The organism is Pseudoalteromonas sp. SR43-2, assembly GCF_014163885.1.
GTDB lineage: Bacteria > Pseudomonadota > Gammaproteobacteria > Enterobacterales > Alteromonadaceae > Pseudoalteromonas > Pseudoalteromonas distincta.
The window spans coordinates 1-54,226 of the sequence record NZ_JACJED010000027.1; the positions used below are offsets into that span (position 1 = coordinate 1).

Consider the following 54,226-nt stretch of genomic DNA (forward strand, 5'->3'; position numbering starts at 1 on the left):
CCAAATTTGCTTGGTGACAATAGCGTTTTGGACCCACCTGACTCCATGCCGAACTCAGTAGTGAAACGAAACAGCGCCGATGATAGTGTAGCATTTGCTATGTGAAAGTAGGACATTACCAGGCTCCAAATTGTAGAGAGCCCGACTAGAAATAGTCGGGCTTTTTTACGTCTGCAGAAAAGTGAAATGCGCGCAATTAACACATCCACAGCAACACCCATCACGTAGATCGGGTGAGCTTAGCGACTTCTGACGTTAATTTAATTTTTTTATTTTTTATAAAAGCTAACTACTTTCATTTCCTTAGATAACAAATTTAATTTTGCTTTGTTACTGTCTTTGATTTAGGATCGAATCAGTTTAAAACCAAGAACTAACAGCCTGTGTATAGATTATTAATTAGCGCCATATCCATTTTATTTTGTTTTTCTGTGTCGGCAGTTGAAGTAACTGATCTATATCAAGATATTTTAAAAGTGGATGACAAAACACGAGATACTCGATTAGCTGCGAGCCGTAAAGCTTTGCTTAATGTTTTAGTGAAAGTAAGCGGTGATGAAACTGCAGATCAAAATAAATTAGCACAGCAACGTACTAAAGATATTTCTGATTATATGCTTAAGTTTGAATATGACGAGAGAGCAAATGGACAATTGAAACTCGTTGTTAAATTTGAAGCTCGAAAGATCAACGCGCTAATCAAAGAATTAAACTTACCTTTATGGGGAGTGCAGCGCCCATTAGTTGCAATATGGTTAGGTATTGAAGACAACTGGCGCAGAGAATTAGTAACACAAGAAAGTTACCCGCAGCTAGAGCAGTTAATTTATGACAAGGCAGGACGCCGGGGGCTACCCGTTGTAGTGCCATTACTTGATTTACAAGATAGACGTTTAGTAGGTATCCCTGAAGTATGGGGTAACTTTTCAGAACCAGTAGAAGAGGCTTCTAAACGCTACAGTGCTGAGCGAAGTATTACGGCAAGAATGTATAAAGAAGCGGATAGCGAAAATTGGATTTTAGATTGGCGTTTTACAAATGATGATTTATTTGATTCAAATAGATTAACGGGTGATAAGCAGCAAATAGTTAGCCAGATGATTGACACCTTAGCACGAGGTCTTGCAAGCGAGTACGCTATTGATCCAAATGCTTATTATGAACAAGCAACTGCTACGCTCACGCTAAAGGGTACACAAAATTTTGTTGATATAGAATTAGCGAAACGAAGATTATTGAGCCTAAGTGTTGTTACACAAGTCAAAATTGTTCGTAAAACACCGGAATTTGTAGAATTTAAACTAAATCATACTGGTAACTTGAGTGATCTTAAAAAAGGGTTAGGGCTAGACTCTTCATTTAAAGATTATGAGGATCCACGCGCATTTTATCATGTTGTTGATAAAAATAGCTTAGAGTATCAATGGGTAACACCATAATGCTAATGTCTGAGCCGATGCAAATGGCACTACCGGTTACTTTACCGGATGACGAAACATTTGCATCGTATTTTGGGGGAGAAGACTCTTTGGAGGTTAATCACCTAAAAGATAGCTTTTCCAAATTAGCAAAAACGTTTCAGTATACATACCTATGTGGTTTAGGTGATTCGGGTAAGTCTCATCTTTTATATGCAACCTGCATAAAAGCACAAGAGCGTGGCTTATCTAATATGCTACTGTCTATGCGCGAAGTAATTGACTTTGGACCTATGGTATTAGACGGTTTAGAGGCGCTTGATGTTCTATGTATTGATGATGTGCATTTAGTTGCAGGGAATGATGCGTGGGAAAAAGCACTATTTAACTTTTTTAACCGGTTTAACGAACCCGGTAAAATGTTAGTAGTAACTGCTGATTTACTTCCTAGCATGCTCAATATATCTCTGCCTGATTTAGAGTCTCGTTTAACGTGGGGAACAACCTTTCAAATTCGTTCTATGAGTGATGACGATAAAGCACAAGCACTTGTTAAGCGCGCTCACATGCGTGGCCTTGAATTAAGTGATGAGTGTGCACGCTTTTTATTAACCCGTTTAAGCCGTGATATGCGAGCTTTATTAGATGTACTCGACAAATTAGATCATGCATCTATGGCTGCACAGCGAAAATTAACTATTCCTTTTATAAAATCAACGTTAAAGCTGTAGTAGGTCTAGAATCTAGACCCTGCTTTCAGTTATCATAAGCTATTATCAGAGCGTGTTTACCTTTCCTGATTGGAATTTGTTTAATTTAAGTGGGCTTTAATCGCGTCGTGAGGACATTAGCATAGTTTTTATATGCAAAACCCGAACAACAAAGAGAGTAGCCTTCAAGATAAACACTTCGAACAACACGTGTTTGGTCTTTATTTAGGGTTATTGCATGACTTATGTAGGAAACTACAGCCCAATGCCTAACCTTATTTATTTGCCAATCACACAGTTGAAAGCAATCTTGAAAGGCCAACACGCTCTTAAGCAATCACCTTCTGTGAAAGATCAGGTATCGAATGAACTTAGAAAACATATTAGCGCAAGCACTTGAGGCGGTAGCCAGTGCCAGTGAAATAGCGCAGTTAGAAGATATCAGGGTTAATTACCTTGGTAAAAAAGGCGAAATCACTAGCTTACTTAAAACGTTAGGTAAAATAGCACCTGAAGAACGTAAAGAAGCAGGCCAAGTTATAAACCAAGCCAAACAGGATGTACAAGCTGCTATTAACGAAAAGCGTGAATTGCTTGCAAGTAAAGCACTTGAAGAAAAGCTAGCTGCTGAAACTATAGATGTAACTCTACCAGGGCGTGTTATGCCTACCGGCGGTTTACACCCTGTTACGCGTACTATTGAGCGTATAGAAAGCTTTTTTGGTGAGTTAGGTTTTGAAGTTAAATCTGGTCCAGAAATCGAAGACGATTTTCATAACTTTGATGCGCTAAATATCCCTGAGCACCATCCAGCACGTGCTGATCATGATACCTTTTATTTCAATCCTAAATTAGTACTACGCACACAAACTAGTGGCGTGCAAATTCGTACTATGGAAACTGAGCAGCCACCACTGCGGATTATTTCACCTGGACGTGTATACCGTAACGATTACGACCAAACACATACACCAATGTTCCACCAGGTTGAAGGTTTAATGGTTGATACCGATGTTAGCTTTACTGAGTTAAAAGGTATTTTGCATGATTTTTTACGTAACTTCTTTGAAGAAGATATGGAAATTCGTTTCCGTCCTTCATTCTTCCCGTTTACAGAACCTTCGGCTGAAGTAGATGTTATGGGTAAAGACGGTAAGTGGTTAGAAGTACTAGGCTGCGGCATGGTACATCCAAATGTACTTAAGTCTGTGGGCATTGACCCAGAAAAATACACCGGCTTTGCCTTTGGCATGGGTGTAGAGCGTTTAACTATGTTGCGCTATGGCGTAAACGATTTGCGTGCATTTTTCGAAAATGACTTAAAATTCCTGAACCAGTTCCGTTAAGAGTGAAACAATAAAATGAAATTTAGTGAAAAGTGGTTAAGAGAGTGGGTTAATCCTGCTATTGATACGCAAGCTCTTTCGGAACAGCTTTCAATGGCTGGTCTAGAAGTTGATGGTGTTGAGCCTGCTGCTGCCAAATTTAATGGCGTAGTTGTTGGTGAAGTTGTTGAATGTGGTCAACACCCTGATGCAGATAAACTTCGTGTTACCAAAATTAACGTAGGTGGCGATGAGCTACTTGATATCGTGTGTGGTGCACCAAATTGTCGTTTAGGTATTAAAGTTGCTGTTGCAACTGTGGGCGCTGTACTTCCTGGTGACTTTAAAATTAAAAAAGCCAAACTACGCGGCCAACCTTCAAACGGAATGCTATGTGCTTTTGTTGAGCTAGGTATTAGCGAAGAAGGCGACGGCATTATGGAATTGCCAAGCGATGCACCAGTAGGCACTGATTTACGTGACTACCTAGGTCTTGATGACAATATTATAGATGTTGACTTAACACCAAATCGTGGTGATTGTTTAGGTATTAAAGGCCTTGCTCGTGAAGTAGGTGTTTTAAATAGCATTGACGTAAATGTATTAGATATCCCAGCGGTTACGCCAACAATTGATGACAAAGTATCAATTGAGCTAGTTAACGAAGATGCATGTCCTCGTTACCTTGGCCGTGTGATAAAAGGCATTAACCTTGATGCTGAAACACCACTTTGGATGGTTGAAAAATTACGTCGCAGTGGCGTACGTTCAATCGACCCAGTAGTTGATGTTACTAACTATGTATTACTTGAACTTGGTCACCCAATGCACGCGTTTGATTTAAATGCGATTGAAGGTGGTATTAAGGTTCGTAGTGCAAACGCAGGTGAAGAACTTGTTTTATTAGACGGTAATACCGCTAAATTAAACGACACAACACTTGTGATAGCCGATCATAATAAAGCACTTGCAATTGCAGGTATTTTTGGTGGTGAGCAATCAGGTGTTACAGATAAAACATCTGATATATTACTTGAAAGCGCATTTTTTAATCCTGTAGCAATTGCAGGACAAGCACGTAGCTACGGTTTACACACTGATGCTTCACACCGTTATGAACGCGGTGTTGATTTTGCTCTACAACACGATGCAATGGAACGTGCAACAGCACTTCTTCTTGAAATTGTGGGTGGTCAAGCAGGTCCAGTAGTTGAAGCTGTTGCGGCTGATAAACTACCAAAAGTGACTGAAGTACGTCTTCGTCGTGCACGTTTAGACCGTGTTATTGGGCATCATATTGAAGATGCTAAAGTAACAGATATTCTTACGCGTTTAGGTCTCGATGTTAAAGTAGAAAATGAAAGCTGGAGTGCGGACGTACCAAGCTACCGTTTTGATATTCGCATCGAAGAAGATTTAATTGAAGAAGTAGCACGTGTTTACGGTTACAACAGCATTCCAAATGTTGCACCAACTGCAAAACTTAAAATGACGACACATAACGAAGCAACTATTGCGCTTAGCAAGTTCCGCAATACGTTAATGACTCGTGGTTACCAAGAAGCAATTACGTACAGCTTTGTAGACCCTAAAGCACAAGCTATTTTACACCCAGAGTGTAAAGCAATGGTATTACCGCATCCTATTTCAATTGAAATGTCAGCAATGCGTGTAAGTTTAATGCCGGGTTTATTAGCGTCTGTAGCGTATAACCAAAATCGCCAACAGCCTCGTATTCGTTTATTCGAACATGGTCTTAAATTTATAAGCGACGAAAGTGCAGAAAATGGTGTTTACCAAGTACCGGTTATTGGCGGTGTTATAACTGGCCTTGTAAATGGCGAGCATTGGGTTGAAGAAAAACGTAATGTTGATTTTTACGATTTAAAAGGTGATGTTGAAGCCTTACTTGCAATTACCAATGACATTACTCGCTTTGAAATTAAAGCCGAGCAGTCAGATGGACTTCACCCTGGTCAATCAGCAGTAATATATGTTGATGGTAAAAAGGTTGGTTTTTTTGGTGCTTTACATCCTCAAGCTCAAAAGTCGTTAGATATCAACAACGCAACTTTTGTTTTTGAAATTGAAATGTCAGCAATAGAAAAAAGAAATTTACCGCAAGCCGAAGGAGTGTCTAAATTCCCTTCAAATCGCCGCGACATCGCGATTTTAGTGGCAGACAGCGTTAAATCTGGCGACATTTTAAGCGTGATCGAAAAAGTTGGCGGAAATCAATTGGTTGACCTAAACTTATTCGATGTGTATAAGGGCAAAGGTATTGAGCCAAATTATAAGAGTTTGGCGATTGCTCTAACACTGCAAGCGGTTGATAGAACACTCGAAGAGAAAGATATCAATCTAGTAGTTGATAACGTGGTGGCCGAATTGGCCGAACAGTTTAATGCATCGTTGAGGGACTAGATATGGCGCTTACTAAAGCCGACATAGCTGAACACCTATTTGAAAAGCTCGGGATCAATAAAAAAGATGCCAAAGATTTAGTTGAAGCGTTTTTTGAAGAAATCCGCTCAGCGCTAGAAAAAGGCGAGCAGGTTAAGCTCTCTGGATTTGGTAACTTTGATCTTCGAGACAAAAAAGAAAGACCAGGCCGCAACCCGAAAACAGGCGAAGATATTCCTATTTCGGCACGTCGCGTGGTGACTTTTCGACCAGGTCAAAAGCTTAAAACCCGCGTAGAAGTGGGCACAAGCAAAGCAAAATAAAAAAAGGCAGCGTAAGCTGCCTTTTTATTTGCCTGAATAACCTAGTTATTAAATTATACCAACCTGCATAAATCTTTGATCAATTTAACGAATTAAATAGCACTATAACGTCGTTAAAATATTTTTATCTAGAACAACTAGATACAAAAATTTTTGCCTAGTTCTAGCGTAATTTTCTTAACGTTAAATAGACCCCATACATAAGCAGATTGGTATTAGGTTATTTTTGCGATTATAAATTAAAACTCTCGAGGAGATACAAAATCACCTGCCATTATTTGCTGAAATGTTTGCTCTGCAAGTACATCTAGGCTATCTAAGCTTTTACCATTTGCGACTAATTTCTGCTCAATTTCAAATACATCAATATTTTCAATCCCCGACATTTGCGCTACTTTAGAAAATATATATGCGTGCTTAAACTTATCATGTTTATAAAAAAGACTAATAAGTGATGTATACACTTCCGGATTCGGTATGTTGTCTTTTTTATTGAGCTCTAGAGTTTTATAAAGTAAATCAATGGTTTTTTCATCATCAAATTTAATATAGTACGATGCTAAAAAAAATTGCATTTCGGCACTTTGCGTTACACTTTTATCATTTTCTATAGCCAATAATTTAGTCAACGCACTTTGGTTGTTATTTCGTGACCATTGGTAGTAGAGCAAACCTGGGTGGTTTGTATTTTGGGTATCTTGATATAACCGAGTCATTTCTTTAATACTCGTTAATTGACCATCAATACGTGACGTTTTTTTAGCTTTTAACTTAATATGTTCAATTTTAGCGGCCAAAGTTATGCATTGGTTATAAGATTCAAAGTCCTTGAGTAATTGGTATTTATTTTCATCAGTAGGGTCTTTGTATTCTATGTAGCGTTTGATAATTACATCAGAACGCTCATCCTTGCAGTGACTGTCTTTGTTTAAGTCGCTACAAAAGCCAGGTGTTTCTTTGCACACTTGTGCGAGTGTTAACGGCTCTTCACACCCTGCCAATGTTAGCAAACCCAATAGTACACTTGCTTTTTTAAGCATTCCTTAACCCCAAATGAATATTTACTTTGTTATTCTAACGCAATCATTTAACGCCTAACAGTAGAGAATAACTTCAGTTTAAATTAGAATAGCCCTGCCTGAAGTGCATTACTCTCAAAATATAGTGCATTTTTAAAGGCTATCCGTTCAAAATGATAAACTTAGGTAAATAAAATGACCTCATCTCACGAGTTAGAATACACAAATAGTTGGCAAGAGCGCCAAGATTACGCAGAAAGCATGCAACCAATCATTGGTAAGCTTTACCGTAATCGTGGTATCGAAATCGCTGTATATGGCCGTCCTCTCGTAAATGCCAGTACTATCGATATTATCAAATCTCACAAAACCGTTGCTCAGTTTGAAGGCACTAAATTACGTTTGCGCGAAAGCTTCCCATTTTTAGAAGCTATCAGCAAAATGGAATTAAACTCAGCACGTATTGATATTGGTAAGCTTGCATATAGTTATTTGTTCACTGAAGCCGCAAAAGGTCGTTCAGTAGAAGAGTTTGTAAAAGATGAACTTGCAGAAATAACAGACTCACCAGCGAAAGAGCCACGCGATGTAGTATTGTATGGTTTTGGTCGTATCGGTCGTTTATTAGCGCGCTTATTAATTGAAAAATCAGGTCCATATTCAGATTTACGTTTGCGCGCTATTGTTGTGCGTGGTGGTAAAGATGGGGATCTTGAAAAGCGTGCAAGCTTACTGCGTCGTGATTCAATTCACGGTCCATTTAATGGCTCAATCACGATTGATAAAGAACGCAATGCAATTAAAGCTAACGGTAGCTACATTCAAGTTATTTACGCTAACTCTCCTAGCGAAATTGATTACACTCAATACGGTATCGACAATGCATTAATTGTTGATAACACAGGTATTTGGAAAGACGAAGCGGGCCTTGGCCAGCACCTAGAGTGTAAGGGCGCTGCAAAAGTATTATTAACAGCTCCTGCAAAAGGCAATATCAAAAACATCGTATATGGTGTTAATAACAAAGATATTTTACCTGAAGATAAAATTGTTTGTGCAGCAAGCTGTACAACCAATGCAATTACACCAACGCTTAAAGCATTAAACGATAAGTTTGGTATCAATAATGGCCATGTTGAAACTGTACACTCGTACACGAACGATCAAAACCTTATTGATAACTACCACAAAGCAGAGCGCCGTGGCCGTGCCGCAGCTCTTAATATGGTAATTACTGAAACAGGTGCTGCAAAAGCGGTTTCAAAAGCATTACCAGAGCTTGAAGGCAAGTTAACAGGTAACGCAATCCGCGTACCGACACCTAATGTGTCGCTAGCTATTTTAAATCTTAACTTAGCAACAAGCACATCAGTTGAAGAGCTAAACGCATTTTTACGCGATACAGCACTTCATTCAGACTTACGTGATCAAATTGATTACACAGCATCAACGGAAATTGTATCTACCGATTTAGTAGGTAGCCGTTACGCAGGTGTTGTTGATTCACAAGCAACAATTGTTGAAGATAACCGTATTGTTTTATATGTATGGTACGACAATGAGTTTGGTTACAGCTGCCAAGTAGTACGTTGTATGCGCGATATGGCCGAAGTGTCATTCCCAAGCTTACCTCGCTAATTTATTTGCAGTGACTTAAAAGCCAGCATGTTGCTGGCTTTTTTGGTCGTGTATTATTTTTAAAGCGTATGCCTTGTGATAGGCTTTAATTAAGAAAGTGCACATTCGTTTTACTATTTATAAAATAATGTCAGTTCTGTGAATTAATAAGCAGATAAACTTATTCAACCTAAAGGTTTTTTCATGAAAATCAGCAGCAATTTCGACAGTGGTAATATCAAAGTTATTGAAGCCACCGATCCTTTAAATATTCAATTAGAAATTAATAAAGATCACCAGTCTGAATTTTATCAGTGGTTTCACTTTCGTCTTGAAACAACACCTTACCAATTGCATAAGTTAAATATTAATGAGCTTGATAAATCAGCTTACCCAGATGGTTGGGAAGGGTATCAAGCCGTTGCATCATATGACCGCCAAACATGGTTTCGTGTACCATCAAGCTATGAAAATGGCACATTAAGCTTTGAAATTGAACCAGAGTGCGGCAGCGTATATTTTGCTTACTTTGCGCCATACAGTTACGACCGCCATTTAGATTTATTATCTTGGGCACAAAGCCAAGGCGCTTGCCAATTAATAACGCTTGGTGAAACACTCGATGGCCGCGATATGAGTGTGCTTAAAATTGGTGAGCCAAGTGAAGACAAGAAAACCATTTGGATCACAGCACGTCAACACCCAGGTGAAACAATGGCGCAGTGGTATGTTGAAGGTCTACTGCACAAACTTCTTGATGACGAAGACCCACATGCAGCTGCGCTTCTATCAAAAGCAGTATTTTACGTAGTGCCTAATATGAATCCAGACGGTAGCGCACGCGGACATCTTCGTACTAACGCTAAAGGTGTTAACTTAAACCGTGAATGGCAAACACCAAGCATGGAAAATAGCCCTGAGGTTTACTTAGTGCTTAATAAAATGCGCGAAGCTGGCTTAGATATGCACCTAGACATACACGGCGATGAAGCTATCCCATATAACTTTGTGGCAGGCAGTGAGGGTATTCCAAGTTATGATGAACGCTTAAAAGGCTTAGAAGATAGCTTTAAAGCTGCGCTTTTAACTATTACACCAGAGTTTCAAGATGAGCATGGCTATCCAAAAGATGAGCCAGGTCAAGCTAACCTAACGGTAGGTTCATCAGCTACGGCTGAAGAATTCAAAGCATTAACGTACACAATTGAAATGCCATTTAAAGACAACAACGATTTACCTGATCCAGATTACGGCTGGTCAGATCGTCGTTCGTATCAATTTGGTCAAGATACATTAGCGGCTATTGTTAATGTTGTTGATGATTTAAGATAAAACGTTTATCTAAAAGGGTATCAATAGTTTTGATACCCTTTTTGCTTTTAATAAAACCCTTTGTATAAAAAATAATAATCATATAGCAGCTTTATTCTTAAAACGTTTTCAACGCTTCTTCGCTGCGTATCATCACCGTATCGGTACAAATCAATCTACTTTCATTTAAATACTACAGATGTAATGCCTTTCGCCAAGTGTGTAATTATATATTTTGAAAATTAAGTGTTAACAAAGTTAGGTTACTTAAGTTAAGATTAATTAAATCATGAGTCGGGACGGGAGAGGTAAAACCTTATTTCGTAAAGCTTATGTAGCGTAGTAGCTAAAGCAGAGTCTCGTAATTAAAAATAATAAATATAACTATAGAGGATATCCATGGAAGCTTTTGTAAGTGCTGTTAATGATGTTGTTTGGAGTAATGCACTCATCTATTTATGCCTAGGCGCAGGCTTGTTTTATTCAGTATTAACTCGATTTGCTCAAGTTAGACATTTTAAAGAAATGTGTAAGTTATTATTTAGTCCTAACACGTCTGATAAAGGTATCTCATCTTTTCAAGCCCTTGCAGTCTCGTTATCTGGACGAGTAGGCGTTGGTAATATCGCTGGCGTTGCTGCTGCGATCGGCTTTGGTGGCCCAGGCGCAATTTTTTGGATGTGGGTTGTTGCATTTTTAGGTGCAAGCACTGCATACGCAGAGTCTACTTTAGGCCAAATTTATAAAACAGAAGAAGATGGGCAATACCGTGGTGGCCCAGCGTATTATTTTGACCGTTGTTTAGGGCAAAAGTGGCTAGCTGTTTTATTTGCTGTTTCGGCAATTATTGCATGTGGTGTTTTTCTACCTGGTGTACAAGCAAATGCAGTAGGTAATGCGTTTACCCAAGTGTTTGGCAGTGGCAACATGGTTACTACTAGCTTTGGTGACGTAGGTAGCTTTAAGTTAGTCGCTTTAGCAATCATCCTTATTGTTTTAGCGTTTATTATTTTTGGCGGTATAAAGCGTATTGCAAACTTTACGCAAGTAGTAGTGCCATTTATGGCGCTTGGTTACATAGTCCTGGCATTAATCGTAGTATTTTTAAATTTAGATAAAGTAGCTGATATATTCTATTTAATTATTAGTGATGCATTTACTGCGCAGGCAGGTTTTGGTGCTGCTATTGGTTGGGGCGTAAAGCGTGGTATATATTCTAATGAAGCTGGCCAAGGTAGTGGGCCTCATGCTGCAGCCGCTGCAGAGGTTGATCACCCAGCTCAACAGGGTTTAGTACAAGCTTTTTCGGTTTATGTTGATACCATTTTTGTGTGTACTGCAACAGCATTAATGATTTTAATAACGCAGCAATATAATGTTGTGGGTGATTTACCAGCAGGACAGTTTATTGTACAAAATGTCGATGCAGCGACTGAAGTAGGCTCAGCAGCCTTTACTCAAATGGCTTTATTTAGTGTATTTGGCAGCTTTGGACAAGCATTTGTCGGTATTGCATTATTCTTCTTTGCCTTTACCACAATACTTGCTTATTACTTCATTGCAGAGACAAATATTGCTTACTTAAATCGTTACTTTAAAGGCAATATCCCGCTTGTCCTTGTGAAATTTGTGATTATGTTCATGGTTGCATACGGTATGGTTAATAATTCAGGTTATATCTGGACTATTGGAGATATTGGCGTTGGCTTAATGGCTTGGATTAACATATTGGGTATTTTAGCTATTTTCTTTGTCGCTAAGCCTGCTTTGTTATGTTTGAGCGATTATGAGGATCAGAAGAAAAAAGGCGGAAAAATCACATTTGACCCAGTTAAATTAGGGATTAAAAACGCCTCGTTTTGGGAAAAGCGTCTAGAAAAACAGTCTAAAGACGCTGAGTAACTAAACTTAGTGGGCAACTTATAAAATTATAGCCCCTAAATCAGTTGTTGGTTTGAATTCAAAAAAGACAACGAGAAATAAAACAAGTACAATAAAGGCGCCGAAAGGCGCTTTTTTTATGCGTAGTATGGAGAGAAGTATGGCGATTATTCGTTGCCCAAAATGTGCAAAATCAATTTCAGATAAACATAAGCAATGTCCGCATTGCGAAAGCAACATTGCAGAGCTAAACGACGAGCAAGTTTTACAACTTCAGCGCGAACAGCGAATTAAAAAAAAGCAGATGTTTATAAATCACTCCTTTTTGGCGCTTATCTTATTTTTAGGTGGTTTTTTCTGCTTGTACTTTTTACAACCGCAAGAAGAAACACTTCAGTGGTATGCTTACACTGCCGCAATAGGCATAGGCTGTATTTGGTACCTTATAAATCGTATTATTTTAGTGACTCTAAAAAAGAAAAAATGACATGAACATCGACAATCTTGTACAAAATATTACTCCCGAATTATTTGAACGCTTACAATACGGTGCTTCTACTGGCAAGTGGCCAGACGGTACCGTTTTATCAGATGAACAAAAGCAACAAACAGTGCAGTTGGTTATGTTGTATCAAGCAAAGGTGGCTCAATCAAACGAGCAATTTACGATTGGTGCTAATGGTGAAATGATCCAAAAGACAAAAGCTCAACTACAAAAAGAATTCAAATCAGACAACGAAATAGCTAGGTTTAGTGAACATGATCTTTAAGCACCTTTTTACACCTAAGTGGAAACACCCAAAGCAACAAGTACGTCTTGATGCTATCGAAAAATTAGACATTGAACGTGATGCAACCATATTAAACACGTTAGCACTTGAAGATAGCTCCGCTGAAATTCGCCGTAAAGCACTGCAAAAGGTAAACAACTTGCCACTTTGGTGGAAAGCGTATAAACAAGATCAAGCATTAAAAGATATAGCAGAGCTGCAAATATCTAATGCTGTTTTAAATAGCGAAAGTACACTAACAGCGCAAATCAAAAGTGAATACATAGAGCGTTTTGCACCTGTTAAAACACTCGAAAAGTTAGCATTTGCAGAAAAAGAACTGCAAGTTCGCGTTAAATTATTAAAACGTTTAGCAAATCCAAAATTAGTAGAAAAAGCATTTAAAGAAGGTAGCGAAGAGCTACAAACTCAGTTAGTTGAACTTGTTATTACCCATCAATTAATTAAGCCATTAGTAAAACATGCAAAAGGTGATGCAAAAGCAGCACTTGAAACACATATTGAAAATGAGCGTTTAGCAATTGAAATGCCACTTCAGGTTGAAAGTGCAACACGTGTTATTTTAGCTAAGTTAAATGCTTTACGTGAAAAAACAGACTTTGGTGTTGTAAATTCACAAGCCGGCGAATTAATGGCCCAGTGGCAAGCACTTGAGCTTAAATGGTTAAGTGATGAGCGTGTAAAGCTTCTTGATGAAAAATACACTTCGATTACCACTAAGTTAGATGTACACATTGAACAGCTAAAAGCAGTACATGACAAAGAGCAGCAGCAATTAGCGCAACAACAGCGTCAATTATTAGCACTTGCAACACTTGAAGCTTTGGGTGAAGAAATTGAAAATGCCTTACAGCTTGGTCTTGAAACTCCAGAGCAAATTCAACAAGATTGGATTGATGCAAAAGTAGCGCAAGCTAAGCAAGCTATTAGCGAAACAGAACTTGCTAATAATGCACAATCAAAACTCGCTGTAAGCAAGTTAGAAAAACTATTTACTCAAGTTGCTAAATTACCCGAGCTAACAACGGCTATTAAAGAGTACAAACTCGCTTTTGCAGCATTATGCGAAATTAAGCCAGCAGAAGATTTAGCACAATACGATGCAACTCTAACTGAATTTAATAATGGCTTTAAAGCAGCGCGTAATCATTTGAATATTTTAGATGGCGCACTGCAAAGTACCTTTAAAACACAGTTAAATGGGCATAAAAAGCAATTTTTAGCACCAATGAATGAGCTAGTTAAGGCACTTGAAAAAAACCAAAGCCAAGCAAAGCGCAAAGCTCGTGATGTTAAGCGCCTAATTGAAGAAGGTCGTTTTAATGTTGCTTTTGGCGTGTTTAAAGGCTTTGAAGAGTTATTTAATACACTTACTGAGCAATATCAGCAGCCACTTGTGAACATAAAAGCAGACCTTGAAGCGCAACTTGCAGATGCGAAAGATTGGCAAAAATACGCTGCAGCACCAAAGCGTAAAGCTTTATTAGAAGAAGTAAGTGCATTAGTAAGCGAAGAGTGTACAGACCCACAACAACGCGCAGAGCAAGTAAAAGCGCTACGTAAACGTTGGAATGAGTTAGGTCGTTTAGATACAGATGAAGAAAAGCAACAAGGCGTGCAGTTTGATGAACAAATCGAGCTGTTATTTGCGCCTTGCCGTAGTTATTTCGCAGAGCAAGAAGTGCAACGTGAAGCATCAAAAGCACAACGTGAAAGTATTATTAACGACATGCATGCACTTCACTTACAGCCTACGGCTGAGGATGACTTTGATTGGAAGCAATATGAAAGCCAATACAATCGTTTAAATAAAGCGTGGCGCAGTGTGGGTAAAGTTGACCCTAAAACATACCGTACACTAAACGATCGTTATAAAAATGAACAACAACAAGTACTGGCTTTATTAAACGCATTTCATAAAAGTAATGCAGCACTTAAAAATGAACTAGTTGAAAAAGCGCAGCAATTATCACAAAGTGAAGATTTAGCCGCTGCATGCCAAGAGTTGAAGCAAATGCAGCAGCAATGGCAAACCATCGGCTTTGCTGGTTTAAAGGCTGAAAATGCGTTATGGCAGAAGTTTCGTCAGTATAACGATGAAACATTTACTAAGCGTAGTAGTGAGTTTGAGCAGCAAAAACTCGAGCAAAACGAGTCAGATAAACAAGCAATTGCAGAACTTGCTGAGCTTGAAGCAGCACTTAGTGATGTTAATCAAAGAGCACAGTTGCACGACCTAGAAACAAAAGTGAAAGGATACACGCAATTTAGAGCGTTAGCGCCAAGGGTTACTAAGTTACTAGCTGCTATTGACGATAAACTTGCATTGCTTACAAGTAAATCTGAGCAAGCTAATTTAGATGCATTAATTACTGCACTTGAGAATAATGAAGCGTTACCAAGTCAGTATCAAGCACCGCTTAAAACAGCATTAAATACCGAGCAGCTTATTACGCGCATGGAAATACTAGCGAACGTAAGTTCAACCGATAAGTCACTTAGAATGGCAGAGCAAGTAGCCATGCTAGATGACAAACATCGTGGCGAACATGCTGATTTAAACTATTATTTAAAACAGTTATTAGCGCTCAGTGACGGTTCAGTTGAACCTGACACACTAACGCGACTTAAAGCGACACTTGCAGCTTAATAAAACCAGCATAATATGTGCTGGTTACTATTTTACTAAGCCGCTTTAATAGCGGCTTTTTTATGTATCACTAATTCATAAACAAAAGGGTTCTCATGAGAATTTTAGTTATTATTGCAGCGTTATTTTTAACTGCCTGTAATACCACGCAAGGCATATCAGTATATTCATTTACTAACTCAGAGGTTGAATCTGTACTGGGCAAGCAATTACCAAAGTTAAGTGAAAAAGTAAGCTTAATGGGTTTACCCGTTCAGTTTGATGTAAACGACTTAAGTGTCAACATTGGACCTGATAACCGCGATGTTGTTGTTCTTGGTGCCGATTCGAGCGCTGAAATTAATGCATTCGCACTTAAATACCCTGTGCGTTTAAAGCTGCAAATTGAAGGTAGCCCATTTTACGACAGTGAGAAAAAAGCAGTGTTTTTACGTAATATTAAATTACTTGATTCGAGTGTAGATGCCGGTGGTTTTAAAGGTAATTTAGGTGCGCTTGATAGCCAAGCAATGGATGTTATTAATGCTTTTTTAGCGGTTAACCCAGTTTATACTCTAAACATGGATGACCCTAAAATGATGCTACTTAGTAAACTTCCACTTGATATGAAAGTGGTTGAAGGCGCAATTAAGCTAGTACCTCGTCTATAAGTAGATCTACCTACTTACAATATACGTATTGATTAGCCTGACTTTCAGGCTAATTAGGTTTTAATATTATGGCGGCTCCTCGTACTGTTCCCACTTCTCGGCTTTCCCGTTTTGCAAAATTAGGCTCACTTGCCACAGGTGTTGCTACCAACATGTTAGTTGATGGTGCTAAGAGCGCGCTAACAGGTAAAGGTTGGGATAATAAAAGCTTACTACTACAACCTAAAAACATTGAAAAACTAGCCACACAGCTATCACATTTACGTGGTGCAGCAATGAAACTCGGGCAATTGCTCTCAATGGATGCCGGTGATCTACTTAGTCCTGAATTAGCTCAGTTACTTGCTTTACTTCGCTCAGACGCGAACCCAATGCCTCATAAGCAGCTTGTTGAAGTGTTAAAAGAGCAATGGGGGGATGAGTGGCTAGCGCGTTTTTCTCACATTGAGCTAAGACCTTTTGCAGCGGCTTCTATAGGGCAAGTTCATTTGGCTTATAAAGAAAATGGTGAGCAGCTTGCTGTTAAAATTCAATACCCTGGTATTGCAAAAAGTGTAGTAAGTGATGTCGATAACGTTATTTCGTTATTAACGATTTCTCGTTTATTGCCAAAAGATCTTAATATTAAACCACTTATTAATGAGGCTAAGGCACAGTTATTAGCTGAGGCTGATTATAAACGTGAGGCTCAGTACTTAATACGTTATAAAAATGCATTAGCAACTAATCCCCACTTTAAAGTACCAAACGTATATCCAGAGCACAGCACACAACAAGTACTTACTATGGAATATATAAAAGCAGAGCCCATTGAGAGCATTACAAAGCTACCTGATAGTCAAAAAAGCTTTGTTGCAGAGCAACTGATTGATTTGTTTTTTAAAGAAATGTTTGAATTTAAATTGATTCAAACCGACCCTAACTTTGCCAACTTTCATTATCAACTTGATACACAAAAAATTGTTTTATTTGATTTTGGTGCAACGCGAGAAATATCAACCGAGCTTAGCTTAGCGTACTTAGCCTTATTTGAAGCGGGTAGTGAAAACAACCGAGAAGGTGTACTTAAAGCGGCTTCACACATTGGTTATTTTAAAAATGACTTAGTTGATGAGTATAAAAACAACGTCATTGATTTATTTTTAATGGCGTGCGAGCCACTGAGAGCAGAAGGGGAATTTGATTTTAAAAATAGTGAACTCGCGCTCAAAATTAAAAATGCAGGGCTTGCCCTTAGTGCGCAATCTCAGCAATGGCATACACCGCCCGTTGATGCGTTATTTATTCACCGAAAACTTGCAGGACTTTATTTAATAGCCGCAAGGCTAGGTGCAAAAATAGATGTAAAAACGTTATTTAAGCACTATTTATAGCTTTTTAACTTACGCGTAAGTGCACTTTAAGTAATGAGTGCACTTAGTGTATAAAATTGCCATAATGCTCGCGATATTTCGCGAGGTGTATTTATGATAAAACAATTTTTAAACGATCCTAAATTATTGCTAAACGCAGTAGGTGAGGGCATATACGGTTTTGACCTATCGGGTAATGCGGTGTTTGTTAATCCTGCCGCTGAGCGCATGACAGGTTGGTGCGCTGAGGAACTATTAGGTAAAAAAATACACCAATATCATCACCATACTCATGCTGATGGCACACCTTATCCCGCAGATGAATGCCAAATTTACTGCACCATGTTTGACGGAAAGCGTCGTGAAGTTAAAAATGAAGTTTTTTGGCGTAAAGACGGTAGCTCATTTGCAGTTCAATACACTTCAACACCGGTTTATCAAAATGATAAGTTAATTGGTGCTGTAGCGGTATTTCGCGATATATCACTGCAACAGCAAACACAAAATGCACTGCAAGAGGCACTTACTCAAGTAAAGCACTTAAGTGAGCAGCTAAAAGATGAAAACAACTACTTAATTGCAGAGCTCAACGAAGACTGGCAAGACTCAGGGCTAGTTGGACAAAGCCATATATTTCAAACCATGTTAGATCAAATAAAGCTGGTAAGTGAAACCGACAGCACAGTGCTTATACTTGGCGAAAATGGCACGGGTAAAGAGTTGGTAGCCCGTAACTTGTATAGGCTAAGCAAACGTAGCGAACAAGCCTTTATAAAAGTAAATTGCGCTGCATTTACACCGAGCTTGCTAGAGTCGGAATTGTTTGGTCATGAAAAGGGTGCGTTTACAGGTGCCAATGAGCGTCGTAAAGGGCGCTTTGAACTTGCTGATAAAGGCACCTTGTTTTTAGATGAGATAGCAGAGCTTCCACTTGAGGCGCAAAGTAAATTACTGAGAGTCCTGCAAGAACAAGAGTTTGAACGCGTGGGTGGCAGCAACACGCTAAAAGTAAACATTAGAGTAATTGCAGCGACTAATCGCGACCTGTGGGAAATGGTACAAAAAGGCACGTTTAGAATTGATTTGTATTATCGGCTCAATGTATTTCCTATAAAAGTACCCGCCCTTAAAGATCGAAAAGAAGATATTCCTTATTTATGCGCTAATTTGATTGCGCAGCTAAATAAACGGCTCGGGAAAAACTTAAAAGGGCTAAGTAAAAAAGCAATTACGCAGCTGCAGGCTTACGGTTGGCCAGGCAATATTAGAGAGCTGCAAAATGTACTTGAACGCGAAGCTATTTTATCTAATCAAGCGGTACTTCAGCTAAGTCAGCCTTTGCAAGCGGGTGGTGAAGTTGTTATTTATCCTTCACTTACGCTCGATGAAGCGCAAAAGCAGCATATAACCTCTGTTCTCGCGTTATCGCACTGGCAAATATCAGGTGATAAAGGAGCGGCAGTTAAATTGGGCTTACCTGAGAGTACACTACGCTCAAAAATGCGAAAGTTAGGAATCGCTAAAAATTCGTGATATATCGCGAAGTACGCTTTATATCGCGTGGTTGATTTTTATTATTTAAAATAATTTCTTTAATATCAATGAAGTAATTAAGGTTTCAGCTTGGTCTGAAAGTTGCAAATGCTTGCGTAACACCCGTCATTATGAAGCAAGTACTATGAAGTTTGATATTAAAGAAGAAGACATGATTATTAAGCCCTATAACACAGAAGGGCCAATTTATATCCGCGAGCAAAAAGGATTTTTTCAGCGCATACGCCGTAATTTAGGTTGGCTGCTAATGCTAACTTTTATTGCAATACCGTGGATCCAATATAACGGTCAACAAGCTGTGCTGCTTGATGTGGCAACGCAAACCTTTACTATTTTTGGTTTAACACTCCTTCCTCAAGATTTTATGATTTTAGCCCTGCTATTCATGGTGGGGGCTTTTGCGTTATTTTTTGTAACCAACTGGCTTGGTCGGGTTTGGTGTGGTTATACCTGCCCGCAAACAATATGGATGCTCATGTTTTCGTGGGTAGAGCAACGCATAGAAGGCACTCGAAATCAGCGAATTAAATTAGATAAATCTCAGTGGACGCTAAGTACTTGGCGCAAAAAAATAACTAAGCACAGTGCGTGGATTATTATTTCAGTTTTAACCGCCACCTCGTTTATGGCGTATTTTATTCCAGCAAAAAGTTTGTATATGGAAATGCTTACATTTGAATGGTCAGGTATTACGAGCTTTTGGGTGTTTTTATTCGCTTTTTGCACTTACGGTAATGCAGGGTTTTTACGCGAAAAAATGTGCACGATTGCTTGCCCGTATTCTCGTTTTCAGGCTGTTATGTTTGATAAAGATACGTTGCTTGTAACCTATGATAGCACGCGCGGTGAAAGCCGAGGGCCACGTAAACGCAAAGCTGATCCAAAAGAGCTTAACTTAGGTGACTGTGTAGACTGTAACTTGTGTGTAGAGGTATGCCCTGCAGGAATAGACATTCGAAATGGCTTACAATATGAATGTATAAACTGTGGCTTATGTATTGATGCTTGCGACGATACCATGGAGAAATTTGGTTATCAAAAAGGCTTAATTAAATACGCCAGTGAAAAACAAATGGAAGGCAAAAAAACCAATCCATTTAGATTAAAACTAATAGGTTACGGCGCATTAACGGCTTTGTTAATAATTTCTATGTTTGCATGGATGCTGCAACGCACACCAATAGAAGCCTCAGTACTACGCGATAGGAACGCGCTTTATAGAGTGAACTACGAGGGCCTGGTAGAAAACCCTTATACACTTACTATTATTAATAAAACGCAGCAAGCACTGCATTACAGTGTTGCCATAGAGGGCTTGCCAGAAGCAACACTCTCAAGTCCAAGTTCTACACTTATACAGCCAGGTGCAATGAAAAGAGTCCCCGTTACTGTAACAGCCGATGGTTACAATATTGCGCACAAAGTGAGTAAGTTACAATTTGTAGTAACAGCGCAAGAAGATGCCAGCATTACTATAACCAAAGACAGCCAATTTTATAAAAATTAGTCCAGTAATAAGCTCTATATAAACAACGGCTTGAGCTTTACCTAGCTCAAGTCATTGTTTAATTCATTTAAAATAAAACGCTTTGCCGATTCTAGATTATCAAAAAGACAATCTTTGAAAGAAACGTCTCTTTTGGCGTTTTGCATTATTCGTTGCATTTGGCTTATAGCAATAGGTGATGTAAGCACAAACGCGCTAATTAAACAGTTATTCTGCTGCATGCTGTGGCTTATGGCTACCATTTCTTGCTCGGCCTGTGGGGTTGCTGCTACAACGTTTGATGAGTCACTTATATAACCCCATTTCTCGCCTTTAAATGATTGAATGGTTTCAAAAATCGCTGTTTTAAAATTACTTAAAAGCTCAAGTTCTAGGTTTCCGCTAAATTGTGCAATAACTATATTATTTTCAAGCGATAAATTAACGTGTCCGTTTTTATTTTTGTATTCCATTAATACCTCCTAAATTAGCTTTTTATCTAAATTTAGTTTAGCAGCCAAGAGGGTACAAGCGGCTGCAAACTTATTAAAGTGCTTTAATATAGTTAAGGGCGCTTTTAATAACCGCTACTTGCGCCAAAATACATTCTTCATCTGTGGCTGTTGGACTATCAGGGTATACCTCTGTTGTGGTTACATAGGGTGCATCTGTAAAGCCCATACACAAACCTAAATCGCGTGCTGCGTAATTAATAACGCCAAATTGCTCTTGAGGGACGCCTATTAACTGGTTATTTTCATCACTCGGTGCAATGTGCGTGACCTTTGCTACATCTTCGATAATTACTTTTTGAAATTCAGGCTCAGGCTTATTGGTATCGGCCACTAAATAAAACCCATCAGGTATGTTCCAATTAGTGTTCGTTGTGCCTTCACGGGCAGCAAGTGCGGGTCTAAATTCACTGTTATCGCTGTCGGTTGTTTCGTGTAAATCAATATGAGCAACTAAGTCTACATTGAGTGATTTTACAAACGCCATAATAGCTGCTGACTCTTGTGCTGGGCTGCCTTCGTAAAATGAGCGGTTAGGATCAATAGCATCAGGGTTCCAGCGGTTTATAGTTTCATATCCCCAAGGGCTAATGCAGGGCGCAACAACAATATTAAACTGTTCAGAGTGTTGCATAGCAGATGTTTTAGCAAATCTAAGTGCGCCATGTACGCCACTGGTTTCGTAGCCATGTACACCACCGGTGATTAAAACAGTTGGTTTATTGGCATTAAAGTTAGGCGTTTTTAATATATATAATGGGTAAGTACCAGCGGCGTAATTAAGCTCGCCGTATTGCTCTATATCTAAGGTGCTTTTAAGGTCATTAATTAGCGTTACGACTTCGTTTTGGTAACTGCGTTTAATGTTTTGGCGTGCTAACCACTGGGCTTTATCGTTGTTATTCCATTTTTTTCCTGGTGTACCAATAGGGTATGTGCTGTTAGTCATAATAAACCTTTATATCAACTGTTATTTGTTCTCCTATAAATAAGGAGGGCAATTACAATTGGTAAAATTACTTAATAAAGGCGTAGCTTAACGCTGAGTAAATTAGCGTGCAAATTAAAACGTTAAAGTCATATTTTTAATAGCGCGTGATTGCTGGGCTTTAATATAACTTTGGTTTGCGAACTCACCCGAAATACTACCTAGTCGTTCACGCTTTACACTAACTGTTAAACTACACGTTTTACTTTGATCTACTTGCGAGCTGCTAAACATATCTAAGCTTTGCAAATCTATTTCAAGGCGCGAAGTACTAAGCGCAAAAAGCATTGATTGTAAAAGTGTTTCATTATTATTGTTAGTGCAGCTACTGCTAAGTTCTACTTGACTAGTACTATTGGGATCAGTGCCATCTAACTGAACTGTAAGGGGACTATTAATACTAAAAGTTTGGTTGTTACTCGGGGTTAAAATAATAAAATTTAAAGGTAGTTCCACACCTGAATTCGCATTTATGCCATCGTCTCGTTTAAATTTTATATCAAACTGTTGGTTATCATCAGTAGCATTTATATACGCTTGGTAATCAACGTCTAAAAAGTCGGTATCTTTTGTAAGTTCAATAGCAGTGTTATTAACAACAGCTTGTAATGAGTCGCTATCGCTTAAAACAATGTTTGAGCCATTAGCATCTCCCGCATTTAGTTCTGCGTTAACACGCGTGCGGTTACCGTCAGAAACCAGCTCAAAGCCTGCCCAAATTCCTTTTGTTTTTACTAAATTAGACTCTGTTTCTGATGTACAGGCGCATAATGATAAAATTAAAGCAGTTGTGGTAATGCACTTTTTAAGCATGTTAGCTCCTTTTAACCACTGAATTAGCTATAAATAATTGTTTAATTGCGGATATACCTAGTAAATATATTAAGTGTATTTGTGCATTGTTACACAACACGCTATCTGTAAATGTTTAAAATTGTTAATGGTTGTAAGTAAAATGATAATATTAAGTTTTAAAAGTCAGCCTGCTAAGAGGTTGCTCGATAAATAACTACTATTTAGCGTTAAATGTAATATAAAAGAGTATGTTACAATCAAGTCAAAGCATATCTTCATATTGAGTATTATGGCGCAGTATATTGCTACTCCAAGTTGGCTAGGCCGTTTTTTTACCCGTATTAAACACGTAACTATTGAGCAAGAGCACCTTGTTGTGAATTTTAGAAGTGCTCCCGCACGGACATTTTTAATTAAAGACTTTTATAATTACTCAATACTTAAAAATCGTTTATTTAGCGCCAAAATTAATTTGTGCGATAGTAGCAATACATCAATTAGCTTTTTAAACAAAGCACAAGCAAAGTCTTTAAATACCGCCCTTAACACGCAATTTTCAGCCATGCTGGAGCAAAAAGTAAATAACGCCAAGGTTTTGCTAAAGCGTTATGCTTTAGATGAGTTTTTACGTGATAGTTCCATGAAAATACTTAATAACGAAGTATTTTTACTTGCTAAACAATACGCTCAAAGTACAAATACATGGCAACAACACTTATCGCCAAGCAGTATTAAATTTTTAAATATACTGAGCTCCACACCCAATACTCACGATGCAATCGCACAGCTGCGCCATAAATATGAAAAAAAACAGCTAACTCTTAAAAATGACTTTTTTAATCAAGTAGAGTCAAATCCATTAACAACAGAGCAGCGCTTAGCGGTTATACGCGATAACGATAAAAACCTAGTATTAGCGGCAGCAGGCACAGGTAAAACATCTGTGATGGTCGCAAAATCGTTAGATCTAATAGCGTGTGATATTGCCAAGCCTGAGCAAATTTTGGTGCTGGCCTATAATAAAACAGCAGCAAATGAGCTTAAAGAGCGCTTTATTAAACGCGCCACGTATGCAAAATTGCATACCAAAGCACCCACTATTTTAACGTTTCATGCGCTTGGGCTTAAATTATTACAAAGTGCTAAAAAGCCAATCGAATTGTCAAAATTTGCAACCGACCCAGTTCAATTAAATAGTTGGTTAACTGGGTGGGTAAGTAAAAAAATACAAACCGAGCCACAGTTTTTAAAAGCATTTGTAGATTTACTCCATGAGCCGATTGATATATTTAGCTTTAAAGATAATGCACAGTACGAGCGGTACGTACGCGATAACGAATACCGTAGCCTTGCGGGTCATAAAGTAAAAAGTTATCAGGAAGTGCTTATTTCAAACTGGCTACATTTGAATTGCGTGGCGCACAGTTATGAGGTGAATTATCACTTTAATCAAGGCACAGAGCTAAGTGGGCAATACCAACCAGACTTTTATATACCCCAATACGATATTTACTTAGAGCACTTTGGCATTGATAAGCACGGGAATACTCGTGCCGATATAGATAAAAAACACTATAACGAGCAAATTGCATTTAAGCGTAAGTTACATAAAAAAAATGGCACCACTTTACTCGAGACCTTTCATTACAACTGGGTAGAAGGAAAGCTAGAGCAAACTCTCGCAAAGCAATTAAAGCAGCATAATGTTGAATTAACACCTTTAAGTAGCGACGAAATATTTCATACTTTAAATAACTCAGGACAGTTGCAGCAAGGCATTGATAAGTACATAAAATGCTTACAAGCTATTCGAGTGGAGCAACTAAGTAATAAGCAAATAGCGCAGCGCATCAAGCAAAGTGGTATTAAAAACTATCAACAATATGCAAACTTGTTAGTGCAAATTCATGACGCTTATATAAATGAACTAAGCACGCAAAATGCCATTGATTTTGACGACATGATTATTCAAGCAACAAAGGCGATAGTAAGCGGAGATTTTAATATTCCATGGAGCCACATTTTAGTTGATGAGTTTCAAGATATATCAAGTGCGCGTATGGGCTTTTTAAATGCGATATTAAAATATGGTAACGGAATACGCTTTACTGCGGTAGGTGATGACTGGCAAGCAATTTATCGGTTCTCGGGTGGTAATTTAGCGCTTACTACACGCTTTAATGAATTAGTGGGCAGCCACTCACTTACTATGTTGCAAAAAACATTTAGATATAACAATAGTATTAGTGATGTAGCGGGGCGCTTTGTAATGCAAAACCCTGAGCAATATAAAAAGCAGATCAGCACACATACACAAGTAACTACACCACAAGTTATTTTGTTAGACGATTTATACCAAGGCACTAAATCGATAGAAATAAAAGTACAGCAGAGCATAAGCACTATTCAAAAAAACGATGCATCAGCGAGCATTGCCATACTTAGTCGATACCGATACATGTTAAATAGCGTGCAGCAGCATTTAAAAGATAAAAAGCATACAAACCCTCTTTATTTTTGGACATTGCATAGCGCTAAGGGGCTTGAAGCCGATTACTGTATTATTATTGGTTTTGAACAAGGTAAATTAGGGTTTCCTAGTGATAATCAAAATAACGTGCTGGTGGAGTCGTTATTACCAGAGCAAGATGAATTCACTCACTCAGAAGAAAGGCGTTTGCTTTATGTAGGTATTACGCGCGCAAAACATAAAGCGTATTTAATTGCAGACCCTTATGCATGCTCAGCGTTTGTAAAAGAACTAGTAAATGACGATTATCCTATTCAAATCGGCTCCACGTTGTTTAACAAGTCGCAACTAAAGCAAAGAGAGTGTAATACGTGCAGCGACGGATTAATTGTGCCAAAAACGGGTCAGTATGGTGATTATTATAGCTGTACTAATACGCAGATTTGCGAAACTAAACTACGAGTGTGCAAAAGCTGTAGTAGCCCATCGGTTGATAAAAGCACGTATTCACAATGTGTGAATACAGACTGTAAAACGCAGCATCCAATTTGTGAAAAGTGTGGTCGCGAAATGCGTAAACGTAAATCTAAGCACGGTGAATTTTTAGGATGCAGTGGTTTCGCGCTTAAAGAGGATAACTGTAAAAACACTCGAAAAATGAATGTTTAACGGCTAACGAGTAGGTTTACACCTGTCTATTTTATAGAACAATGTAAATAGAAATTATATTCATTTGATTGATTTTAACAAGTTATCAATGTCTAATAGAAGAATGAGCTTTAACTGTTGTTTATTATGCATTTTTTCAATAGATTCTTTTTATTAAATGACCATTATTCAGCCCCTGGTCAGGTTGCTAATTGGCGAGTAAGTGCACTGCGCATTATTCTATCATTAGTAATGGTGTTATGTTTTGCTGTGGCGTGCCACACGTACACAAGCGCTATTGAATTCAACTTAATCTATATCATTGTATTAACAAGCAGTTTTCTTGTTACTGCATGTGGTTTACTTATAGCAAGTAAGCGTTTTTATCACTTCAGCGCTCATGCACTTTTAATAGCCATTGTAGCTGCTAGCGTGTCAATGAACTTATTTTTAACAGACCTAGAGCTTGCTAAAGTGGGCTCTATGTATATGTATTCCTGCCCAATAATCGCACTTATGCTACTTGGTTATAGAACAGCCTTTGCTTATGGCGTATTAAATATTGCGCCGTTTTATATGATCATCAATAACGTTGATGTATCGGGCTTAACTGGCATTGCTCAACAACTTCCCGATGCCAGCTTATACATTACAGGGCTAATATTCTTATTTTTTAACATTTGTATTCCCCTTGCTGTGGCACGCACAATTGTGGCTGCTAAGCGTTTAAACAAAACAATGATAAGCGCTAATACACACCTTAAAGATAAAAATGAGCTTTATCGCAGCCTGTTCACTGAATCAAATAAAGCCAAAATTATTGTTGACGAAAACCTTGTCATTACTGATTTTAATCAACACGCTATTGATATGTTTGGTATAAAAAAAGAATTAAAAGAAGAATGCGTTAACCTTTCTCATTTATTTCCTACTTTAGTTTTTGACGCCCCTAATGCTCAAAATAAAATTGTGAAGTACAAAAAAAGCTATTTTAAAGCCTGCTACCAGCAAATAACAATGAGTACTAACTACCGTGTATACGACTTTTACGATTGCACGCAAGAGCAGCTCATTAAACAAAATTTATCGATGATGGAACAAGAAAATAAACGTTTACGCTTTAGAGACTCGCAAACAAAACTACCTAATAGAGAATGGTTTGAGCTTCAATGCGACAGATTAACAAGCAAATACCAAAAAGGTTTTTTTATCGTTGTTACCCAAAGTGCAAATAGTGAATACATAAATTTGAAGCTCACTAAAGCCGACTCTCAAGCATTACTTATTAACGCGTACAAGCGTTTAAAAGCGATGCCAGATGGGCCGTTGTTGTGTGCTCATATAGGAGTAGGAAAGCTTGCTTTTATATTTGGCGCAAACTCGCAAAACGAGCTTGAAGATAAGCTATTAATGCAAATAAAAAATACATTAGATAAAACTTATAATGTGTTTGGCACTAAGTGTCAGCAATCATTTTTATTTGGTTTTGCAAAGTATCCTGATCACGGAAAAAACAGCACAACAGTACTTAGCAATGCGTGCGAAGCACTTAAAGTTGCAAACTGTAATATGCCTCTAAGTGGTTATAACGAAAAACAATCACAAGCTTTTATCGAAAAATACGAAATTTCGATGTTGCTAGACGAAGCGCTTCAGCAGGGCGATTTGTCGGTACACTATCAACCTAAAGTAGATGCAAAGGGTCAATGTATAGGGCTTGAAGCTTTAGCGCGTTGGAACAGTCCCATACTAGGTAATGTGTCGCCAGTGGTATTTATTCCTATTGCCGAAGAATACAGAATGGTCAGTAGATTAACCGATTTGATTATTCAAAAAGTCTGCGCTCAAATTGCCAATTGGACTAAGGCGGGTTTACCGAGTGTGCCGGTGGCAATAAATATATCTCTAATTGATTTTAGCCAAACCGATTTCATGTCAAAACTGGTTAAATACCTTGCCGACTTCAACGTAAAGCCACCTCAAATAGAGTTAGAACTGACTGAAACCTCTCTTGAGGCAAACCAAGCGCATTCGCTAAAGCTTATGCAAACACTGCAATCGTGGGGTTTTACTATTTCGGTTGATGATTTTGGAGTGGGGTATTCTAATATTGCACGCCTTGCCGATTACCCTATTAACAAGCTCAAGTTAGATCGCTCATTAATCAGCCAAGTAACAAGCTCTACGCGTCAAAAAAGTTTAGTTAAAGCGGTGCACGTTATGTGTGAAGAGCTTGATATTAAGTGTGTAGCCGAAGGAGTAGAAACCCAAGAGCAAGTAGCAATAATGGCGCAAATGGGGTGTAAAGAATTTCAGGGCTTTTACTTTGCGAAACCAATGTCAGCCGAAAATTTTGCAGAGCATGTTAGCCGCCATGGCTTAGTGTTTAACCCCAAAGAGATGACGGCTCAACTTTAAATGTATAGCAGGTATTTTATTACCTAGTTACAGAGCTGTTGGGCGTTTATAGTTATTTCGCACTGATGAATAACTCCTGCTCCCCAATGCTGTATATCTGATTGAGCAGTACAGCCTGCATCTTCAATTAAAGCCGTATTGGCATCACATAAAAGTAGCACTGCGTTATCATCTTGTACGTTTACAATAAGCGTGTATTCCCCAAAAGGTGCAAGTTTGCTTAAATCGTTATTAACAGCGGCTTTTAATAACTCATCAGTTGTTGAATAGGATGTTTCACTAAATTTTAGTGTGCCATCAACGGCTGTAGCAATATCTTTTAATTGTGAGGCTAAGTCGGCCATCACTTCTGGATTGTTTTTTTTAGGAGTGTAGCAACCGCTAAGTAATACTATGAGGCTTATATAAAGTAAGTGTTTCATTTTATTTGCTCCATACCGTCATCGTGTTGTGTTCATCGTAGCCTGTATCTAGGTTCCAATTTTTAATTGCACTGTAATCAGTATCTAAAAATACGGCATTGGCAATAATGGTTATGTAGTGCTGAATGTTACTAACGGCAAAGTCAAAAATATCGTTGTAATGCATAGGCTCGTGCGGCGTTTTTAGATGTTCAATAAAAGTGGGGTCTACTTCGTTTGGGCGAGGATAAAACAAGCCTAAATCAGCAGCAACATGGCGTGCACAGGCAAATAATCGATAGCTTTCTTCAACATTATTTACTACAAGCCGAAAACCGTTATGCCATGAATTAAAGTTAGGAGCGTGTTGTGCTGCGTAGCTTGGGTGAACCGTTAATAAAGCATGTCGCCAAATTTTTGCAATATCGGTATCAAAATTATCGTCTTTGTTAGTACAAGATCCAATATTTTGTTGCACGCGGTCAGCATAACCTAACTCACCTAAGTTTAAACGTTGCCAAATAAACGCGTCTTGATTCATTTCGCAGGTACGGTGCGCCGTTTGGTTTTGCGCGTAAGGGCCAACTTTTAATTCAACAACCGGATGCACTGTTATATCTGCAGCAACATGGGCCATATAACCGCATAACCAGGCAAAACACTTTTCAAATGCTTCACCTTCAAGTGTTTTACAGTATTCAATCATTGCTTTAAGTAAATCGCCTGTGTGCTCATAGTGCATTAGGTCGGCCCACGCATTTTGGCTAGGCTGCGCTACAGCTAAGTAAGGATAATCGGGGGCTACACAGCCTAGTTCAAGGTATGCTTGGCGTTGGCTTAAAATAAGCTTTGCTTTTTTAGGCATATCCATTTTAGCGAGTGACTTGGTTTGCGTTGCAATATTAACAGCAGTGATGTGCGCAAAAGCACCTGGCATTGTCATATCCTTATGATTTATTAATAAGGGTACAGATTAACATTGAGAGGGGGTTAAATAAAGCCAACTAAATGCAAGTATAGCGGGGTAAACACCTATTAAATTAGCTGCTCAACTAATTGGCCATTCTCGTATAATTTAGCATGTTGACGCTTATGTTCTTCAAATAGGTAAGCTCTTAGTTGCTCTTGACCGCTATGAATTTGCGTTATTTTAGCGGCTATACCTTGCGTGCTTTGCCTTACGGGTTCTATTTCCATCGAAATACTTTGTTTGTTAGGCAAAATAAATTCCATGTGCTGCGATTTATTTAAATGGTTACCTTTTCGGAGGGGTTTTAAAAACATCCCCGTGTTTGATATTGATTCAATTTTAAACCCTTGGCTTTTAATATTTAGCTCACTCCAGCGCCAACTGCGCAGTGTGCCTTGTGTGTCTATTACTTCGGGGGCGTTTAAAATAGGTTTGATTATACCGGCGCTATCAATTTTTAAGTCCAACGGAAACCATAACTGATAATGTGCAACCTCTGCGAGCAGAGTTAAATTAGCGCTACTAAGTAAGTGAGCAATATTGGCTGGTACTGAACTTTGTAATGTTAAAACGTGACTGTTGTGAGCATGTGACTTTGTATTAGGCTTAAATAACTCAGCAAAAAAATTTATCTCTTCATTAGAAAAGTCCATATTTCACCCCAGTTACATAAAATAATTCACCACCGTAATTTAAACAATGAAATTGGTCAATAAATGCTCCGTTTAAATTTGTTTAGATAATATTTACAAAGACAGAGGGGCAAACTAAACAATGTATTTAAATGCAGTGCTTAATCCTATCGTTTTTCAGAGACTTGAATTATTTAACATTTATAAAAATATATTTAGGCGCAAGTGGCTAGCTGTTAAACTACAGCACATTAGTTTTATAATTTATATTAGAGTTTACATTATGATATGTGCATTTTTACGTGATCAACAGCCGAAGTTACTGGGTATGGTAGTGGCATTGTTCGGTGCAGGATTTTCAATAAATGCAGTGGCTCAAGAGCAAAGCCAAACTTTAATTTTAGTGGGGTCAGAGCTTACTACCTGTACTAGCGCCAAGCTTAATAATTGCCAAAAAGAGGCTGTTATTGATGGTAAGTCACATAATTTATATACACTTAGCAGCTCTCAAATAAAAAACATCGCGCAGCATTGGCCTGATAATAATGTTGAGGCAAAAACGGCTGTATTAAAAACACTTAAAACCATACAAAGTAAATCGTCAAATAGCGTATCAAAAACAGATTTACTCTGGCAGTGGCGCGATATAAATAATCAGCAATTAGAAAGTCTAACTCAGAAAGAGTACAACTTTGTATTTGATATGCTAGAAGTACCGCTACTTAATAAAAACGGTGAGCGTTTAAAAGAGCAAGTAAATACCGATTTTAATAATGAGGTTGCGACTAATAGTATTTTACAATTTGTGTCGGGCAGTTTAAAAGTTAATAACGCAAAACCCACCATGCTTGCTATTACGGCTTCGAGCCGCGACCCTTATGAGTCGGCAGATGTAGCGCAAAGTCTTTTGGCACAATCAAATATAAACACTCAATGGTTAGCACTAACGCCAGCGCTTGCTAAAGCGATTACGAGTAACTCGTGCGATGAATTACCAGCGCTTAGAAATACATTAATGAATGTGTATAACCGTGAAGTGATTTATCCCGATCGCACAAAGGCCGAATACGCTTTATGTAAAAATGGCACTAATGCACTTGTATCACTTATTAAAAATAGTACCGGTGTGATGTTTAATAGCGGTAATGCAGCATTAACTCATAAGGTATTATTTGATCAAAACAATAACCCATACCCGTGGACGCAAGCATTGCAAACTCGCCCAGTAATTGTAGGTGAAGGAGCCGGTGCTGCAATCCAAAGTAAAGTGACGGGCATGCTTACAAATACGACAAGCCTTGAGGCACTTCGTAAAAGTGAAAATAACACTAATGCTGGTGGGCTGGGCAGTTTTAACTTTGGTGTACTAGATACTCAATTTAGTGAACAAAACCGTACATTTAGGCTTGCAGCAGCGCTAAATAAAAACGAAGTGAAAAATACTAAAACAGAGATTCAACATGGATTTGGTATTGATGAAAATACAGCCTTAGTTGTTATTAAATCACCAGAAGGTAGCTTAATAACCGTAATAGGCAAAAGTGGTGTAGTGCATTTGGCTAACCAAGGTAAAGCCCAACCTGAGAGTAAGAGCTATAGCTATTCGTACTGGCCTACAAGCAGTGTAATTGAAATTACCAATAATACGTTTACCTTAAGTGCACGCACAATAGATGAAGCGTTACCCGCTATAAAAATACCTCCACTGCCAGTGCAGCGTTTTGGCTCAATTTTAACAAATTCAAAACTGCGTTCACTTACTCAAGCTATGTGTTTAAGCCAAGAGCAAAGTGCGGTAGCCCAACAAGACGAGTTTATAATTAGCCTTACAGCGACGAGTGACACACAGTATCATCGCATCAATGCAAAAGAGTTTGGTTGTGCGCTAAGCAATTTAGAGTTAGCTATAAAGTCGATTTAGTGACTAACCTGAGCCAAGGGTTTGAGTTTTTGGCTCTTCTCTATAAAATAGCCACCATAATGATTTAAAAGCCTTACTAAAAGAGTGTTAAAATGAATAAAGAAAATGATGTAATTTCTAGTCTAGCCGAATTAGAAAGCTTTTTATTAAATGTAGAAAACGGCGGTCTTGGCCTTAAGGGTGTTTCGGGCGTTGGTATGGCAACAAACAATAGTGATGGTAGTCGTTTTGTAGCCGTGTTTGACGATAATCAAAAATTACTTTTAGCGCGCGGTATTACAGAAGATGTATTCCAAACAGGGCAAGACATGGTACGTAATGGTGTAGGGCGCAAGCACTAGTACTTTAATAAAAAAGCGCTTAGAGCGCTTTTTTATTTTAATTTCAATAAATTGAAATTAAATGGCTTTATAAAGATTCCACAAAGGCCACTTCAAGTTAATAACAATTAAATACAACCCCCCCTCAAAAACCACAAAACTAGCCAGCTAAACTCAGTTTTATTAAGTGCGCTTAGATAAATAAGGTAGTGCTACGGATAAATTGTAGAATCAAAACAGATGAATTTTGGCTATATTTTGAAGATAAGTTTAACTTATTGATATAGAGGGAGTTTATACCAATTCGCTTAATTAAGTGATCTATTTTTAGGATGGAAAAACGTGTTGATAGCTAGGCAAAAAATTCGCTATTTAGTTGTTCTAAATGAGAATTTATTAACACAGGTAGCGACACGTTTAGCCCCGCAAAATGATTAAGTATTATTGCGGATTGGTATTAATGGTCGGTATGGAGAGATTCGAACTCTCGACCCCTGCCACCCCATAAAAATTACCTGTGTTTTATCGTGTACAAAAGTGGCTAAAAGTGTTCTACAGTGAAGTATTCAAAGTAAATGTAAGTTATTGCTATTGAATGGATTAATCTTTTAAATTATACCTAGTGAATAAACGTGAAGTTTAGTGAGCTCAAATCAGCTCGTGCGATAACTGTGCGACAAAAGTTTTGACTTAACTCTAGGTGTGCGAAAAATGGCGTCAATCAAAGTAAAATTAACTGAATCTGTACTCAAAAATATCCCTTTGGAAATTACCAAAATCAATGACACTGAGATCTCCGGTTTTTATTTAAATATTGGTAAGGCAAATAAAGAAGGAAAGCGTTCACAGGTATATTATCTGTATTACCGCCTAGGAGGCCGAGGTTCGAAAGAAAGAAGGTTAGCCTTAGGTAATTCATCGGTAATCACAGTAAGTGAAGCTAGACAGCTAGCTAAACAATATATTGGTGATGTGTCGCGTGGTATTGACGTTTTTTTACAAAAAAAGAAAGCAGCGCTGATTGAAAAGCAAGAAAGCACCTCACCGACAATCGCAGTACTTGCGAATGAGTTTATTGAAAGAGACATTAAAGCTAATCGTAAAGGTGTAGACCCTGTAATAAGAATGTTTGAAAAAGACATTTTGCCATTTATTGGCAACTATAAACTTAAAGAAATAACCCGCCGTGAAATTTTCAAAAAAGTGCTTGATCCAATAACAGATAGAGGTGCTAAAACGCAGGCGAATAAAACACTATCTATCCTTAAGCAAATGTTTAATTTTGGTGTTGAGCGAGATTTAATCCAAGGTAATCCAATTAGCACAGTTAAAAAGAAGAGTGTAGGTGGCCTTGAAAAGTCGCGAACCAGAGCGCTGGAGTTTGACGAAGTGATTCAAGTTTTTGAACGCTTACCAAAGCTAGGTATCAGCCAGCAAGTTATTTACGCATTGAAATGTATTACTTTAACAGGTTGTCGGCCAATAGAGGTTACAGGCGCACAGTGGCAAGAATTTGATTTTGATAAAATGATATGGACAATTCCAGCCGAGCGCGTAAAGCAAAATAAAAATGGTGAAAGAACGCATAAAGTGCCAATTACTCAAAATATGGTTATTTTGCTTGATGAGTTACGGGCAGCATTTGGCTACCTCAATTCTAAATATGTATTCCCGAGTACAACAACTAATAAATCAGGCCCAGGCGAACAGCCAATTGACAGGCACTCACTATCACGCTCTATAAGCCGTAAACTAGAGCAATTAGGAGTACCAAAATTTGTACCTCATGACTTGCGAAGAACGGTTGCTACACGGTTAGGTGACTCTGACATAGGAGCTGATCCCATAGTAATTGAGAAAATACTCAATCATCAATTACAAGGTGTGCAGGGCGTTTATAATATGCAGGAGTATATGGAAGCCAGAAGTAAAGCTTTGGAAGTGTGGGGGAGGAAAATTATTGAGTAAATATAAAGTTAGATTATAGGCATGTCCCATTTTTATAAAATTTAATTATAACAGCTAGTTATAATTAAGAAGTTAATTTAAGAATTTGGTGGACTTAGATAAATTATTAGAGTCTAATCTTGAAAAGATAATGCTTACGGTTGAGCTAATCGTAAGCTATATGACCCTTAGAAACTGCTTTCACATAAAGTAGCAATAAGCCAACATTATGATTCATATAAGTCGTAGAGCTTTTCATATCACATACTGTGAAATAATAAGTTCGGGTAGTTTATTGTGTTGATATAGATTTTTTAATACCCATATCATTATATTAAAAGGAATTTAGGTTCGAATAGATGAAAAAGATACATCAAATAAACTCCAGAAAACAGAATGCTATGCATTTCAAAGAGCAGGTGAGGTTATCCCCATCTCGCGATCATCAACGTTCTGAAAGAAAGAAAAATTTTAAGCTTGGGGGAAGTGAGATTATTAATGCTCCTGAGAGTTTGGATCTTATTCAAGGTTCAGAAATTTTATGTCATAGTTTTTTTGATAATTTACGTGAAAGTTTATTGTTAGATCCCGCATGTATTTATTTATCTTTTAAAAATACAAAGGTAATAAAGGCTACTGCGATTTTAGTTGTTTATTCGATAATAGATCAAGCTAGAGAAATCAATAATGCAAGGACTAAAATTAGTATTATTTGGTCAAAGAAAGCTCAGCGTGTTAATAAAACTATTATTGAAACAGGTGTGTTTTTGCGTTCAAAAGAACGAGAGAAAATGATAGATAGTGCTCCAAGTTTACCTATTATAATGGGCGATAATTCTAGAGCAAGTGAGCTGAGTGATCGAATCGTCGATTATATCTTAGATGATGATCATTATAAGGGGGCTTCAGCAGAGAAAGAGCAAGAAATAAGTTCGGCTATCCAAGAAACAGTCGAGAATGTTGGTAGGCATGCTTACCCTGACACAGAAAATCATGAAGATAAAAAATGGTGGTTTACTTGTGATAGAATTGGGGAAAACTTATTTATTGTTATTTACGATGCAGGTATTGGTATTCCTAGTTCATTATCAGAGAATAATGCGGTAATGTTAGCTCGAGTTAACCAACTCTATCCGAGCGAATACTCTGGGTGTACAAAGGAATCGATTGAGAGTGATTCTAAAGCAGATAAACTAAAAGCGATTATAAATATCAAGTTCCTAAGGAAAGCTTTAAGTGATGAGCAATTGATAAGAGCAGCCATGCATGTAGATATTACTTCTACAGATCTAGATCAGCATGGACAGGGTAGTAAAAGCATTAAGGGGCTAATCACTAAAAATGAAAATAGCTTCTTACTTATGCTAAGTAATTATGGTTTCTATCGCTACAGCGAGAGTGAAGAAGATAATGAAAACAGTGTTTCTCATTCGGAATTTAAGATCCCTGGGACACTTATTCAATGGAGCCTTTAATATGTCAGAGAAATTAATAACGTTAATTAATGACTTTCACCCAAAACCCTATGGTCGTTACAACAAAGATTGTCCTACTTGTCCAGAAACTTCTGGCGAAGCATTCCGGACAAAAATCTTAGCTAAAGATCTTCGTGCTTTTGATAAAGTAATAGTCGATTTGTCAGGACGGAATAGGTATGGACGCTCTTTCCTTGATGAGGCTTTTGGTGGTTTAATCCGTAAGGATGGTTTTACTAAATTAGATTTAGATAATAAGTTAATTTATAAACATGATAATTTAGAGTCAATATTGATAATAATTGAAGACCGTATTAAAAAAGCAGAACAGTTTCGTATTTCAGGAAAAGAGTTGGACTGAGTTATATGTTTTTCGCAATAGGCTGGCTGTTAATATTACTCATTCACCTCAATACACTAAGGCGAGGTTCGTTAGCTAGTACCAAAAATACCTTAATTGATGAAATATACACTTTGCTAGGTTTATGTACCAAGCCTGATGATGTCTCTCTCTCGTTTGGCTTGTTTTCTAAGCCTTATAAAATTAATGAGCAAAAAGTTGAGCACAGAATAATACGGATTGAGAGTAAAATTAATGAGTTGAATTCGATTTGTAACAGCGTCATTGTAAGGTTATCAGATGAACCAATACGCCTACTTATTGCAATTGATATTGAGGAAGAGGAAAATAGAGAAACAAGGATAACAGCCATATGCTACGATGCAGTAGAGTTTATCGACTCTGAATACCACAGATGTGTAGAAGCTCGTTCATCATTTTTCTATTTAAATAGATATGAAATTGGAGGAGTGCTTTTTTCATCAGCTTCTTTGTATTTTCTATTTAAGATCGTAACATTCTTATTTACAAATGATATTTAGTACAAATATATAAAGATCACTATTCTAGAGTCGAGCGAATTAACTCAGCTTATAAGTTTTTAATTAAGACGTTATTAATTAAATGATGTCATAATGAAAATTCATTTTTAAACAACAGCTTCCGAAGATTATCTTAAATATACCTCAGTAACTTCAGCCCTGAAATGCCCCATTTCTTGTGAAACGGTCCCTAATGCTATTTGATATGGATATTGGTTAAGTATCAGCTCTAATAGCCTTTCTTGTGCGTAGCTATGCCTAAGGCCGTGAGCACCGTTGGAAAATGAAAGCGTACGGTTTGATGCTTTATTAAATGAATCCGACCACTTTTTTCCACCTCCAATATCGTAGCGCTGTAAGTAGTTTATTTTTCTGTCAACAACTGTGACAGGTTGTTTAAATTTACGAAGTTCTAATTTAGCAGATAAATCGTGAGGTATTAGGACTTCGCGTGTTAAGCCTCCTTTGCCTGTAACGGTATATAGCACACCGTTTCTACCAGACCATTTTGAATCAAAAGCTGGTCGTTTATCTGCTTTACGCTCTTCAACTTTGGCTATGGTCAATAATTCATGTGCACGAAGCCCCGCAGAAAGTGCTATTTGTGTTGATAATGAATATTTAGGCGTTTGGTGCTTACTTATTATTTGAGCTTGCTCTGTAGTGTAGGCGCGTGATTTAAGAATTTGCTGATTAATTGATTTAATAACAGGGAGTGTTTGTTTGTCTTTAAGTTTGCCGTTAAGCCTCATCATTGCTTGTATGGCTTGGCGTTCCATATCCAGTGACTTTTGACCCACTATTTCTTTACGGTAATCTAAATAATTGAGTGCTTGATCGATGGTCATTGCCTGAATACCGTTTATGCCAATATCTTTAGCCCAAGAGGCAACGGTGTTAAGTGATTGCTCGTAGTTTCTGGCTGTGCCAAGAGACTTTATAAGCTTACTTTTTGTAAGCCCTTTTATGACATTGTGTGCTTGAGTTTTTGGTTTCGCAAATTTAGCCATGTTTTTTAATCCATCTTTGAATTGTTGACCAATGAGCATTGATACCTTTGCGCTTTAGCCAACGCTGAAGCTCGACAATGTTAGACCCTTGCTTGTAAATTTCTATTAGCTCGAATTTATGTCTATCAAGCTTAGATGTTTTTTTACGGCTTCCAGCAATTAACTTACTTTCAAATTTTAGTTTTTGGACTTCGATTAGTGCATCGAATTTCATGGTGTGACTCCAGTCGTATTAAGGTTGTAAGATTGACTGGCAATAAAGCTCAGCGGCACTTAAGCCTATTCGCCCCTGTTTTTTGCATATGCAAAAGGCTCGGACTGATCTCGCCTGATTATTAACCTCATTTCTACGTGTTGTCAGCAGCTGGAGTGCGCCGTTTTTGGTTGGTTACTACCTTTGAAAAGATAGTATTTACCTCGTTACTACGTGTTGAAGGCAGCAGAATAGCGCCTGTTTTTTTCTGGCTCGTTAGAGCTTCAGTAATAATAAGATTACCACTTTAGAAATATTTTTCAATCTGCAAATAAAACCTGCGTATAAGAGTGTGAATGTGTTGTCCCCCGCTATGTGTAAGCCGATTTTCGGCTTCGACATAGCGGGGGACAGGGGCGAAGCCCCAATGTTTAAAGAGAGGCTATTGCTCATGATGCCTCTATTAAAATTGGTTTTAAATTATTAAACAATCACATAAATTGGTAAAGTTATTACACCAAGGTTACTTGCATTGGTTGTTAAGCACTTTTACACTAATCATTTTATGGCGTAACTAAATGACTAAATACGAGACTGATTCTATTGAAGCGCAATATCAACTAGGGTCTGAAAAACTAGTTTTAGCGAACAAGTTAGCGATTGTTGATGCAGCAGAGATGGATGATGTTGAGGCTATTCTTTTAGTTAAACTATATGAAAAAATATTTACAACGCCAGAGCCAGAAGATGACGTTTTTTCTTTTCAAAATGTTGCTAATTGGCACAGACAATGGCTAGGTAATGTATACGAGTGGGCAGGTAAAATAAGAAGCGTTGATATGGGCAAAGGTGGATTTCAGTTTATGTCACCTCTGCAAATTGAAAGGCATATTAGCGTATTTGAAGATGAGTATTTATCTCGATTTAATAACTTACCAGAAATGACCGATGAAGAGCTTGTGTCATTTTTAGCTCAGAGCCATGTTGAGTTTATTCTAATTCACCCATTTCGTGAGGGTAACGGCAGGGTAAGCCGTCTGTTAATGGACTTTTTGTGTAGCAAAGCTGGAAAAGGAACGCTTGATTATAGCTTGTGGGATGAGCATAAAGATTTCTACATCAAGTCAATTCAAGCGGGTGTAAACAGAGATTATCAACACATTGAAAGGCTCGTGAGAGATATAATTAAATAGCGAGTGAAAGAGACTCATATTTAAGTTTATTTGCTTTTAACCTTTTTTCTATTGTTTTTACTGTTGCGCCAGTTTCAATGGCAGTTGAACTAGCAACAGATCTCAAAATCATACTTTTTGTGATTTTTTTCTTATCTTTACTCATTATTACCACCTCGAATAAATCATCTACATTTAATTCTACACCTAGAGCCTTATGTTATCAATTAACGTTATAAGATTTATGATTAAGAATTATAGCGGCTAAATTATCCTCTTCGCAGTAAAAAAATGCTGTTGGCACTTCTAATACTTTAGCTAGTGCTCGCACTGTTTGAAAGTCGGGTGAATGCACGCCTTTTTCGTACTGATTCATTCTAGGCGAAGCCGCAAACTGATCCATTCCCGCCAGTATTCCTAGTTTTTTTTGCGAAAGTCCTTTTGCTAGTCTTGCCTCTTTTAGCCGTCTTGGAAACGGTGAACCATCATTCGTTTTCATTAAATTTAATTCTTAACTTGAAAACTAAGAGTTTCTTAGCTTTAATGTGTTCACGATACTAAGGAATACTTAGATAGAGGCGGGTAAAGCAAATGTTGTGGAAAGCAGTTAAGTTTATAGGAGCCGTGACGGTTGATATTTTGCTGGATGTTGATGATAAGTCTGAGCAAGATAAGTTCATCGATGAATACAATGATGGAACTGGAAATGTCGATCATTGTGGTGATAGCTACACAGAGCAAGAAGCGCGTGACGTTCATAGCCGTGGTGAATTCTACAAATAGTTTTGACAGTTGCTTTTTTAAGTGCAATTGTTAGATGGGTTTTTACACAAAATACAGGCTACGCAGTTGAAAAGCTGCGTAGTTTTTTATGGTTAATTTTAACGTTTATGCATTTTTACCAGCGATTGATTTTTTATATATCAGGTTGCAAGGCCAAGATAATAGCTGTGATAAGCTATTATCAATTAGAGATAACTTAAGTAATCTTAATGAAGCACAAGTACTTAGTGAGTTACTTACCTTAGACTTCATGTTTTACGATTATAGTAACGAGCAATCAGAGGTTTGGGATATACAACTAGAGTCTTTTTCATCGTTTTATAATCGATCAGAAAAAGTGAAAAAGTTTGATAATTACTACCCTGAAAGCCATGTTCAATCAGTGTTTAAGTGGATGCTTATGCTTTGTGATGATTGCAGTGATAGTTTGAAAATCCAGCGCTCGGTAATTCATTAGCTGAGCCTTAAAGCAATTTTATTCCTCAAGTTCACTTGATTTATCACTATATCTCATTTAAATTCATCTTAAGCATACTTATTGTGCTTACTTATAATGCAAAGAGATAAAAAGATTTACCACAGAACATAGTAAAGTTAATAAAAAACAGGCGCCCAATGTTCGGGGCTGCTTTCAATACGTAGAAAAGAGGTTACTAGGGTACGCATATATTAATTATATGCACTAGCAAGTCCACAGCTCACAGAGCAATGTGGCATCTCTTTGCTCTAATTTACGTATTGGAGAGCGAACATGCAGTCATCAGAAATCTTATCAGTAAAAGAGCTATCAGAGCTTTTACATCTATCTATAGGCACAATTAATAATCGTCTGAGCGCCCAGCGAAAGGCTATTGAGTCTGGAAAAGATGCCAACCTTTATCAAGTTCAACGGTTAGCACCACCTTCTATTAAATTGGGTCGAGTTCGCCTATTTAAACGCGAAACAGTTGATCAATGGCTTGCTCGTTTTGAAGGAGTGAAGGTGTAAGGAAGGCGAAAGGGGCTGCTTGACCGGCGACACCCCAAACGCACTTTGCATCTTCATATTATATGCTTGCCTTTAAAATAAGGCCACAATTCGAGTGGCCAGAATATACTATTGCCTATCCGAGTCAGTTTTATTCTCTAATTGAATTCAAGACACCTAAATATGTTCGAGGGTTACTAAGTAAATGCCATAAGTCTAAAAAATTTATTCATTTACTTGGGAACAGTAAATCAAAAAGCTTAACCGATTTTCGAGCTTTTAGACGGGACACTAGTAAGTTTGTTCGAGGAGTATTGTACAGTACAAGTGAATCAGTAGACTGCTATTACACTCCAAACGAATTTTTTAGTTGGCCTAGGGAGAGCAACCTAGCTCTACTGTCAGCGAATTGGATTGAAATTGATCTTAATCATAAATGTGATCCATTTGATGTTAGAAGGACAGAGGCTAAAATTGTTCCTGAAGTATTCAATAGGTTAAAACTGAGTAAGCTACCGCCGCCAACAGGCTATGTCCTTTCTGGCTCAGGTGGAATACATCTTTATTGGATTTACAATCCTGTAGATGCAGTCGCAATTAATAAGTTGATATGGCAACAAATTGCTAAAAGTCTAATTGAGAGTTTTGGAACGTCAGATAGTTTTTGGCATATAGATCTTATGGCTACAAAAAGAATTAGCGGCTTTTTGCGCGTCCCAGGGTCTGTTCACAGTAGAACAGGATTGCATGCCAGGTATTTTGGCTCTGGTACTAAATATACATTTGATGAACTGTTGATGTGTTTAGATCTATGTCATTTACGGAAGAATATAGAGAAATCACAGCTAGAATTCAAAACTAGTTTAGCTTCAAGCCCCAGAAATAAGATAGCAAAGCAACCAAAGCAACCAGGTCACCAACGCTACGGTCATAGCATTAAAGAATGGTGGCTAAAATGTATTAACAGTATTCAAAACCATTTTTATAAGCAGGGTGGGGTGCCAAAGGGTAAGCGAGATAAAACAGCGTTTATCCTGTTTGTTGCGTTTCAACACCTAAATAAAAACACCGCATTTGAAAAGCTAACAAAAATAAATGATGAGCTAATTGGTTTATCATTAGAAGAGCTTGTTAGTTTAACTAGAACAGCAAAAACAACACACTACAAATACAGAAAAGAGACTCTAGCTGATTACCTGAAAGACTTGTTCGGCTATTGCCCTGAATATTTAAATATTAAGTCAAAAGTGAAGTTATCAAGCGATGAAATTAAGGAGAGGCAGAAAAAAGCAGCTACAGACACTGCGATTAAAAAGCGAAGTAATTCGCAGCAGCTTGTTAAAAAAGCTGTTAAAAAAATAACCAAAGAAACGGGCAACAAACCAACTCAACAGGCTGTTGCACTTATTACCAATCTTAGTTTAAGAACAGTTAAAAGATATTGGATAACATAACGTGACAGGGTATTAAGATTGAAATTAAACAGCAAAATATGAAACTGAGACAATAAAGTGTAGAACTTTCTAGACTAGTTTGGCCCATATAACAAGAGCAATGATTAAATAGACCCTCAGCATTATTAAATATATAGCAGTCATATTAATTATCTAAAACACTCACTTTTTGACTCACAGTAAAATTTTGTTGCATTTAGTTTTAGTTTAAGTATTATAGATAGCGTACAGGGTGTATCACCCTGATGCTCTATAAAAGATATGACCTAAATCTGAACAAGATTGTGACTCTCTTGAGTCGATTGTCTTAGGCAATCAGCTACCCAGCAAATGTCCAGCAACACTGACCATCACTATTAGGTGGAACGACAGTGAGCAATTGAGGATAAATTCGACTGGAGGGGCTACTGTGTAGCCCCAAGAATGAGTGACCTGTGCTGTCCATAGCATTTCTATTCAGTTCAGTATTGTTTTGTCGACTGGTGCAATGTTGCACTGAATGACAGAGAGGTTTTTGATTATGAAAAATAATCACCGTCTTTTAAAGAAATCCATTGAATCATTAAAAATGTTTCAATCGGAAATGCATGATGATATGGACAGCAGTAAACACGCAGAACTGGAACAAATTATTCTAGACCTTGAAAATTACGGACATAAGAAGTCGCCAACCCAGCTACTAGAAATATTGGGTAAATGTATTTCTCTTGCTCCTGCTGTTGAAAGGCTTTTGAAAATTTTTTCCGAGTTCTAAGACGTGCCCGTTTACAGCAGGTCACTTCTTTTCTTAGGAGGTATAATTATGAATATTGGAAAAGCATTGTCTCTTTGTCGTACTCAAAAGGGAATGACAAAAACGAAGCTTTCGCAAGCTGCGGACGTGTCAATTTCTTACTTAACCTTGCTGGAGCAAGGTAAACGAGATCCGAACCTTTCTACCATCAATCAAATATGTAAGGCTATGAACATACCAACAAGTATTTTCATGTTCTTAGCTTCAGAAGCCAGTGACAGAGATGGAATCAGTAAAGAACTTGCTGAAAAACTTTCTCACACCGCTCTTTCTTTGATGGAAGCGGAAGTTGAAGAAGCTTAGTTATCCTCACGCACCTATCGGTGATTTAAATAAACTTGCTATCGCTCTTAATATAGAGTTAAGCGAATTAATGGCTATTACAACCAAATCAGACTCACTTTTTTTCCTGACTAAAGAGATTATAAAGGCTGATGGTTCTAGTCGGTTTACTTATGACGCAAGACCTTCATTGAAAACACTTCATGGGAAAATCTGTGAAGCATTTCTAAAACGAGTGAAATATCCTGATTATCTCCAAGGAAGTATTAGAAGTAGGGACTATCTTACGGATGCCCAAAAGCATGTTGGCTCTAAAGTTTTAATCAGTGAGGATATAACTAATTTCTTTCCGAGTATTTCGAAAAAAGTTGTTCATGAGATGTGGGTAGGAGTGTTTGGATTTTCTAATGTCGTCGCGGAATGTCTTGCAGAACTGGTTACTTTGAATGGTTTTGTTGTACAAGGGGCTAAAACTAGCAGTTATATCTGCAATCTAGTGCTCTGGAATCGAGAAGAAAAGTTGGTTGTTCAGTTGAAACGCAGAGGGTTAATTTATACAAGATATGTTGATGACGTAACCGTATCATCTAAGCGCTTGATTGGGGCCAAAGAGAAATCAGAGATTATAAGTACAATCTATTCCTTGTTTCGCAGTATTGGTGCTAAACCAAATCGTAAAAAGCATAAAATAATGCCTAGAAACACACAGCAAGAAGTTCATGGTGTTAACGTGAATAAAAAGCAGCCAACAATGCCCAAAGAAAAGAGAAATAAAATTCGAGCGGCTGTACATTGTTGCGAAATTACCTTTAAAAAGAGTTCAGGCTCTAGTGAGTATTATTCGTTATTCAACAGTGTAATGGGTAAAGTTAATACAATGGGAAGAATGCATAAATCAGAAGCGGAAAAGCTTAGGCTTCGATTGTCACAAGTTAAACCAGTATCAGCTTAAAACTCAAAATAAGCATAAATAAATACCGTACGTCTAATCATTTTAAATTATCTTTTACATTTTATGGATTCTTCTGACTACGAACCGCTCAGAGCTGTCTATATTCTTTTAATTTCCAATTTCCATTTGTTCAGCGTTTTTCAAGTTAGTGGTTGCCTAAAGTTACAAACTTTTGTTGCTTAAGCATAAATCAAAACTCTTTAATTCTTGGTGCAGTCTTTTGCTGCCAATATGTTAGCCAGTAGGCAACTAGTAAACTAGCAATAGAAAGCACAAGCATGAATATAGCTTTAGTGATGTTACCGCTTGTTGAATCATAAATTAATATAGGTACTGCAATAAAGGGGAGTGAACCTGCCATAGCGCGATACAGACCTACTAGATTAAAACCAATTTGGTATGAAAGTTTATGTAATCTGTATTTTAATGTTCTACTAGAATCAGATAAAGAAAGACTGTATTTAGAAATAGCCCACACAATACTATGTAAAAGAGTTAGTAAACTAAAATAGTATATTAGATGGTCTGGTGGCGTAATTCCTTCGAAAAAGCTAACTAGGCCTTCTACACCTGAAAATTCTAATACTAAAAGGCAGGGCATTGAGCCAAACACAATTGCACAAATAATTTCATCAAATAATAAGGGGGAAGTGGTTTTTCTTTTTTGATCGATCTGCATAACATTCTCTATTGTACTTTTAGACTCAAATTACAATTTGAAAAACATGGAGACAAGTTAAATGTGTTTATTCTTTAAAATAATGATAAAGACGGTTTAGAAGGGTGCCATTAGCTGTCTTCCTATATATCCCCCCCTTTTATACCTTAAAAGTATAAAATAATTTAAGGCAAGTATCGTGCGATAAATGTGCGATAAATATTTAGAAAGGCGAATTTAATAGTGCGATAAAGAGGGTGCTTTAATTTATAACTAATTGAAATAAAAAGAGGTTAAATGGTCGGTATGGAGAGATTCGAACTCTCGACCCCTGCCACCCCATGACAGTGCGCTACCAAGCTGCGCTACATACCGACGTTGTTTGCAATAGTACGTGTATTTTTTAAAAAATCAATAAGCGATTGTTTGTTTGGGTGTTTATTACGCAAGAGGCCTAAAAAGGCGCCCTTGCGGTGTATTAATTAGCTAGTCTTTATTTAACCACTTTTTGATCGAGTCATACATCTCATCTCGTATTAATGGCTGAGCTTTTTTGTTAGGGTGTAAACTATCGTTTTGCATTAGCTCAGGTTGGCCGGCAATATCGAGCATAAAAAAGTTCATTAAATGCGCATTTGTTTCTTCGCTAACGCGCGAAAAAGTGTCAGTAAACATTTTACTGTAACGCGGGCCGTAATTAGGGGGAATGTAAATCTCCATTAAGGCGGTCATGGCATTAGCTGCTTGGCTTTTTTGAATAAGAGACGTTAAGTTAGTTTGCATTTTTTTGACTGGAAAACCACGTAAACCGTCATTAGCACCTAGCTCAATAAGTACATGAGTGGGTTCGTATTGCTCAAGCAATGCATCTAAACGGCGTAGGGCTCCACCAGATGTTTCGCCACTAATACTGGCGTTGATAAGTTCAATGTCGGCTTGTTCGTCATCGTATTTATCTTGTAACAATTTTACCCAGCCTTCTTCTTGTTGAAGTCCGTAGGCTGCGCTTAAACTGTCACCGAGTATTAAAATCGTGTTGTCGGCTGCTGCGCTCAGCGGTTTGATAACTAAAAATAAAATGAATACTAAACGAAGGATTGAATGAGTCATATGTCAGCGCTTTCTCAATTAAATATAATTCAGGTTAATGGTTTGTCTAAAGTAGTCTCTACCTTTGAAGGTGAGCTGCCCATCCTCAGCGACATCAGCTTTAATGTCAAGCATGGTGAGTCTGTTGCTATAGTTGGCACATCGGGCTCAGGTAAATCTACGTTACTCAGTTTATTAGCAGGGCTGGATACCGCAAGCAGCGGTGAAATATTTTTAGATGGTGAACCATTACACAATTTAGATGAAGAAGAGCGTGCTGCACTGCGCGCGGCTAAAATTGGATTTGTGTTTCAATCGTTTATGTTAGTACAAAGCTTAACGGCACTAGAAAACGTTATGCTACCAGCAGAGCTCGCTGGTGAAAGTGATGCAAAAGAGCAAGCAATTGCTTTGCTTGAAAAAGTAGGCTTGAGCCATCGAATCGATCATTACCCGTCGCAACTCTCTGGCGGTGAACAGCAGCGTGTTGCTATTGCGCGAGCATTTATTGGTACACCTAAAATACTATTTGCTGATGAGCCTTCGGCTAATTTAGACAGCAAAAACGGTAAAATGATTGAATCGTTATTATTTGATTTAAACACGCAACACGGCACCACGCTTATTTTGGTGACTCACGATGAAGGGCTTGCACAAAAATGTGAGCACATTATTCAAATAGAAGCGGGTTTACTGGTAAAAAGCCAAGTAGAGGACGTTGCTAATGTGGGTTAAGTTAGCGCTTAAGTTATTTTCGCGAGAATTTCGCCGTGGTGAGCTCACGGTTATAAGCGCAGCTATCGCTCTTGCTGTGTTAACCGTGCTTACACTGTCGATGGTTACTGAGCGAATAGGGCAAAGTATTGCGCAAAAAAGCAGTGCTTTTATTGCAGCAGACCGTGTACTTGCAAGCGACCATGTTCTGGACACCGCTTTTATTACTCAAGCACAGAGCCAAAATTTAAAAACGGCGCAAATGGTGTACTTCGACACTATGTTGTTTGCCGATGATGAAATGCAGTTTAGCTCAGTAAAAGCGGCATCTAATGCGTACCCGCTAAAAGGGCAGTTAAAAGTTAAAGATACACTAACCGGTGAAACTAAAGTTGCTAATAGCGGGCCAACGCCGGGTGATGTGTGGCTAAGTGAATCGGTATTTTACAGTTTAAATATTGATATAGGCGCGCAAGTAGAGCTTGGCGCGGCATTATTTAATGTTTCAAAAGTTATTGTAGAAGAGCCAGACGCGCCATTTAATGTATTTTCGAGTAGCCGTCGTGTGCTTATTAATATTGACGATGTGGCAAAAACTGAAGTTGTGCAGCCGGGTAGTCGTGTTTATTACCGCCAACTTTATGCAGGTAGTGAGGCTGACATAAATAGTTTTTATGAGTGGCTTAAACCACAAATGAAAGAAAACCAACAATGGTATGGCGTTAAAGACCGCCAATCACCCATTTCAAACAGCTTAAACCGCGCAGAGAGCTTTTTATTACTTGCTGGTTTACTAGGCATTATTTTGGCTGCAGTGGCTATAGCTGTTTCAGCAAAACGTTATTGTGAACGCCAATACGATCCAGTAGCGATGATGAAAACGCTAGGCGGTAGCCGTTCAATAATCCGCAAAATATACATGCTCCATTTATTGCTTGTATGTGCAATGGCGGTAAGTATTGGGCTGTTAATTGGTTATGGTTTGCAAGAAATAGCAACAAGTTACTTATCAAAAAGTATGGGCACAGAGCTGCCTTTAGGTGGCTTTAAACCTTGGCTGGTGGCTATAAGCACTGGCGTAATTTGTGCTGTTATGTTTTCTATTAAACCATTGTTTGATTTATTTGATATTCCACCGCTTAGAGTACTGCGCCGTAACTTAGGCGACAAGTTGGCGGTAAGTCGTGTGCATTTAGGTATGAGTGCGCTAACTGTGTTTTTATTAATGTGGTTATTTAGTAACAACATAAAAATAACGCTAATTTTGTTTATATCAACACTTGCGCTAATTGGTGTGCTGTTTTTAGTATCTAAATTAATATTTGGTGGTGGTCGAAGACTAGGATTAAAGCCAGGTAATAGTTGGTCGCTTGCAATTGCGTCTATTCAAAAGCGTGCAAATGTGAACGCGGTACAGTTAATTAGTTTTTCGTTAGCGATTAAATTACTGCTGTTTTTAGTGGTGCTTAAAAACGACATGATATCTGATTGGCAGTCGCAACTTCCAAGCGACGCGCCTAATGCGTTTTTGGTTAATATTACGCAAAATGAGCTTGAGCCAATTAATGAATATTTAGCTCAAAAAGATATTCAGGTATCAGAGTTTTATCCAACTATTCGTGGGCGCGTAAATGCGGTAAACGGCGAGTTGGTAGCGCGTTCTGTATCGCTGCAAGACAACGAGAAAAAAGACGAAGAAGCACGTGCAGGTATTGGTCGTGAGCTAAATCTTACATGGCTTAAAGATGTGCCTGATCAAAATGAAGTAACACAAGGCACGTGGTTTGGTGAAAATGCGATGGCTGAGGCTTCAGTAGAGGAGTCGATGCTTGAGCGTTTAGATGTTGAGATAGGCGATACGCTTACATTTTTAATTGGTTCGCAGTCGTTCGACGCTAAAATCACCAGTGTGCGCAAAGTAAATTGGGCCACGCTTAAACCTAACTTTTTTATTATTTTAAGCCCTGATGTACTTGCAGATTTTCCGGCGACGTATATTTCGTCGGTACGTATAAACCCAGATCAAAAGCGTGACTTTAGCCAGTTATTGCGTACTTACCCTACTATTACAGCCATTGATATTGATAACTTTGTTAAGCAAATACAAACAACTATTTCGCAAGTATCGCTCGCCATTGGCTTTGTACTTGCCATTGTTGTGCTGTGTGGCGCGCTTGTACTTATATCGCAAGTGCAAGCTAGTTTAGGTGAGCGCATGCAAGAAATTGTAATACTGCGAACGCTTGGCGCTAAAAGCCGATTAATTAAAAACGCGACCTTGTACGAGTTTTTATTACTCGGCGGTTTAGCTGGCTTAGTTGCCGCATTTTTTAGTGATATAGCGCTTTTAATTGTGCAGCAACAAATGTTTGATTTAGCAGGTAAGTTACACCCGCATATATGGATTATAGGTCCGGTAGCTGGCGGCGTATTTGTGGCAGGTTTAGGCTATTTAATGATTGCCCGAACACTTAAACAAAACACCCAAGGATTAGTGCGTGCCCTAGGGTAAGCTTAAACTAACATGCTCTGTAAATGCCCACCTAGTACGTGGGCATTTTTGTTTTTCTTTGTACTGGTAATTTATACAGTGCTCTGGCATTATTAGCGTAATTTAAAAATAATAACAATGGAGCGCTGTTTGGCCATCATTTTAGGGATCGATCCTGGTTCACGTTTGACCGGATATGGTGTTGTTGCCCATCAAGGTTCTAAATTTACATACTTAGGCAGTGGCTGTATAAAGTTAGCCGATCATCCTTTTCCGGTTAGGCTTAAAATGATCTACCAAGGCATTACACAGCTTATTGAGCAGTTTTCGCCAGAAACCTTTGCCATTGAAAAAGTATTTATGGCGCACAACCCCGATTCAGCTTTAAAACTAGGCCAAGCTAGAGGCGCTGCGATTGTTGGCGCTGCAATGGCCGACTTACCCGTATTTGAATACTCAGCTAGGCAAATTAAGCAAGCAGTAGTAGGCAACGGTGGCGCAGATAAAACACAAGTGCAACACATGGTAAAAAATATTTTAAAATTACCCGGTACGCCACAGTCCGATGCAGCTGATGCACTCGCTATTGCGATTTGCCACGCCCACTCAGAACAAAATTTAATTAAACTAGCGGGCAGCGCAAGCAAAACCGTTAGAGGACGTTTAAGGAAATAATTATGATAGGCCGCTTAAATGGTATTTTAGTCGAAAAACAGCCACCAGAAATATTACTCGAAGTAAGTGGTGTAGGTTACGAAGTACAAATGCCGATGACCTGTTTTTACGATTTACCAAAAATTGGTGAAAATGCGATTGTTTACACTCACTTTGTAGTGCGTGAAGATGCTCAGCTATTATTTGGTTTTAATAATAAAGTTGAACGTGCCTTGTTTAGAGAGCTATTAAAAGCAAATGGCGTAGGGCCAAAACTTGGCTTAGCTATTTTATCGGGCATGTCGGCAAAACAATTTGTAAGTTGTGTAAATAACGAAGACTCAACATCGCTTGTTAAATTACCCGGTGTAGGTAAAAAAACAGCCGAGCGTTTAGTACTCGAAATGAAAGACAGACTAAAAGATTGGGGCAATGATTTATTTACGCCATTTAGCGACAGCGCAGTAATAGAGCCATTGAGCGATGCGACAATTGCTAATAATGCAGCGGATGATGCCGTATCGGCACTGCTTGCATTAGGTTATAAATTGCCACAAGCTCAAAAAGCAGTAAAATCGATAAGTAAACCCGATATGTCTACTGAGGTTCTTATTAGAGAATCTTTAAAATCTATGTTGTGAGTAACCCATGATTGAAGCGGATCGCTTAATTGATGCGACTGAAAAAACAAATGAAGACTCTATAGATCGTGCAATAAGACCAAAACTTTTAGCCGACTACAGAGGCCAGCCTCATGTTAAGCAGCAAATGGAAATTTTTATTGAAGCTGCGCGAACCCGTGGTGAAGCGCTCGATCATTTATTAATATTTGGCCCACCTGGGCTTGGTAAAACCACGCTTGCAAATATTGTAGCCAATGAGTTACACGTAAGTATTAAAACAACATCAGGCCCTGTACTTGAAAAAGCAGGCGATTTAGCTGCTCTACTTACTAATTTAGAAGAGGGCGACGTGCTGTTTATTGATGAAATACACAGGCTAAGCCCGCAAGTTGAAGAAATACTGTATCCCGCAATGGAAGACTACCAGCTTGATATAATGATTGGTGAAGGCCCAGCTGCGCGTTCTATTAAATTAGACTTACCTGCATTTACACTCATTGGTGCAACCACACGAGCAGGCTCGCTTACATCGCCACTGCGTGACCGTTTTGGAATTGTGCAGCGATTAGAGTTTTATTCTGTAGAAGATTTATCGCACATAGTAGGGCGTTCAGCACATTATCTTGGTTTAGAAATGTGTGACGATGGCGCTACCGAAATCGCCCAGCGCTCGCGCGGCACACCACGTATTGCAAACCGCTTATTGCGCCGTGTACGCGATTACACTCAAGTAAAATCTGACGGCACAGTAAACGCCGATGTAGCTAAGCAAGCCCTTGATATGATTGACGTAGATAAAAGTGGTTTTGATTATATGGACCGCAAATATTTACTCGCCATAATCGAAAAATTTATGGGCGGCCCAGTAGGGCTCGACAATGTAGCGGCTGCTATTGGTGAAGAGCGCGAAACAATAGAAGATGTAATAGAGCCATTTTTAATCCAGCAAGGATTTATTCAGCGTACACCACGTGGGCGCATAGTGTCTGACAGTGCATACCATCACTTTGGTTTACTTCCTAAAAAAGACTAGCCTATATACTTTACTTGCTGTGGTTTATTGCGCAGCAGGTAATTGTCTCAGTATCCCTTTGTTTCAAATTATTATACTCAAAACCTCAACACTCTGTTGAAAATGTTATTTCAAAATACAAATACGCTTTATAGTTAACTGTTAATTCACAGGGCGTTAAGACTCGCGAAGCTATCCTGCGTACCATTCAAACTAGTAAGCGAATTACTTATTGTAAATTAGGTAGAGCAATTATTAGTTTATAAATAAAATATGTAGCGCACTAAATTGCAGGCAAAAAAAAGCCCGCAAAAAATGCGGGCAAACAACAAGTTGAAGGAAGTAATCCAGGGGAACTACGTTTTACTAAATTTGGTTTTATCCAGAAAGAGTAAAACAATGTAATACGATAAAATATCCTATTACTAAGAACTTGGCTTAATGAAACTATCTCATTCAGTGCTCTAGCTCGGTATGGGAGAATAATACGTAAGTTTACTTTTTTGTTCAAACTAGAAAATTTGTATTTTCAGATTAGAAAAACTAATTTAGTGAATTTTATTGTTGTTTGAATCTTGTGCGTTAATTAATCGTTAAATTTATAAGCTTATGAAATTTATAACTTAAGTAATTTATTTCGTTATAGCTCGGTATTAGTTTTACTATTACGTGCAGGTGAGGCTTATAGGTTTTGAGTGTTTATGCTCTTATTTTGAATAAACGGCGCATTTTATGACGTTTCATGTATATATTTACGCATATTTATAGTTAGCGAGTTTGTTTAAAAGTTTAAATAAAATACTGAGGCAAAGGGAAATGCCAGCTAAAGTTGTTTTTTAACGTTTTTTGTTGCCTATTCATAGCAATACCGTTGTCAGCTTGAAATGGACTAGATACACTAGATGCAACTTTTGGCCGTGTAAGCGGTCATATTTACACAAATTAACCAATTTGCCGTATTTTGAAATTATTTAGGAGTTTAACGTGGGATCAGGGCTTAATTTTTTAGATCTAATTTTAGAAGCAAGTTTGCTTGTTCAATTAGTAATGTTAGGGCTAGTTGCCATGTCTGTAATGTCGTGGACAATTATATTTCAACGTAAAAAAGCAATATCGGATGCGCTAATAAATGCTAAGAAATTTGAGCAAAAGTTTTGGTCGGGTATTGATTTAAGCAAATTATATAACGAGATATCGTCACGCAGCGGTCAGTCTCAAGGCATTGAAGCTTTGTTTACTTCGGGCTTTAAAGAGTTTGCTCGTCATAAAAAGAATACATTTCAAAGTGCGAGTATTGTTATGGAAGGAACGCACCGCTCTATGCGTGTTGCGCTTTCTCGTGAAATTGAAAAAATGGAATCTAGTCTATCGTTTTTAGCAACAGTAGGTTCTATTAGTCCGTACATCGGTTTGTTTGGTACAGTGTGGGGCATAATGAATGCCTTTATTGCACTAGGTGAAGTTAAGCAAGCTACATTACAAATGGTAGCACCAGGTATTGCAGAGGCACTTATTGCCACTGCTATGGGTTTATTTGCGGCGATACCTGCTGTTATTGCTTATAACCGTTTTTCAAACAGTGTTGAAAAGCTTGAGTCTCACTATATTAACTTTATGGAAGAGTTTGCTAATATTTTACACCGTCAAGCAGCTACACAAATAGAGGCACAAGCGAATGTATCAGCGTAAAAAGCGCCGTCCGGTCGCAGAGATTAATGTAGTACCTTACATTGATGTAATGTTGGTACTACTTATAATATTTATGGCTACAGCACCGCTTATTACGCATGGTGTAAAAGTTGATTTACCCAAAATGGAAGAGTCTGATTTAGTTGATACTAAAGATACTCCGCCTATTATTGCCTCAATAGATGCACAAGGTAAATATTACGTGAGTGTAGGTACTGATCCTGAAGAGCCTATGGAAGCACTTGATGTAGCTGCGGTTATAAAATTACAGCTAATGAAAAACCCTGACGTGCCAGTCATGATTAAAGGCTCGGGTAAGGTGTCGTATCAAGAAGTATTATTACTAATGGATTTTTTGAAAAATGCAGGCGTACCATCAGTAGGATTAATGACGGAATCCTTTGAGGGGAAGTAGCTGTATGAATAGTTCAGTAGTAAAATCAATAGTACTTCATTTAGGGATTGGTGGATTTTTGTATGCTTCTGCAAATATTCATCCGCCAACACCTAAAGTAATGGAAGTAACACTTAATTCGGCTATACCTACGCCAGATAAAGCGGTATCAGCCGTTACAGTTGATCAAAAACAAGTTGAGCAAAAAATTGCTGAACTTCAAAAGAAAGAAAAAGATAAAAAAAGTGCTGAAGATAAACGTATCCGTGATTTAGAACGCAGAGCGGCCAATGCACGCAAGCAACGCGAATCAGAAGCACGTAATATTAAAAAGCTAGAGCAAGAGCGTAAAGCTAAAGAGAAAGAAAAAGCGCAAGCCGAGGCAGAAGCTAAAAAAGCACGTGCCATTGAGCAAAAAGAGCGTGCT

General features: G+C 38.1%; 52 protein-coding genes, 1 tRNA gene and 1 rRNA gene. 40 read left to right on the top strand and 14 right to left on the bottom strand.

Going from position 1 to position 54,226, the window contains the following annotated elements; all coding sequences use genetic code 11:
• The first annotated feature begins 9 nt into the window (after positions 1-9).
• The 6 genes from rrf (at position 10) to ihfA (ending at position 6,179) form a co-directional block, all read left to right on the top strand.
• A 5S ribosomal RNA gene (rrf, locus tag H5120_RS18335) occupies positions 10-124 on the top strand.
• 259 nt (positions 125-383) lie between these two features.
• On the top strand, positions 384-1,439 hold the full coding sequence (locus tag H5120_RS18340; protein ID WP_182675706.1) for a DUF2066 domain-containing protein: 1,056 nt from the start codon (positions 384-386) through the stop codon (positions 1,437-1,439).
• Positions 1,439-2,149, top strand: a complete 711-nt coding sequence (hda, locus tag H5120_RS18345) for a DnaA regulatory inactivator Hda (protein WP_002960693.1) — start codon at positions 1,439-1,441, stop codon at positions 2,147-2,149. Before H5120_RS18340 ends, hda begins: the two co-directional genes overlap by 1 nt.
• Before the next feature lie 344 nt (positions 2,150-2,493).
• Positions 2,494-3,474 (top strand): phenylalanine--tRNA ligase subunit alpha, encoded by a 981-nt coding sequence (pheS, locus tag H5120_RS18350; protein WP_002960692.1) that lies wholly within the window; start codon positions 2,494-2,496, stop codon positions 3,472-3,474.
• A gap of 15 nt (positions 3,475-3,489) precedes the next feature.
• Positions 3,490-5,877, top strand: a complete 2,388-nt coding sequence (pheT, locus tag H5120_RS18355; protein ID WP_182675707.1) for a phenylalanine--tRNA ligase subunit beta — start codon at positions 3,490-3,492, stop codon at positions 5,875-5,877.
• 2 nt (positions 5,878-5,879) lie between these two features.
• A complete protein-coding gene (gene ihfA / locus H5120_RS18360; protein ID WP_002960690.1) occupies positions 5,880-6,179 on the top strand; it encodes an integration host factor subunit alpha in 300 nt (99 codons plus the stop codon).
• 239 nt (positions 6,180-6,418) lie between these two features.
• On the opposite strand, the gene H5120_RS18365 is transcribed toward ihfA, so the two are convergent.
• The gene (locus H5120_RS18365; RefSeq protein ID WP_024596170.1) at positions 6,419-7,219 is read right to left on the bottom strand and encodes a DUF2989 domain-containing protein; all 801 of its coding nucleotides are present in this window, start codon (positions 7,217-7,219) and stop codon (positions 6,419-6,421) included.
• Between the two features lie 174 nt (positions 7,220-7,393).
• Here H5120_RS18365 and H5120_RS18370 point away from each other — a divergent pair, with 174 nt between their 5' ends.
• From H5120_RS18370 to ccoG, 10 genes are all read left to right on the top strand, one after another.
• On the top strand, positions 7,394-8,836 hold the full coding sequence (locus H5120_RS18370) for a glyceraldehyde-3-phosphate dehydrogenase (RefSeq protein WP_002960684.1): 1,443 nt from the start codon (positions 7,394-7,396) through the stop codon (positions 8,834-8,836).
• Between the two features lie 183 nt (positions 8,837-9,019).
• Positions 9,020-10,147: a M14-type cytosolic carboxypeptidase gene (locus H5120_RS18375; RefSeq protein ID WP_002960683.1), complete on the top strand. Its 1,128-nt coding sequence runs from the start codon at positions 9,020-9,022 to the stop codon at positions 10,145-10,147.
• A gap of 378 nt (positions 10,148-10,525) precedes the next feature.
• Positions 10,526-12,028 (top strand): sodium:alanine symporter family protein, encoded by a 1,503-nt coding sequence (locus H5120_RS18380; protein ID WP_002960681.1) that lies wholly within the window; start codon positions 10,526-10,528, stop codon positions 12,026-12,028.
• Positions 12,029-12,167: 139 nt separating this feature from the next.
• Positions 12,168-12,494: a hypothetical protein gene (locus H5120_RS18385; RefSeq protein ID WP_002960680.1), complete on the top strand. Its 327-nt coding sequence runs from the start codon at positions 12,168-12,170 to the stop codon at positions 12,492-12,494.
• Between the two features lies 1 nt (position 12,495).
• Positions 12,496-12,777: a YeaC family protein gene (locus tag H5120_RS18390; RefSeq protein ID WP_007378333.1), complete on the top strand. Its 282-nt coding sequence runs from the start codon at positions 12,496-12,498 to the stop codon at positions 12,775-12,777.
• The gene (locus tag H5120_RS18395) at positions 12,767-15,448 is read left to right on the top strand and encodes a DUF349 domain-containing protein (protein ID WP_182675708.1); all 2,682 of its coding nucleotides are present in this window, start codon (positions 12,767-12,769) and stop codon (positions 15,446-15,448) included. Before H5120_RS18390 ends, H5120_RS18395 begins: the two co-directional genes overlap by 11 nt.
• Positions 15,449-15,543: 95 nt before the next feature.
• On the top strand, positions 15,544-16,098 hold the full coding sequence (locus H5120_RS18400) for a DUF1439 domain-containing protein (RefSeq protein ID WP_002960677.1): 555 nt from the start codon (positions 15,544-15,546) through the stop codon (positions 16,096-16,098).
• 68 nt (positions 16,099-16,166) lie between these two features.
• Positions 16,167-17,471 (top strand): AarF/ABC1/UbiB kinase family protein, encoded by a 1,305-nt coding sequence (locus H5120_RS18405; RefSeq protein WP_182675709.1) that lies wholly within the window; start codon positions 16,167-16,169, stop codon positions 17,469-17,471.
• Between the two features lie 93 nt (positions 17,472-17,564).
• Positions 17,565-18,983: a sigma-54-dependent Fis family transcriptional regulator gene (locus H5120_RS18410; protein ID WP_182675710.1), complete on the top strand. Its 1,419-nt coding sequence runs from the start codon at positions 17,565-17,567 to the stop codon at positions 18,981-18,983.
• A 145-nt stretch (positions 18,984-19,128) separates the two neighbouring features.
• Positions 19,129-20,511: a cytochrome c oxidase accessory protein CcoG gene (gene ccoG / locus H5120_RS18415; protein ID WP_182671834.1), complete on the top strand. Its 1,383-nt coding sequence runs from the start codon at positions 19,129-19,131 to the stop codon at positions 20,509-20,511.
• Positions 20,512-20,552: 41 nt separating this feature from the next.
• Here the strand turns inward: ccoG and H5120_RS18420 are convergent, their stop codons facing one another.
• From H5120_RS18420 to H5120_RS18430, 3 genes are all read right to left on the bottom strand, one after another.
• Complete coding sequence (locus H5120_RS18420; protein WP_182675711.1) at positions 20,553-20,963, bottom strand: hypothetical protein; 411 nt, start codon at positions 20,961-20,963, stop codon at positions 20,553-20,555.
• Between the two features lie 73 nt (positions 20,964-21,036).
• On the bottom strand, positions 21,037-21,951 hold the full coding sequence (locus H5120_RS18425; RefSeq protein WP_182671832.1) for a M14 family metallocarboxypeptidase: 915 nt from the start codon (positions 21,949-21,951) through the stop codon (positions 21,037-21,039).
• Positions 21,952-22,065: 114 nt separating this feature from the next.
• On the bottom strand, positions 22,066-22,803 hold the full coding sequence (locus tag H5120_RS18430; RefSeq protein WP_182675712.1) for a hypothetical protein: 738 nt from the start codon (positions 22,801-22,803) through the stop codon (positions 22,066-22,068).
• Between the two features lie 271 nt (positions 22,804-23,074).
• Between H5120_RS18430 and H5120_RS18435 the strand changes: the two genes are divergently transcribed.
• Both H5120_RS18435 and H5120_RS18440 read left to right on the top strand, forming a co-directional pair.
• Positions 23,075-25,924, top strand: coding sequence for a UvrD-helicase domain-containing protein (locus H5120_RS18435; RefSeq protein WP_182675713.1), 2,850 nt, complete (start codon positions 23,075-23,077; stop codon positions 25,922-25,924).
• Positions 25,925-26,050: 126 nt separating this feature from the next.
• On the top strand, positions 26,051-28,321 hold the full coding sequence (locus tag H5120_RS18440) for an EAL domain-containing protein (RefSeq protein WP_182675714.1): 2,271 nt from the start codon (positions 26,051-26,053) through the stop codon (positions 28,319-28,321).
• A gap of 23 nt (positions 28,322-28,344) precedes the next feature.
• Here the strand turns inward: H5120_RS18440 and H5120_RS18445 are convergent, their stop codons facing one another.
• The 3 genes from H5120_RS18445 to H5120_RS18455 form a co-directional block, all read right to left on the bottom strand.
• Complete coding sequence (locus H5120_RS18445; RefSeq protein ID WP_002960664.1) at positions 28,345-28,743, bottom strand: hypothetical protein; 399 nt, start codon at positions 28,741-28,743, stop codon at positions 28,345-28,347.
• Between the two features lies 1 nt (position 28,744).
• Entirely contained in the window at positions 28,745-29,659 is a 915-nt protein-coding gene (locus H5120_RS18450; protein WP_182675715.1) for a zinc dependent phospholipase C family protein, read from the bottom strand.
• A 98-nt stretch (positions 29,660-29,757) separates the two neighbouring features.
• Positions 29,758-30,345: a hypothetical protein gene (locus H5120_RS18455; protein ID WP_182675716.1), complete on the bottom strand. Its 588-nt coding sequence runs from the start codon at positions 30,343-30,345 to the stop codon at positions 29,758-29,760.
• Positions 30,346-30,607: 262 nt separating this feature from the next.
• On the opposite strand from H5120_RS18455, the gene H5120_RS18460 reads away from it, so the two are divergent.
• The 6 genes from H5120_RS18460 to H5120_RS18485 all read left to right on the top strand — a co-directional run bounded on the left by H5120_RS18460 (position 30,608) and on the right by H5120_RS18485 (position 36,869).
• Positions 30,608-32,245 (top strand): cyanophycinase, encoded by a 1,638-nt coding sequence (locus H5120_RS18460; RefSeq protein WP_182675717.1) that lies wholly within the window; start codon positions 30,608-30,610, stop codon positions 32,243-32,245.
• Positions 32,246-32,337: 92 nt separating this feature from the next.
• Positions 32,338-32,586 carry a hypothetical protein gene (locus H5120_RS18465; protein WP_024596835.1) on the top strand — a complete coding sequence of 83 codons (249 nt, stop codon included), beginning with the start codon at positions 32,338-32,340 and terminating at the stop codon, positions 32,584-32,586.
• 690 nt (positions 32,587-33,276) lie between these two features.
• Positions 33,277-34,533, top strand: coding sequence for a site-specific integrase (locus tag H5120_RS18470; protein WP_182675718.1), 1,257 nt, complete (start codon positions 33,277-33,279; stop codon positions 34,531-34,533).
• 338 nt (positions 34,534-34,871) lie between these two features.
• Entirely contained in the window at positions 34,872-35,987 is a 1,116-nt protein-coding gene (locus tag H5120_RS18475) for a hypothetical protein (RefSeq protein WP_182675719.1), read from the top strand.
• Between the two features lies 1 nt (position 35,988).
• Positions 35,989-36,348: an STAS-like domain-containing protein gene (locus H5120_RS18480; protein WP_182675720.1), complete on the top strand. Its 360-nt coding sequence runs from the start codon at positions 35,989-35,991 to the stop codon at positions 36,346-36,348.
• 5 nt (positions 36,349-36,353) lie between these two features.
• On the top strand, positions 36,354-36,869 hold the full coding sequence (locus H5120_RS18485; RefSeq protein ID WP_182675721.1) for a hypothetical protein: 516 nt from the start codon (positions 36,354-36,356) through the stop codon (positions 36,867-36,869).
• Positions 36,870-36,997: 128 nt separating this feature from the next.
• Here H5120_RS18485 and H5120_RS18490 read toward each other — a convergent pair whose 3' ends face one another.
• Positions 36,998-37,879: a site-specific integrase gene (locus tag H5120_RS18490; protein WP_182675722.1), complete on the bottom strand. Its 882-nt coding sequence runs from the start codon at positions 37,877-37,879 to the stop codon at positions 36,998-37,000.
• The gene (locus H5120_RS18495; RefSeq protein WP_182675723.1) at positions 37,872-38,093 is read right to left on the bottom strand and encodes a hypothetical protein; all 222 of its coding nucleotides are present in this window, start codon (positions 38,091-38,093) and stop codon (positions 37,872-37,874) included. Before H5120_RS18495 ends, H5120_RS18490 begins: the two co-directional genes overlap by 8 nt.
• Positions 38,094-38,650: 557 nt before the next feature.
• On the opposite strand from H5120_RS18495, the gene H5120_RS18500 reads away from it, so the two are divergent.
• Entirely contained in the window at positions 38,651-39,265 is a 615-nt protein-coding gene (locus H5120_RS18500) for a Fic family protein (protein ID WP_096793373.1), read from the top strand.
• On the opposite strand, the gene H5120_RS18505 is transcribed toward H5120_RS18500, so the two are convergent.
• The gene (locus H5120_RS18505; protein ID WP_165722308.1) at positions 39,258-39,410 is read right to left on the bottom strand and encodes a hypothetical protein; all 153 of its coding nucleotides are present in this window, start codon (positions 39,408-39,410) and stop codon (positions 39,258-39,260) included. The two genes, H5120_RS18500 and H5120_RS18505, sit on opposite strands and share 8 nt — an antisense overlap.
• Positions 39,411-39,467: 57 nt before the next feature.
• Positions 39,468-39,743, bottom strand: coding sequence for a helix-turn-helix domain-containing protein (locus H5120_RS18510; RefSeq protein ID WP_182675724.1), 276 nt, complete (start codon positions 39,741-39,743; stop codon positions 39,468-39,470).
• Between the two features lie 140 nt (positions 39,744-39,883).
• On the opposite strand from H5120_RS18510, the gene H5120_RS18515 reads away from it, so the two are divergent.
• The 7 genes from H5120_RS18515 (at position 39,884) to H5120_RS18545 (ending at position 44,475) form a co-directional block, all read left to right on the top strand.
• Complete coding sequence (locus tag H5120_RS18515) at positions 39,884-40,027, top strand: hypothetical protein (protein WP_235592021.1); 144 nt, start codon at positions 39,884-39,886, stop codon at positions 40,025-40,027.
• A gap of 88 nt (positions 40,028-40,115) precedes the next feature.
• Positions 40,116-40,484: a hypothetical protein gene (locus tag H5120_RS18520; protein ID WP_182675725.1), complete on the top strand. Its 369-nt coding sequence runs from the start codon at positions 40,116-40,118 to the stop codon at positions 40,482-40,484.
• 294 nt (positions 40,485-40,778) lie between these two features.
• The gene (locus tag H5120_RS18525; RefSeq protein WP_182675726.1) at positions 40,779-41,015 is read left to right on the top strand and encodes a hypothetical protein; all 237 of its coding nucleotides are present in this window, start codon (positions 40,779-40,781) and stop codon (positions 41,013-41,015) included.
• 293 nt (positions 41,016-41,308) lie between these two features.
• Complete coding sequence (locus tag H5120_RS18530; protein ID WP_182675727.1) at positions 41,309-42,448, top strand: hypothetical protein; 1,140 nt, start codon at positions 41,309-41,311, stop codon at positions 42,446-42,448.
• A gap of 520 nt (positions 42,449-42,968) precedes the next feature.
• Complete coding sequence (locus H5120_RS18535) at positions 42,969-43,202, top strand: hypothetical protein (protein ID WP_182675728.1); 234 nt, start codon at positions 42,969-42,971, stop codon at positions 43,200-43,202.
• 48 nt (positions 43,203-43,250) lie between these two features.
• A complete protein-coding gene (locus H5120_RS18540; RefSeq protein ID WP_182675729.1) occupies positions 43,251-43,544 on the top strand; it encodes a helix-turn-helix domain-containing protein in 294 nt (97 codons plus the stop codon).
• On the top strand, positions 43,531-44,475 hold the full coding sequence (locus H5120_RS18545; protein ID WP_220487132.1) for a reverse transcriptase family protein: 945 nt from the start codon (positions 43,531-43,533) through the stop codon (positions 44,473-44,475). Before H5120_RS18540 ends, H5120_RS18545 begins: the two co-directional genes overlap by 14 nt.
• 190 nt (positions 44,476-44,665) lie before the next feature.
• Here H5120_RS18545 and H5120_RS18550 read toward each other — a convergent pair whose 3' ends face one another.
• The 3 genes from H5120_RS18550 to H5120_RS18560 form a co-directional block, all read right to left on the bottom strand.
• A complete protein-coding gene (locus H5120_RS18550; protein ID WP_149614597.1) occupies positions 44,666-45,154 on the bottom strand; it encodes a hypothetical protein in 489 nt (162 codons plus the stop codon).
• Positions 45,155-45,431: 277 nt separating this feature from the next.
• Positions 45,432-45,508, bottom strand: a tRNA-Pro gene (locus tag H5120_RS18555).
• Between the two features lie 111 nt (positions 45,509-45,619).
• The gene (locus H5120_RS18560; protein WP_182675730.1) at positions 45,620-46,243 is read right to left on the bottom strand and encodes an arylesterase; all 624 of its coding nucleotides are present in this window, start codon (positions 46,241-46,243) and stop codon (positions 45,620-45,622) included.
• Here H5120_RS18560 and H5120_RS18565 point away from each other — a divergent pair, their 5' ends adjacent.
• From H5120_RS18565 to tolA, 8 genes are all read left to right on the top strand, one after another.
• The gene (locus H5120_RS18565; protein WP_008137049.1) at positions 46,244-46,957 is read left to right on the top strand and encodes an ABC transporter ATP-binding protein; all 714 of its coding nucleotides are present in this window, start codon (positions 46,244-46,246) and stop codon (positions 46,955-46,957) included.
• Positions 46,947-49,448, top strand: coding sequence for an ABC transporter permease (locus H5120_RS18570; protein WP_182675731.1), 2,502 nt, complete (start codon positions 46,947-46,949; stop codon positions 49,446-49,448). Before H5120_RS18565 ends, H5120_RS18570 begins: the two co-directional genes overlap by 11 nt.
• A gap of 129 nt (positions 49,449-49,577) precedes the next feature.
• Positions 49,578-50,102 (top strand): crossover junction endodeoxyribonuclease RuvC, encoded by a 525-nt coding sequence (gene ruvC, locus H5120_RS18575; protein ID WP_182675732.1) that lies wholly within the window; start codon positions 49,578-49,580, stop codon positions 50,100-50,102.
• Between the two features lie 2 nt (positions 50,103-50,104).
• Entirely contained in the window at positions 50,105-50,722 is a 618-nt protein-coding gene (gene ruvA / locus H5120_RS18580; protein ID WP_182675733.1) for a Holliday junction branch migration protein RuvA, read from the top strand.
• A gap of 7 nt (positions 50,723-50,729) precedes the next feature.
• Positions 50,730-51,737, top strand: coding sequence for a Holliday junction branch migration DNA helicase RuvB (ruvB, locus tag H5120_RS18585; RefSeq protein ID WP_002960645.1), 1,008 nt, complete (start codon positions 50,730-50,732; stop codon positions 51,735-51,737).
• A gap of 963 nt (positions 51,738-52,700) precedes the next feature.
• A complete protein-coding gene (gene tolQ, locus H5120_RS18590) occupies positions 52,701-53,405 on the top strand; it encodes a protein TolQ (RefSeq protein ID WP_002960643.1) in 705 nt (234 codons plus the stop codon).
• On the top strand, positions 53,392-53,820 hold the full coding sequence (gene tolR / locus H5120_RS18595) for a protein TolR (protein WP_002960641.1): 429 nt from the start codon (positions 53,392-53,394) through the stop codon (positions 53,818-53,820). Before tolQ ends, tolR begins: the two co-directional genes overlap by 14 nt.
• A 4-nt stretch (positions 53,821-53,824) precedes the next feature.
• Positions 53,825-54,226, top strand: a 402-nt coding sequence (gene tolA, locus H5120_RS18600; RefSeq protein WP_182675734.1) for a cell envelope integrity protein TolA, incomplete at its 3' end; no start/stop codon positions are given.

Coding starts and splice junctions, on each gene's coding strand:
- hda (WP_002960693.1), top strand. CDS start 1,439: ATGCTAATGTCTGAGCCGATGCAAATGGCACTACCGGTTACTTTACCG.
- pheS (WP_002960692.1), top strand. CDS start 2,494: ATGAACTTAGAAAACATATTAGCGCAAGCACTTGAGGCGGTAGCCAGT.
- pheT (WP_182675707.1), top strand. CDS start 3,490: ATGAAATTTAGTGAAAAGTGGTTAAGAGAGTGGGTTAATCCTGCTATT.
- ihfA (WP_002960690.1), top strand. CDS start 5,880: ATGGCGCTTACTAAAGCCGACATAGCTGAACACCTATTTGAAAAGCTC.
- H5120_RS18365 (WP_024596170.1), bottom strand. CDS start 7,219: ATGCTTAAAAAAGCAAGTGTACTATTGGGTTTGCTAACATTGGCAGGG.
- H5120_RS18370 (WP_002960684.1), top strand. CDS start 7,394: ATGACCTCATCTCACGAGTTAGAATACACAAATAGTTGGCAAGAGCGC.
- H5120_RS18375 (WP_002960683.1), top strand. CDS start 9,020: ATGAAAATCAGCAGCAATTTCGACAGTGGTAATATCAAAGTTATTGAA.
- H5120_RS18380 (WP_002960681.1), top strand. CDS start 10,526: ATGGAAGCTTTTGTAAGTGCTGTTAATGATGTTGTTTGGAGTAATGCA.
- H5120_RS18385 (WP_002960680.1), top strand. CDS start 12,168: ATGGCGATTATTCGTTGCCCAAAATGTGCAAAATCAATTTCAGATAAA.
- H5120_RS18390 (WP_007378333.1), top strand. CDS start 12,496: ATGAACATCGACAATCTTGTACAAAATATTACTCCCGAATTATTTGAA.
- H5120_RS18395 (WP_182675708.1), top strand. CDS start 12,767: ATGATCTTTAAGCACCTTTTTACACCTAAGTGGAAACACCCAAAGCAA.
- H5120_RS18400 (WP_002960677.1), top strand. CDS start 15,544: ATGAGAATTTTAGTTATTATTGCAGCGTTATTTTTAACTGCCTGTAAT.
- H5120_RS18405 (WP_182675709.1), top strand. CDS start 16,167: ATGGCGGCTCCTCGTACTGTTCCCACTTCTCGGCTTTCCCGTTTTGCA.
- H5120_RS18410 (WP_182675710.1), top strand. CDS start 17,565: ATGATAAAACAATTTTTAAACGATCCTAAATTATTGCTAAACGCAGTA.
- ccoG (WP_182671834.1), top strand. CDS start 19,129: ATGAAGTTTGATATTAAAGAAGAAGACATGATTATTAAGCCCTATAAC.
- H5120_RS18420 (WP_182675711.1), bottom strand. CDS start 20,963: ATGGAATACAAAAATAAAAACGGACACGTTAATTTATCGCTTGAAAAT.
- H5120_RS18425 (WP_182671832.1), bottom strand. CDS start 21,951: ATGACTAACAGCACATACCCTATTGGTACACCAGGAAAAAAATGGAAT.
- H5120_RS18430 (WP_182675712.1), bottom strand. CDS start 22,803: ATGCTTAAAAAGTGCATTACCACAACTGCTTTAATTTTATCATTATGC.
- H5120_RS18435 (WP_182675713.1), top strand. CDS start 23,075: ATGGCGCAGTATATTGCTACTCCAAGTTGGCTAGGCCGTTTTTTTACC.
- H5120_RS18440 (WP_182675714.1), top strand. CDS start 26,051: ATGCATTTTTTCAATAGATTCTTTTTATTAAATGACCATTATTCAGCC.
- H5120_RS18445 (WP_002960664.1), bottom strand. CDS start 28,743: ATGAAACACTTACTTTATATAAGCCTCATAGTATTACTTAGCGGTTGC.
- H5120_RS18450 (WP_182675715.1), bottom strand. CDS start 29,659: ATGCCAGGTGCTTTTGCGCACATCACTGCTGTTAATATTGCAACGCAA.
- H5120_RS18455 (WP_182675716.1), bottom strand. CDS start 30,345: ATGGACTTTTCTAATGAAGAGATAAATTTTTTTGCTGAGTTATTTAAG.
- H5120_RS18460 (WP_182675717.1), top strand. CDS start 30,608: ATGATATGTGCATTTTTACGTGATCAACAGCCGAAGTTACTGGGTATG.
- H5120_RS18465 (WP_024596835.1), top strand. CDS start 32,338: ATGAATAAAGAAAATGATGTAATTTCTAGTCTAGCCGAATTAGAAAGC.
- H5120_RS18470 (WP_182675718.1), top strand. CDS start 33,277: ATGGCGTCAATCAAAGTAAAATTAACTGAATCTGTACTCAAAAATATC.
- H5120_RS18475 (WP_182675719.1), top strand. CDS start 34,872: ATGAAAAAGATACATCAAATAAACTCCAGAAAACAGAATGCTATGCAT.
- H5120_RS18480 (WP_182675720.1), top strand. CDS start 35,989: ATGTCAGAGAAATTAATAACGTTAATTAATGACTTTCACCCAAAACCC.
- H5120_RS18485 (WP_182675721.1), top strand. CDS start 36,354: ATGTTTTTCGCAATAGGCTGGCTGTTAATATTACTCATTCACCTCAAT.
- H5120_RS18490 (WP_182675722.1), bottom strand. CDS start 37,879: ATGGCTAAATTTGCGAAACCAAAAACTCAAGCACACAATGTCATAAAA.
- H5120_RS18495 (WP_182675723.1), bottom strand. CDS start 38,093: ATGAAATTCGATGCACTAATCGAAGTCCAAAAACTAAAATTTGAAAGT.
- H5120_RS18500 (WP_096793373.1), top strand. CDS start 38,651: ATGACTAAATACGAGACTGATTCTATTGAAGCGCAATATCAACTAGGG.
- H5120_RS18505 (WP_165722308.1), bottom strand. CDS start 39,410: ATGAGTAAAGATAAGAAAAAAATCACAAAAAGTATGATTTTGAGATCT.
- H5120_RS18510 (WP_182675724.1), bottom strand. CDS start 39,743: ATGAAAACGAATGATGGTTCACCGTTTCCAAGACGGCTAAAAGAGGCA.
- H5120_RS18520 (WP_182675725.1), top strand. CDS start 40,116: ATGGTTAATTTTAACGTTTATGCATTTTTACCAGCGATTGATTTTTTA.
- H5120_RS18525 (WP_182675726.1), top strand. CDS start 40,779: ATGCAGTCATCAGAAATCTTATCAGTAAAAGAGCTATCAGAGCTTTTA.
- H5120_RS18535 (WP_182675728.1), top strand. CDS start 42,969: ATGAAAAATAATCACCGTCTTTTAAAGAAATCCATTGAATCATTAAAA.
- H5120_RS18540 (WP_182675729.1), top strand. CDS start 43,251: ATGAATATTGGAAAAGCATTGTCTCTTTGTCGTACTCAAAAGGGAATG.
- H5120_RS18550 (WP_149614597.1), bottom strand. CDS start 45,154: ATGCAGATCGATCAAAAAAGAAAAACCACTTCCCCCTTATTATTTGAT.
- H5120_RS18560 (WP_182675730.1), bottom strand. CDS start 46,243: ATGACTCATTCAATCCTTCGTTTAGTATTCATTTTATTTTTAGTTATC.
- H5120_RS18565 (WP_008137049.1), top strand. CDS start 46,244: ATGTCAGCGCTTTCTCAATTAAATATAATTCAGGTTAATGGTTTGTCT.
- H5120_RS18570 (WP_182675731.1), top strand. CDS start 46,947: ATGTGGGTTAAGTTAGCGCTTAAGTTATTTTCGCGAGAATTTCGCCGT.
- ruvA (WP_182675733.1), top strand. CDS start 50,105: ATGATAGGCCGCTTAAATGGTATTTTAGTCGAAAAACAGCCACCAGAA.
- ruvB (WP_002960645.1), top strand. CDS start 50,730: ATGATTGAAGCGGATCGCTTAATTGATGCGACTGAAAAAACAAATGAA.
- tolR (WP_002960641.1), top strand. CDS start 53,392: ATGTATCAGCGTAAAAAGCGCCGTCCGGTCGCAGAGATTAATGTAGTA.